The organism is Candidatus Binatia bacterium (assembly GCA_023150935.1).
GTDB lineage: Bacteria > Desulfobacterota > Binatia > HRBIN30 > HRBIN30 > JAKLJW01.
In genome coordinates this window covers 1-56,297 of the sequence record JAKLJW010000018.1, presented here as the reverse complement: position 1 = coordinate 56,297, position 56,297 = coordinate 1, and the positions used below count along the sequence as shown (strand labels likewise).

The window sequence follows — 56,297 nt, the reverse complement described above, 5'->3', positions numbered from 1 at the left end:
GTGTGCATTCCCAGCCGTACGTCGCATCGCAAGATGAGCCCCGCCGAACGGCAGCGCGCCGGCATCGGCGACGGTCTGGTGCGCGTCTCGGTGGGCATCGAAGACATCGAAGACTTACTCGACGACTTCGCCGGCGCGCTGGCCGCCGTCGAGCGCTGATTGCGGCAACCCCGCTCGAAGCCGCCCGCGGACGTCCGGCAAGACACCGCCCGGGTCGAGATCGGCCGCGGATGCGGCCGGCGTTCACTCCTCGGTTTCGACGGCTTCCACCTCGAAGCCCATGTCGGTGATCATCCGCTGCGCTTCGGCCGCTGCCTGGCCGGGAGTGGTCAGGTACCCCTCCACGAAGATCGAGTTGGCGGCATACAGCGCCAGAGCCTGAAACCAACCCAGATTAAGCTCGCGTCCGCCGGCCACGCGGATTTCACTGCGCGGATTGGTGAAGCGCATCAGGCACAATGCCCGCAGGCACTTCCCCGGCGTCAGGTCGCGCCGTTCGCCGAGCGGGGTACCGTCGATCGGGTGCAGGAAGTTCACCGGCAGGGAGTCGACTTGCAGCTCGCCGAGAGCGAAGGCCAGATCCACGAGGTCGTCGTCGCTCTCGCCCATTCCCACGATGCCGCCGCAACAGGTGTGCAGGCCAGCGCGCTTGACGCTGCGCACCGTCTCGACCCGCTCGTCGTAGGTGTGCGTGCTGCACACTTGGGAATAGAAACGGCGGCTCGTGTTGAGGTTATGATTCACGTAGCCGATACCGGCGGCCTTTAACTCCCGCGCCTGCGCCTCGGTCATCAGCCCCAGCGAGACGCACAGCTCGAGCTGCGGGAATTCGGCCTTGATCGCGCGCGCGGCGGTCATGAAGCGCTCGATGTCCGGGGCGCTCGGACCACGGCCGCTGGTGACCATGCAATAGCGGCGCGCGCCGGTCTCGACGGCACGGCGCGCGGCCAGCTTCAGATCCTCGACCGAGTCGAGCCGATAGCGCGGGATGGCCGCTTCCGACACCGCGGACTGCGAACAGTAGTTGCAGTCCTCCGGACACAGACCGCTACGCGCGTTCTTCAGGACGCAGATCTTCACCTTCCTGGCGTGGTAGCGTTCGCGAATTCGGAAGGTGGCGTACAAGAGATCGACCAGGGCACCGTCGGGTGCCGCCAGAACGGATGCCGCTTCGGCACGGGTGACGCCGGCTCCGTCGAGGACGGCCTGCGCCAGCGTGTGGAAGGTGCTCGACGACGTCGATGAGGCGGCCACGGTTTGCATCGCCGCAGAGCTACCAGCGGCCCCCAGTTGCCGCAAGGCCGCGGCCTCGACAACCGGGGCCACGATGCCCCAGACTGCCGGCGTATGCGCTGGCTGAGGGAACTGCGAACGGCGATCAGGGAGTTGCTGGGTGTGGTCCCGACGCTCGACTTGCACGGCTACGGAGTGCGCGACGCGCTCGCCGAGGTCGAGGGCTTTCTCAGGCACGCCCGGCAACACGGCGATCGGTGCGTGCGGATCGTTTACGGCAAGGGGCACGGCAGCCCGGGCGGCCGGGGCGTCCTGCGCGAGGTGGTGCCGCGCTGGCTCGAACGCGAGGGTGCCGCGCTGGTCGAACGCTATCGCCGCCTCCCCGACCCGACGGGCGGTGACGGGGCGGTCGAAGTATGGCTTCGCGAGCAAGCGTCGGAACGCACCCCCGCTCCGCGTTGACTCCTCAGCGAGGCTTACCTAGCCTCCGCGACGACGCCGACCGCGGCGAAAGAACCCGAAACGGGGAGCACTCAGTGGAAGCGGACCAACGGAAACCGAACGGTCTACCGCACGCACGGGCGGGCGCAATCCGCGTTTCGGTTTGGACGCTGCTCGTCCTGGCCGGAGCGATTGCCGCAACCGGCACGGGCGCGGGCTGCGCTTCGCACCGCCCGGATACCTCCGCGCTGCACGTCGACCGGCTCATCGACCTTTCGTACGCGTTCGGTCCCGACACGATCTACTGGCCGACCGGAGAATCGTTCAGCCTCGAGCGTGTCGCATACGGTCCGACCGCGGGCGGCTACTGGTACGCCGCCAACAACCTCTGTCTGGCGGAGCATGGCGGCACTCATATGGATGCGCCGATCCACTTCGGGCGCGACAAGGACACCGCCGATCAGGTGCCGTTGCGGGCGGGTATCGGGCCCGCCGTTGTGGTCGATGTGCGCCGGCAGGCGGCCGCCGATCGAGACTACCGCCTCACGGTGGCCGACCTTGCAGCCTGGGAAGCCGAGCACGGGCGCATCCCGCCGGGAGCGATCGTCGTCATGTTCAGCGGATGGGGACAGTACTGGGGCAATCGCAAGCGGTATCTGGGTACCGATCGGCAGGGCGATACCGCCAACCTGCACTTTCCGGGCTTCTCGTCGGAGGCGGCGGAGTTCCTGGTCGCGCAACGTGACGTCGCGGCCATTGCGGTCGACACCGCCAGCATCGATCATGGCCCATCGACCGACTTCGCCGTGCACCGCATCATCAACGGCGCGAACAAGCCGGCGTTCGAGAACGTCGCCAACGTAGATCGGCTTCCGGCCCGGGGCGCGACGTTCATCGCGTTACCCATGAAGATCGCCGGGGGTAGCGGCGGTCCGACGCGCATCGTCGCGCAACTGCCGTAGTCCTCCATGACCGTACGATTCCGGTTGGCGTTGAGCGCGGTGTTCGGCGCGATCGTGGCCGGCGGCTGTTCCCCCAACCGGGACGGCGGCGGCCGGTTGCCGCCGCGCCTGGTGTTTGCCTCTACCGCGTACGACGTCGGCACCGTGCGGCAGGGCGATTCGGTCGCCGCACGTTTCACCTTCCGCAATGCCGGCAACATGCCCTTGCTCGTCGAGCCGCCGCAGGCCGGTTGCGAGTGCGAGGCGGCGACGACGGCGACGGTGCTGGCGCCGGGCGCCGAGGGTACGATCGAGTTGCGGTGCTCGACCCTGCAGGTCGCCGGAGCGCTGTCGCGCACCGTCACCGTCTACGCCAACGATCCGGGACAGCCGGCAACGACGCTGACGCTCACTGCCGACGTTCGACCGGTGGCGATCGCGGAGCCGGCGGCGGTGTACCTCGGCCATGTGCAACGCGATCAGGAAATCGACATGGCGACCAGGTTGCTCGCGCCGCGGGATTCCCGTGGCCGGTTCGGACCGGTGGAAGTGGACAGTCGCGTCGTCAGTGCGACACTGGCGCCGCTCGCGCCGCGGGACATGCCGGCCGACATGCGGGGGACACAGCTCCGGCTCAGGATCGACCGCGCCGCGCCGCTGGGGCCGTTTGCGACCACGGTGCGCGTGGCGACAGGTCAGGAGGCGGTTCCGATGTTGGACGTGAAGGTGGCGGGAATCGTCGACGGGGCGGTTGCATGGTCGCCGCGGAAGATCGACTTCGGACGCGTTGCCGCCGACGCGGAGGCCACGCGGGTCGTGGAAATCCGGAGCACCACGAATCGGGCGGTGTCGATAACCGGAGCCAGAATGGAGCCGGCGGTGGGGCGAGTGGATACGGAAACCATGCGACCGGGCCGTCGCTATCGCGTCACGGCCCGGCTCGAGGGCAGCGCGGTGCGCCCACTTCCGCCGGGACGTTTTCAGGGCAGCGTGGTGATCGACACCGACGCGGGGGACCAGGCGCGGGTCGAGGTGCCGTTCACCGCACGCGTGGTGAAGCAATGACCCGAAAGGTACGGGCGGGACTAATCCTACCCGCGGGTCGGCAGTTCGACGTCGTCGGGTTCGGGCTGAACAGCATCGATCACCTGTGCGTGGTCGAGCGCCACCCGCGGCTGGACTCGAAGCAGGCGCTGGTGGCCTACGACCAGCAGCCGGGCGGGCAGGTCCCGACGGCGCTCGTGGCCTTGCAGCGCTGGGGGTTGCGTACCGCGTATGTCGGCGCCTTCGGCGACGATCCAGGCGGCGTGGTGGCTTGCAGTGCGTTGGCGGCCGAGGGTGTGGACGTGACGGCGACCCTGGTGAGGCGGAACACGCGCCACCCGGTCGCCGTGATTCTCATTGACGGCGTCAGCGGCGAGCGGTCGGTGCTCGGGGCCGGGGTGCCGGCCATGGCCCTGGCGGACGAAGAGCTGCCGCAAACGCTGCTGACCGCCGGGCGGGTGTTGTTGATGGATGCCGCCGACGCGCAGACGGCGGTGCGTGCGGCGCAGTGGGCGCGGGCGGCGGGGGTGCTGACCGTTCTCGATGTCGACGTGCCCGGGCCCGGCATCGAGGCTTTACTGGCGGTGACCGACGTGCTGATCACCGCGCGGGAGTTCGTCGAGCGGCTTACCGGGCAATCCGACCTGCGTCGTGCCCTGCGTGACGCGGCCCGCCGGGGGCCGTGGTTCGTCGGCGTGACGCTGGGCGCCGGCGGCGCCCTGGCACTGGTCAACGGGAGGATGCACTACATTGCCGCCTATCGGGTCCGAGTTGTGGATAGCACGGGGGCGGGGGACATTTTTCATGCGGGCAGCATCTACGGACTCCTGCAGGGCTGGGATGCCGGCGAGACCCTGCGCTTCGCGGCAGCCGCGGCAGCGCTCAAGTGCGAGCGTCTCGGCGGACGCCCAGGCATCCCAACCGTCGAGCGCGCTCTGGAACTGGCACGACATCGCTAGACCCGGCGGGAGCGGGGCTCCTGGGGGTTTGAGGGCGTGGGGGCCTGGGGTTTCGAGGCCTGAGGGCGTATCGGCATCGAGGCAGGTCGTGGCTTTGGCCACGGGTGCCGAGCCCGTCGCGGGGGAGATCGATACCGATACCGATAGCGACCCCGACCCCGCCCGTCGCCAACGATCCCGGCACCACCCTTCTTCCGGCGGCAGGTTGTCGTCCTTCGGCAGGCGCCTACGTACCCGGAGGTCCACTCGCTCTGGGTTCTTTCTCAGAACCTGCAGGCCACCGCGGCGACATCTGATCTTACGAAGGTCACCGGAGCCCCGGATGACCGCGCCCTGCTCCGGGCGGAGCATCAGTGCGACCTGCATGTGGCGATGCTCGTCCAGGGACAGCTCTTTCGCTGCGTCCTCGCGGTCCGCTCGAGCCGCCGGTCCGGCTCGACAGATCATGGCCGCTCGGCGCCATCGAGTTTCCCGAGATCACGATCGAAGGTTCCGAGGGGAACATGTCCCGCCTTCCGGGCAATCTCCAGAACGAGGCAATCGGAAAAGCCAAGCGATGGCTTGTGTCGAAAGTGCGCCAGCGCCGCCGTGACTACGTCCGCATCCTGGAGCGTGAGACTCCGATGATTCAGAAGCATGTCGACGGCGGTGGCGCGCTGTTCCGCGTCGAGCTCGTAAACCGACTCCAGGACCCACAGCGTCTCGGCGAGAACCAGATGCGATATCCAGGCACCCTTCGCCACGAACGACTCCGCCGCCGTCATCTGCTTCGGATCGTCGCGGGCGATGAGACGCACCAGGACGTTGGTATCAACTGCGCGCATGCCTCTTCCGCATGTGGCGCCGAATTCCTTCTTTGAGTTCAGCCAGGCTGCGCGGTTTCGGAGCCTCGACGAACAACTGCCGATGAATCTCCTCCGAGCTGTATCGACCTGCCCTGCGGACCACGATCCTTTCGCCGTCCTCGTCCCATTCCAACACGGAACCGGGGCCGAGCCCCAGCTTCCGCCGTACCTCCGCGGGAACCGAAATCTGTCCCTGCGCGGTCACCTTCGACTGTGCGAGCACCATGCACCCCGTATCGCACATTACCGCAGTAATGACAATCCTGACAGAGACGGCCTTGCCGGGTCAGGCGCCGCCAAACGGCATGGCGCTGAGCCGACGGCGCAACGACGGTGGCGACAAACAGCGGCGCTCGAGCCGGCCCGCCCGCGCGGCCTTTTCGGCCACGGCTCAGTAGTGATAACGAGCTTGCAGGAAATCGATTCGGTCGGCGCGCACCAGGTAGACCAGACGATGCTCCTGCGTGACTCGGCGCGACCAGGTGTTGGGCGCCAAATGGCGAAGCGGTTCTGGTTTGCCGATACCGCGAAACGGGTCTCGCAAGACCGCCTCGACCAGATCGAGAACGCGAAGGGCAACGCGACGGTCGTTCTCAACCCAGTACCGTAAGTCTTCGCGGAACTCGGGCTGGAAGACCGCATCACGGTCAGTCGCCTTTCTCGTCAAGCCCGACCTCGTGCCGTAGCGAGCCGACCGACCGCGGCCGTCCCCCGCGGGCTCGGGCCCGCGCCAAAGCCTTCAGGAGTCGTTCGGCGTTGCGGGGTGAGCGCAACAAATGCGCCGTCTCCTGCAAGCTGCGGAACTCCGCGGCAGAGACGAGCGCGACGTCATCAGCCCCGCGACGGGTGATGATCACCACCTCGTTGTCTCTTGCCGCGGCATCGCACAACTTCGCCAGCTCCGCCCGTGCCCGGGTGTATGTCGCTTGAATCGCCATGGTGTACAGGAACTCTGTACAATTCCGAGAGACCCGTCAAGGTTCTTGAACAGGGCAAACAGCCGAACACGCTCCGCTTGAGCCGCCGGCAGCAGCGCGCCGACCTTCAATCCCTGGTTCTATCTGGTCAACGGCGCGGGACTGCCCGAGCTGGTCTCGACGGCCCTGCCGAACGTCCTCGCCGTCACCGCCGACGCACTCGACAACCGTGGCCGAAGCCACGGCCTGACTCGCCACCATTACCGCCCCCCCCCACGCCCTCACGCCCCCAAACCCCCGGCCCCCAAAAGGCCTTCTCCCACCCACTACGGCGCTCAGTCCGCGGCGAACCGCCGGGCCGCGGCGCGGACGGCCTCGGGTATCCGGTGTGGGCGTCCGTCGTCGTCGACGATGGCGTGTACGGTGCGGCCGCCGGCCAGCATTTCGCCGTCTTCGCGAACCAGCTCGTACTGGATCTCGAGACGCGCCGCACTGACCCCGGGCATGGCAGCGCGAATGACGACCACGTCATCGTAACGTGCCGGCCTGAGATAGCGGCACTGGACGTCGACGACCGCCAGATAACGGCCCTGGGCAACGAACTCCGCCAGAGGCGTACCCATGACGCGCAGGAGTTCCGTCCAGCCGATCTCGAACAGACGCAGGTATGTTCCGTTGTACATGATGCGCATCGGGTCGCAGTCGCCGCAGATGACTCGATAGCGCGCCACTTCGATAAACCGGGTCTCGGTCACAGGCGCCGGAAGCTAACCCCGGTGTGGCGCCCAGGCAAGCGGTTTGCCCGACGGCGACGCGAGCCGGCGACGTTGCGAGGGCCGGGACGAAGGTGTAGGGGCCGTTCGTGGACAGCGCTCACGCAATGTTCCCGGTCGCTCCGACGGCCGCGTACGGAAGCCGGGTACGTCGGGTCGGGTGGCTCGTAACATGTGCGGCGCTCCTGTGGGGTTCGGGCGGGTCCGCCGACTCCACAGGCGTCCCGGAGAGGATGCGGGCGGAAATCGTCGCCACCTATCCGCACGATCCGGCCGCATTCACGCAGGGACTCCTCCTGCACGACGGCAAGCTCTACGAGAGTACCGGACTTGTCGGACGTTCCAGTCTGCGCGAGGTCGAGCTGGTCACCGGGCGAGTCCTCAGGCGCATCGACGTGCCGAAGCCTTACTTTGCCGAGGGCATCGCCATCGTCGACCAACGGCTCTTTCAGTTAACCTGGCAGAACCACGTCGCCTTCGTCTACGACGCCGACACGTTCGCCGAGCGCGAACGGTTCGCGTATCCGACCGAAGGCTGGGGTCTGTGTTTCGACGGCCGGAACCTGGTCATGAGCGACGGCAGCCACAAGCTGTTCGTCCGCGATCCGCGTAATTTCGACGCCAGCGGCGTCATCCTCGTCACCGAGCAGAACCGGCCGGTGCAGAATCTCAACGAACTCGAATGCGTCGGCACCAACGTCTATGCCAACGTCTGGGAAACCGACGACATCGTCCGCATCGACCGGCAAAGTGGGCGGGTCACGGCGCGCATCCGCCTGCCCGATCTGCTCGGCGCCGCCGAGCGCCGCAAGGCCGATGTCCTGAACGGCATCGCTTACGATCCCGACTCCGATACATTCCTCGTCACCGGCAAGTTCTGGCCGAAGGTCTTTCGCGTACGCTTCGTTCCCGCAGGGTCAGAGGCGAAGTGAATGGCGGTACGTGACTTGCAATTTGAACCCCTGCGATGAACCATCGCTGCATCAGCAGTCTCTGCCTCAGCCTTTTCCTGTCCGTCTGCCTTCCATCCGCAGCCGTCCGCGCCGCCACTTACTACGTCGCACCGACCGGGCTCGACACCAACCCCGGCACCCAGGCTCTGCCCTGGCTTACGCTGCAGAAGGCCGGTGACGTGGCCGCCGCCGGCGACACCGTAATCGTCGTCCCGGGCACGTACGTCGGTTTCCGCACCCGCAACACCGGCACGGCCCTGGCTCCCGTGCGCTTTACGGCGCAACCGGGGGTCGTCGTCAACGCGCCCGGTGCAGCCAACAGCAACGGCGACAACATCTGGGTGCGCAACGTCGACTACGTCGTCCTCGACGGCTTCGAATGCACCAACGCTACCCGCGCCGGAATCGCCGTGCAGGGCGAACCCGACGCCAATTCCACCGGCGTCGAGATCCGCAACTGCCACTGCCACCACAACTCGCGCTGGGGCATCTTCACCGGCTTCGCCCGCGACCTCGTCATCGAAGACAACGAAACGTCCTTCTCGGCCGTCGAGCACGGTATCTACGTCTCGAACAGCGGCGACCGCCCGGCCGTGCGCCGCAACCGCGTCCACGACAACCGCGCCTCCGGCATTCAGCTCAACGCCGATCCCCTGCTACTGGGAGACGACCCCAACGATCCGCAAGGCGACGGCATCATCGAAGACGCCACCATCGAGGCCAACGTCATCCACGGCAACGGCGCCGGCGGCGGTGCGGCCATCAATCTCGCTTCCGTGCGCTCTTCTGCGATTCGCAACAACCTGCTCTACGACAACCACGCCAGCGGCATCGCGGGCTGGGACGACGGGGAAGGCAGCAACCTCTACGGCACCCGCGACAATCGGATCGTCGGCAACACTATCGTCCAGGCCTCGAACGGCCGCTTCGCCATCGTGCTGCGCAACGGCAGCGTCAATAACGCCGTCTTGAACAACATCCTCCTCCATCTCGGTTCGCGCGGTAGCCTCGAAGTCGAGGCATCGAGCTTCGCCGGGCTGGTTTCCGACTACAACATCGTGACCACCGTCTTCTCCGACGACGTGGATTTCCTCTCCCTGACCGAGTGGCGCGCGCTCGGGTTCGACACTCACTCGATTGTCGCCGCCGCCGGCGCGGTTTTCACCGATACGATTATGGCGAACTACCGCCTGAAGGCCGGTAGCCCCGCTATCGATGCCGGGACCGTGGTGGCCGACCTGCCCACCGACCTCGACGGTCAGCCACGGCCCCAGGGTAACGGCTACGACATCGGCGCTTACGAACGCGCGGCGGCATCCACTCCCTCCCTCACGCCGTCGCTGACGGCGACGTCGACGCCGCTTCCCTCGGCCACGCGCACCAGTTCGCCGACGCGAACCCCGAGCCCGTCGCCCACGGCGGTTACGGTCGCGGTCGCCGGACAGGTTCGCCACGAGCCGTCGGGAGCCGGCCTCGACGGAGTCACCGTCGCCCTGACGGGAGATACGACCGGCAGCACAACCACCGGCGCCGGCGGCGCGTACAGTTTCGCCGCGGTTCCCGCCGGCACACTGAGCGTCACGCCGCGGCAGCTCGGTCGCCTCAACGGCGCGGTCTCGGCGCTCGACGCCGCCTACGTGTTGCAAGCCGTGGTCGGGCTGCGCACGTTGACCGCGGAGCAGCAACTCGCGTGCGACGTGAGTGCCGCGAGCGGCCTGAGCGCCCTCGACGCCGCCCTGATCCTGCAACATAGCGTCGGTCTCATCGCCCGCTTTCCGGTCGCCGTCGCTTGCGATTCGGACTGGTTCTTCCTGCCGAACCCTGCCCCCGCGGCCAATCAGACCGCCGTCAATCCCGTCGTCGGCGGAGGCGCCTGCCAGCCCGGACGGATTACCTTCTCTCCGCTCGCGGCAGTCGCCAGCGATCAAGACTTCCTCGGCCTGCCTGCGGGCGACTGCACCGGCAACTGGTTGCCCGCCGGTGCCGGCGTCAGTACGCCCGGCAGCAACGGGCATATCCGCCTCGGCCGTCCGCTTCCTCGAGGCCGTGGCGGAGCGCTCGTGCCGGTCGCCCTGGTCGGCGCGGGCGCCGTGCACGCGGTCGACATCGATCTTGCCTACGACCCGGCGCTGCAGGCCGTACGCGGCGTGCGGCGGCTGAGCCGCAACCCTGACGTTCTCGCAGCGGCGCATATCGGCGCCGCGGGAACCCTCTCGATCGCGGTCGCAAGCGCACATCCCCTGGCGCCGGGTCCCCTGCTGGCGATTCTGCTGGAGGATACTTCGCGGCCTCCCGGCGCCACCCGGCCGCTCGCGCTGCGAGCCGTCCGCGTGGAATCGGTGCCGTAGGCAGGGCCTGACCGATCTCTCATGCAGGGACGAATCGACGTTGGACTCGTCTCGGTCCGCGAGATGTCCGGTCCGGCGTGCGCGCGGTTCTGGAAGGACCGATCGGCGATTTTCAGGAGCTGCCGTTGCCCGGGCCGATTGGACGGGAGACCGTGGCGCTTGCGGACTGGCAGGAGGTGCTCGATTCAGAGCCGCGCGGACCCTGCGCCGGCACGGTCGACTTCGCGGCCGCCATCTGGCTAGATTGAGAGGATTTCTCGTCCGCGTTGCTTTACCGGTCCTATGACTGCCGCGCGCCCCAGCCCACCGCCTACCGACGATGCGCACATCGTGTTCGACCGGGTCCGCATGGCGTTCGGCAACCGCACCGTGTTCAAGTCGCTCAGTTGCGCGTTCCCGCGCGGCAAGATCACCGTCATTCTCGGCGGCAGCGGCTCGGGCAAGAGCACGGTGCTGCGGCTCATCGGCGGACTGGTCCGCCCGCAGAGCGGGCAGATACTGGTGGACGGCGAGGACATCACGCGGCTTTCGGAACGGCAGTTGTTCAGGGTGCGACAGAAGCTCGGGATGATGTTCCAGGGCGGGGCGCTGCTCGACTCGCTCAGCGTGTTCGACAACCTGGCGTTTCCGCTGCGGGAGCACATGCATCTGGGAGAGCCGGAAATCGCCGGCGTGGTGCACGATTGTCTCGATGCGGTCGGCCTGAGTGACGTCGACCGGCTGCTGCCGGGGCAGCTTTCCGGGGGCATGACCAAGCGCGTGGCGCTCGCCCGCGCCATCATCCGCAAACCGATCGTTCTTCTCTGCGACGAACCGTTCTCGGGCCTCGACCCGATTTCGGCGCGGCGAATCGAGGCTTTACTCGCCAGCATCAACGACCGGTACCGGATGACCATGGTGGTCGTCTCGCATCACGTTGCCTCGACGATGCGCATGGCCGCGCACGTCCTTGCGCTGCTTCCCGACGGCTCGTTTCAGGGCACCCCCGGAGAACTGCAAGACAGTGCCGACCCGCGCATCGTCAGCTTCCTCAGGGAGGACATCGACGAGTATCTCGCCGCGGTGGAGCTTCCCGTGGAGATCGCGCCGGGAGCCGGGGCATGACGACGTTCGTTCACGATCTCGGCTGGGCCACGCTGCGATTCGTCGACGACCTCGGGCGGATGGCGGTTTTCGCGGCGCACATCGTGCGGTCGGTGATCACGCCGCCGATCCGGCTGCGGCCGTTTGTCGACGAGATCTTCAAGCTGGGCGTGTTGTCGCTGGTCATCATCTGCGTGAGCGGCGTCGCCGTCGGCATGGTGCTCGGACTGCAAGGCTACAACACGCTGGTTCGCTTCGGCGCCACCGAATCGCTCGGTGCGGTCGTGGGCCTCAGTCTCATCCGAGAGCTGGGGCCCGTACTGACGGCCCTGCTCACGACCGGGCGTGCAGGTTCGGCGACGACGGCAGAGATCGGCACCATGGTGGCCACCGAGCAACTCGACGGCTTGCGGATGATGTCGGTCGACCCGGTGCACATGGTGGTCACACCGAAGGCGCTGGCGATGGTGGCGGTCATGCCTTTGCTCTCGGCCTTGTTCATCGTCGCCGGCCTCTTCGGCGGCTACCTGGTGGGAGTCGGACTGATGGGAGTCGACAGCGGCGCTTACATGAGTGGCCTGGAGAACGCCGTCGTTTTCGACGACGACGTCGCCGGGAGTCTGTTGAAGGCCTGCGTGTTCGGCGTTCTCGTCGGGCTGATTGCAACGTATCGCGGCTACACCACCGCGCCGACGTCGGCGGGGGTAAGTGCGGCGACGACTTCGACGGTGGTGGTGGGTTCCGTGAGCATACTGATCTTCGATTACTTCATTACTGCGCTGTGGGGAGTGTAACCGCATGAGCCGATCCTCGACGCGCGACCTGCTGGTCGGGCTTTTCGTGCTGGCCGGTCTCGGCGCCATAGCTTACCTGTCCTTCAGTGTCGCCGGCTTCGGGCGTAATTCGAACGGTGGCCTCATCCTGTTCGCATCCTTCGATCAGACCGGCGGCCTGAAGCCGCGGGCTCCGGTCGAAATCGCCGGGGTGAAGGTTGGCCAGGTGTCGTCGATCACCTTGGACAAGAACTCGCGGGCGCGCGTCGAACTCAACCTGGACGCGAGCCTGCAACTGCCGGTCGATACCACGGCATCCATCATGACCGCGGGTATCCTCGGCGATCGCTTCGTCTCGCTGCAGGTCGGCGGCGACGATCAGACTCTGCGCTCCGGCGAGGAGATCGGCTTCACCGAGTCGGCCGTGCTCCTCGAACGCCTGATCGGCAAGCTCGTCCACAACGTCAACGTCGGCGGGAACGATGGGAAGGAAAAGAAAGAATGACGAGGGGGGGCGGGGCCTGGTGGTGGTTGACCCTCGGACTTGCGTTGGTGACACTGAACGGGTGCGCGGCAAGCCGAACGCGACCCGACTACGACCCGCTCGAATCGTTGAACCGAAAGGTGTTCTGGTTCAACGACACCCTGGACGTCTACGCCATGGAACCGGCGGCGAGGGTGTGGCACTGGGCGCTGCCGGATCTGGCGGAGCGGTCGATCTCGAACTTCTTTGCCAACGTCCTCTTCCCGATCGAGGCGGGCAACTGCGTTCTCCAGCTCAAGCCCGTCGCGTTCGCGAAGAGCGCGGGCCGGTTCGTGGTGAATACGACAGTCGGCGTGGTGGGCTTCTTCGACCCGGCCACCGGATGGGGGCTCGAGCGACAGCGCGAGGACTTCGGGCAAACCCTCGGCTACTGGGGCCTCGCGCCCGGCGCGTACGTTGTCCTCCCGGTGCTTGGGCCGTCGAATCCGCGCGACATGGCCGGCCTCGTCGGCGATTACCTGATGAGCGTGTACCCGTTCTTCATCGGCGACTTCTGGTTTTACGCCACTACGGCGACGGCGGTGAACTTCGTCAACGCCCGGGCGCAGTTCCTCGAAGAGATCGAAAACGCCCGGGCCGCCTCGCTCGACTACTACACGTTCGTCCGCAACGCATACTTCCAGCGGCGGCGGGCGCTGATCGACGATTCCACGGAACCTGCGCGGAAGGAAACCGATTATGAAGAAGACCTCTATCAGATCGAGGACTGATAGGGCGCTGCGAGCGCCGGCGCGAAGCGCTCCGCGGGCGGCGAACGGCGGGGGCGGACGACTGTATTGCCGAGTCGCGCTCGGCGCCGCGTTCCTGCTGGCCCTCGTCAACGGCGGGCTGCCGGCACGCAGCTCCGCCGCCCTCAGCCCCCAGGAAGTGGTCGACGAGACCAGCACGAGGGTGGTGTCCATCCTCAGCAACAACGGCCTGTCGTCGGAAGAGAAGCGCAAACAGATCGAAGACATCGTCTACCAACAGGTCGATTTCGAAACCCTGTCGCGCCTGGTGCTGGCGCAGAACTGGAAGCGACTCTCCGCGGCGCAACAAGAGGAGTTCATGCAGGAGTTCCGCAAGCACCTGTCGGTTACCTACGGGCGCAACATCGATAGCTACAAGAACGAACGGGTGCAGATCGTCGGTGGACGCGAGGAGGCGCGCGGCGACTACACGGTCCTCAGCCGAATCGTCCGCGGCGGCGGTTCCCAGGACATCGTCGTCGACTATCGCCTGCGACAACGGGAAGGCCAGTGGCGGATCATCGACATCATCGTCGAGGGAGTCAGCCTGGTGTCGAATTTCCGCTCGCAGTTCCAGGACATCATCGCGCAGGGCGGCCCGCAGAGGCTTATCGATTTGCTGCGGGAGAAGAACCAGAAGGGCGAACCCCTGAAAGAGGAAGCGCCGATCGGCGGCCACCGCCCCTCGTAGCCGGGGCCGGCCGTTTCTCGTCGACCAACAATTTTCGGCTTACAAGTCGGCACGGAACCGGCTATACGGCAGGTTGCAGGGGCGACTAAACGAAGGTGGGGGATCGTATGCGGATCCGGTTAACGGCGGTGGTGTCGGTATTTCTGGCAGCAAGTGCAGCGTCGGCCTTCACGCCGGCAGGCGCCCCTGACGACCCTATGCTCTGTTACGTCGTCAAGGGCAGTAGCGGCACACCCAAGTTCACTCCCGTCCCAGGGGTCTCGGCGGTCGACGCGTTCGCCGGTGCCGGTCCCGATGTTTTCGACCTCGCCAAACCCGCTCTCCTCTGCAACCCGGCCGACGACGGTACCGGCATCGTCGATGCTGCGACCCATCTGGAGAGCTACGCGATCAAGCCGGTCAAGACCGAACCGAAGCACGTGCCGCAACTCGCCGTCAGGGTGGTTAACTCGCTCGGCGAGCTGGTGCTGAAGACCAAGAAGCCCGACCGCCTTCTGCTGCCGACGGCCATCGACTTCGCCATCACGCCGCCGGCGCCGAACCCGTTGCTGCACGACGTCGATCACTACACCTGTTACTCCGTCAAGATCGCCGACGGACAGCCGAAGTTCCCCAAGGGCCTGCAGATCACCCTCGGCGACCAGTTCACCGCTCCGGCTAAGATTTTCGACATCAAGAAGCCCAGGCGTCTCTGCCTGCCGACCGACTATGCCGGTGGCGGGGTCAAGAACTCGAAGGGCCACTACCTCTGCTACGCCGCGAAGCCGGCCAAGGAACAGCTCAAGCACGTGCCACTCACCGGAGTGAAGATCGGCAACAGCCTCGGTCAGAACGAGCAGTTCGACACCCGGAAGGAGGCCGAGATCTGCCTGCCATCGGTCGTCGACCCGGAGTGCGGCGACAACGAGATCAATCAACCGGCCGAGGTCTGTGACGGCACGGACGACGCCGCCTGTCCGGGGCTGTGCTCACGCCTGTGCGCGTGCCGCCAGCAGTTCCCGTTCACGCTCGATCCGGCCAACAGCCAGATCGAAGTGCGAGGTCTGTCGGCGCTCGGACCGGGGGTCGATCGGGCGCTGTCGCTCGGCGGCCTAGCCGGTACGCTGACGCTCAACGTCGACGGCCGGCTACGCCCCGGCCAGTACGAAATCTCGGTGCCGGAGACGACCCTGCCACCCCTGCCGGTTTCCGTCCCGGGATATGGCGTGGTCGGGACCGCATGCGTCTTCCTGGTCGAGGACACAACCATGCCCGGGTCCGGCCTGGCCGGCACCGGCGTACTCAACTGCTTTGGTTCGCCCGTTCCCGGTCTCGCCAGTCCGGACTTCCTGGTGCACACGGATCATTGCTCCAACGGCACGGCCTGCAACAGCGGTACGGGCGCCGCGTGCACGGGCTCGCTCGGCAACGGCGGAAAACTTCACTCGTCAACCGGGCTATGCGTACCGGCCGCGCCGAGCGATCCGATGTGCGTAGCCACCGATGCCGCCAGCGGAACCGCGGCCGTGTTGGAGGATGCGCCGAGCGGCGACCCTCACGACGGCGTCTGTCGTAGCCCGCTGTTCGGCGCCTTCGGCGCGTCGTCCTGGCAGGCGGGGGATGCCATCCTGACCCTGAGCGCGGCCATCGAGATCCGGTCCCTGGGCGACCTCTGCCTCGGTCCCCCAACGACGGATCCGAACCGCGGTCCACTGACAACGGGAACCGCGGCGTCGACGATTATGGACGTGTTTCCCGGCATCGCGCCGGCGGCCGGCAAGGTGCAGGCGATTGCCGTCACCGGTGTCCGGTTTACCTGCGACAGCGATCCGTTAGCGCCCATCACGGGGACATCCGGGGTGAGGCTGGTGACGTCGGTGCCCGCGTTGGACATAAGCCTGCCGTCGCCATTCGGCCTGGCCGACCTCAACACCGCGCTGATTCTCACCGCTCAATGAGGGTTGCGGTTCGACCCGACTTGCGGTTCTCGCGGATGAGCGCACGCGACGGCGATTCCCGGGCAAGGAAGAACGGCGGCGTGCTCACCTACCGTGGGTTTTGCGGTGCGGGTCGCCTGGCGTAGCGCGGGCGGCCGAAATGTGGTTAACGACCCGCCCATGATCGCCTGTCTCGACCTCGAAGGTGTGCTCACGCCGGAGATCTGGATCGACGTGGCCGAGCGTACCGGCATCCCGGAATTGCGCGTTACGACGCGCGACGAGCCCGATTACGACAAGCTGATGCGTTACCGGCTGGGGATTCTCGACCGGCACGGCTTGAAGCTGGCCGACATTCAAGCCGTCATCGGCAGCATGCAGCCGCTGGAGGGCGCCCCGGCTTTCCTCGACTGGCTGCGCGCGCGCTTCCAGGTGATCATCCTGTCCGATACCTTCGAGCAGTTTGCCAGTCCGCTGATGGCCCAACTCGGCCGTCCGGCGCTGTTCTGCAATACCCTGGTGATCGACGACGCCGGACGGATTGCCGACTATCGCATCCGCATCCGTGACGGGAAGCGCAAGGCCGTGATGGCGCTGAAGCTGCTCAACTTCGACGTGGTCGCGGCCGGCGATTCGTACAACGACACAACCATGCTCGCCGAAGCCGATCACGGCATTCTGTTTCGCCCGCCCGAGAACGTCATCCGCGAATTCCCTCAGTTCCCGGTCACGCGAACGTATGCCGAATTGCAGGAAGCGTTTGCAAGAATCGCAGGAGCCTGAGGCACCAGACGATCCGCGGGCCGACAATCCCCCGGCGGTCCCCGGCCACCGCCCGGAGCCGACGCCCCCCCAGGCCCCCAAGACCCCGATTTCTCATTCCTGATTGCATTTCCCGTATCGGCACGGCTATTCCCATTCGTGGGACGCGGACTGCCCATTCCGGTGGCAGACGCGGCGTGGCGAATTGTCGCACAAAGTGGGGCACCGCTGGCCTCGATGTTGCTTCGAGCGTCGCTTGGAGTAGCGTCCTGTGGATACGCGAATAGCCGAGGGTCTGGAACGATTGAAACGCCTGCTCCGGAGAATGCAGGTGTCCGGTTACTATTTCCCGGGAGACCTGCGGACTCGGGCGGCGGTTCCTGTACATTCGGGTGAGATGCCACGGGCGGCCGGCAGACATTGGTCAACCAGGAGGACACGACAGATGCGGGTACTTTCACGTGCAGCGCGCCGTTTCGGGATTGCCATCGCGACGTGCTTGATCGGCGCGGGCATTGCGGTCGCGGCGACTGCGGACATGGCAGACAAGGGGGTCGGTCCGATCAAGGCGGTGAAGCTCGGCGCCATCGACCCGGCGCTCGCCAAGCGCGGGGGCGAGGCGTTCGAGCAGAAGTGCAGTGCTTGTCACAAGTTCGACGAGCGATACGTGGGCCCGCCGATAGGCGGGGTGACACAGCGCCGGTCACCGGAGTGGATCATGAACATGATCCTGAACCCGCAGGAAATGACCGCGGAGAATGAAACCGCAAAGCACCTGCTGGGCGAGTATATGACGCAGATGACTTTCCAGAACGTCAGCGAACCCGACGCCCGTGCGATCCTCGAGTTCTTCCGGCAGCACGACTCCGGCGGCGCCGCAGCCGCCGGTAAGGTGGGCCAGGCCAAGCCGGCCAAGTAACGCTTCGATCGACGCTAAGACGCCAGAAAGGGAGGGCGACCTCATGACGAAGAAAACCGTGGTCAAGGTAGTAGCAGTGGGATTGGTCCTGGTCGGAGTTGCGGTAGCCGCTCGGGCCGCCAAGGAGGCCAAGTCGCTGGCCTCGAACGCGGCGCAGCGGGTTTTCGTGCCGCCGGGGAGCTACGACGAGTTCTACGGGTTCATGTCGGGCGGATTCAGCGGGCAACTCGCCGTATACGGTTTGCCGTCAGGCCGCCTCTTCAGGGTCATCCCGGTGTTCTCGGTCAATCCGGAGAACGGCTACGGGTACTCCGAGGAAACCAAGCCGATGCTGATGACCAGCTACGGCATGGTGCCGTGGGACGACGCCCACCATCCGCAGTTGTCGCGCACGAACGGCGTGGCCGACGGGCGCTGGATATTCATCAACGGCAACAACACGCCGCGTATCGGGCGCATCGATCTGTCAGCCTTCGAAACGGCCGAGGTGATCGAGATCCCGAACGCCGCCGGACAGCATGGCTCGCCCTTCGCCACCGAGAATACCGAGTATCTCGTCGCCGCGACGCGGTTCAGTCGTCCGATGCCGAACAAGGACGTGCCGATTGCCAGCTACAAGGACAACTTCAAGGGCACGCTCACCTTCGTCAAGGTGGACCCCAAGTCCGGAGAGATGAAGATCGGCTTCCAGATCCTGATGCCGGGATACGATTACGATCTCGGGCACTGCGGCAAGGGTCCGTCCCACGGCTGGTGCTTCTTCACCTCGTACAATACCGAGCAGGCGCACACCCTCCTCGAGGTCAACGCTTCGAAGAACGACAAGGACTTCGTGGCTGCGGTGAACTGGAAACGCGCCGAGGAATGCATAGCCCAGGGTAAGGGCACGGTCTGGAACACCCCGCACCGCCATAACGTCATGGACCACGAAAGCCGCATCGCGAAGTCGGAGGAGATCAAGCAGGAGACGGTGCTGACGCCGGATAACTGCGAAGGCCTGGTGTACTTCCTGCCGACGCCCAAGTCCCCGCACGGCGTCGACGTCGACGACACCGGCAAGTACATCGTCGCCGGCGGCAAGCTCTCCTCGACGATCCCGGTGCATTCGTTCGATAACATGCAGAAGGCGATCGCCGGCAAGCAGTTCGAAACGACGATCCAGGGCGTGCCGGTGCTCAAGTTCGACGCCGTCATCGCCGGTCAGGTGCCGAACGCCTGCCTGGGTCCGCTGCACACCGAATTCGACGGCAAGGGCTATGCGTACACCTCTTGTTTCCTCAGCTCCGAGATCATCAAGTGGCAACTCGGGACGTGGAAGATCGTCGACCGTATCCCGACCTATTACTCGATCGGGCACCTGATGATTCCCGGCGGCGACTCCACCAAGCCGTCGGGCAAGTACATGGTCGCGCTGAACAAGATCACCAAGGACCGTTACCTGCCTACCGGCCCCGAGCTGACGCAGGCCGCGCAACTGATCGATATCAGCGGCGACAAGATGCAGCTCCTGCTCGACTTCCCGACGATCGGCGAGCCGCACTACGCGCAGGCCATCCCCGCCGACAAGCTCATGGAGAAGTCGACGCGCATCTATCCGCTCGAGAACAGCAAGCATCCGTACGTGAGCAAGAGCGAGAAGGAAGCGCGCGTAGAACGTCAGGGCAAGGATGTGCACGTGTACATGACGGCCATCCGCTCGCACTTCAAGCTCGATAACATCGAAGGCATCCAACCCGGCGACAACGTCCTGTTCCACGTGACGAATCTGGAGCAGGACTGGGACGTCCCGCACGGCTTCGCCGTGATGGGTAGTCAGAACGCCGAGTTGCTGGTCATGCCGGGGGAGACGCGGACGCTGCAGTGGACCGCCCCCGGCCCGGGCATCTATCCGTTCTACTGCACGGATTTCTGCTCGGCATTGCACCAGGAGATGCAAGGCTACATCCGCGTTTCTCCGGCGGAAGCGAACGTTCCGCTGGGTTCCGGGGCGCCGCCGGCACCGCCTGCGGCGGCCCCGCCGGCAGGGTGAGGGCCGGCGCCGGTACGTGGACTGGAGCGGGAAGGGGGCCGAAGGCTTCCTTCCCGACTGAGAGGCATCGGCTATGAACATCGCATCGCGTATCCTTACTGCACTGGCAGCATTGCTGCTCGTCACTTCGTTCTTCTTTCCGCTCTGGCGCTACGACATGGGAGCGCCTCAGTATCCGGAAGGTCTGGCCATGACCATTTGGGCCAACAAGGTCGGCGGGCAATTGCCGCTGGTGAACCAGCTCAACCACTACATCGGCATGAAGCACATCGAGCCGGACTCGATGGCGGAGTTGAAGATCATCCCCTGGGTCATCGTCGGGCTCATCGTCTCCGGGCTGCTGGTGGCGGCCATCGGCCGCATGCGAGCGCTGGTCGCCTGGTTCGTCTCCTTCGTCGTGCTGGGCACGGCGGGGTTGGCGGACTTCTACTGGTGGCTTTACGATTACGGCACGGATCTCAGTCCGGACGCGCCCATAACGATCGAGCCGTTTGTGCCGCCGCTGTTCGGTACGAACATGCTCGCGAACTTCGAGATCTCGTCGTACCCTGACACCGCCGGCTGGGCTGCCTTCGTTGCCGGTCTACTCGCGTTTGTGGCGGTGGCTGTCGAGTGGCAGAAACATCGACTGGGGCGGCAGTTGAGCCGGGCCCGGCAGAAGCGCAAGGCCGGTAAGGCTGTCGGGACACACCATCTGCGACCCGCCGGGCAGATGGGTAAGGCGATTGTCGTGCTGCTGCTTATGGGCGCGGCGACCGTCGGGTGCTCGGTCCGTCCGACCCCGATCGATTACGGCAAGGACGAGTGTGCCGCCTGTCGTATGCGGATTGTCGACGCGCGCTTCGGTTCCGAACTGGTCACGAAGCGCGGCAAGCCGTACAAGTTCGACGCGGTGGAGTGCCTGGTCGGATTCGTCGGCCGCCAGGCCGTGGCAAGCGACGAGATCCATTCCCTTTGGGTCGGAAATTTCGCTACACCCGGGGAATTGATCGATGCGCGCTCCGCCGCATATCTCCGCACCGACAGGGTGCGCAGCCCGATGGGCCTCAACGTACTCGCGTTCGCCAATAACGGCGATCGCGATGCGGCGCGCGCGCAGTATGCGGGTGAAGCCGTTACATGGGATGACCTCCCCGCACTGCGCGCCGCGCTCGACGATCCCGAGCCGGAAGCCGCGGTTTCCGGGGCACGCCCGCCACGATCGTGACGGCGTGCCGAGTATTACCCCGCAATGCCCGCCTCGACGACCGCCCCGCTCGGCCTGCGCAACCAAAAAGACGAGCGGGGCGAAGCGTGCGGTCGCCTTCCTGATATTCGTCGCTGCCCCCCTGGTCGTCCACCCCGCCCTCGCGCGGGCGGGTGAGATCGTCGTCTGCCCGACCTGCCCGGTTGCCAGCGTTCGTGACGCCATCGCCCGTGCCGCTCCGGGCGACACGGTGCGCGTACGTTCCGGCACCTACCGCGAGGGCAATCTGACGATCGACAAGCCGCTGGCCCTGATCGGCGAAGGCGACGCCGTCATCGACGGCGCCCACGAAGTGGAAGTTATCACCGTGCGCGCCAACGACGTGTCGATTCGCAACCTGACGGTCGCCAATTCGGGTATGAGCTACATCGCCGACCTCGCCGCCATCCGCGTCGAGGGAGTTCGCGGCTGCACCATCGCCGATAACCGTATCCTCGACGCCTTCTTCGGCATCTACCTGGCTCAGGTGGTCACCTGCACGGTCGAGAACAACGACATCCGCGGCAAGGCCGTTTCCGAAACCTCCTCCGGCAACGCCATCCACGTCTGGAACGCCGACCACCTGCGCATCCGTAACAACCGCGCGCAGGGCCACCGCGACGGCATCTACCTCGAGTTCGCCCGCTCCTGCACGGTCGAGGACAACGTCAGCGAGGGCAACCTCCGCTACGGCCTCCATTTCATGTTTTCGGAGAACAACTCCTACGTCCGTAACGTCTTCCGGCGCAGCAATGCCGGGGTCGCGGTGATGTACTCGAAGCGGGTGAACATGCGCGAAAACACGTTCGAGGATAATTGGGGCGCGTCCGCCTATGGACTGCTGCTCAAGGACATTTCCGACAGCGAGGTGTTCGGCAACCTGTTCGTGCGCAACACGACCGGGATCTTCGCCGAGGGGGCCAACCGCATAACCGTCGCCGGCAATCGCTTTGTCCGCAACGGCTGGGCGGTCAGAATCATGGCCAACTCGATGGGCGTGGTGTTTGCGCACAACAGCTTCGTCGGCAATACCTTCGAGGTGACCACCAACGGGACCCGCAGCTTCAACTCGTTTCTGGAGAACTTCTGGAGCGACTACCGCGGCTACGACCTCGACCGTAACGGCGCCGGCGACATCCCGCATCGGCCGGTCCGGCTGTTTGCCGTCCTCGTCGAGCGCTACCCGCAGGCGCTGATCCTGCTGCGCAGTCCGTTTCTCGAAATGCTCGACCTCGCGGAGCGCGTCATCCCGATCCTGACGCCGAAAGTGCTTGCCGACCACAGGCCGCTGATGCGGAGTGCGCGATGATCGCGATCCGCGGGCTGCACAAGTCGTTCGGTGCCCTCTGCGCGCTCAAGGGCATCGACCTGACTATCGAGCCCGGGCGCGTCACGGCGATCGTCGGGCCGAACGCCGCCGGCAAGACGACTCTCATGAAGAGCCTGGTGGGGCTGGTGATCCCCGACGCCGGCGATATCCGGGTCGACGGCGTGCCGACGCGCAATTCGTGGGCATATCGGGCGCGCATCGGCTACATGCCGCAGACCGCGCGCTTCCCGGAGAATCTCAGCCTCGACGAACTACTGGCGCTGGTGAAGGATCTGCGCGGGGCGCCGGCGCCGTTCGAGGACGAGTTGGTGCGGCTCTTCGACTTGCACGCCGCGCTCGGCCGGCCGCTGCGGGTGCTCTCGGGCGGCACGCGACAGCGCATCAGCGCCGTGATCGCGCTGATGTTCGATTCCGAGATCCTCATTCTCGACGAACCCACCGTAGGACTCGACCCGCTGTCGAGTCGCCGCTGCAAGGACCGCCTCGCCGCGGAACGCCGGCGCGGCAAGACGATCGTGCTGTCCTCGCACGTCATGAGCGATCTCGAAGAACTCTGCGAACGCGTCGTGTTCCTTGCCGAGGGGCAGGTGTACTTCGACGGCACGCTCGAGGAGATCCGGCAGCGGACCGCCGAGCGCACGCTGGAACGGGCCATCGCCCGCATGATGGAGGGGGAGGGCAGATGAGGCACGCACTCAAGCTGGCGCGATACACGTTCGCCGACTTGCTACGCAGTCGCTGGATGTTTGCCTATGCGGGTTTCTTTGCCGCGATCGGCTGGGCGCTCTTCTACTTCGGCGAGGAACCCGCACAGGCCATCGTCAGCCTGCTCAGCGTGGTGTTGATAGTTATCCCGCTGGTCAGCGCCATCTTCGGCATGACCCAGTTCTACAACTCGCGCGAGTTCGTCGAGTTGTTGCTGGCGCAACCGCTCGATCGGCGCAGCGTCTTTTACGGGCAATACGTCGGACTCGCCGGTACGCTGGCGCTCGCCTTCGTCATCGGCGTATCGACGCCGTTCCTCTGGTACGCCATCCAGTACTCCGAGGATATCGGCCCGTTGCTGGGCCTGTTGCTCGCCGGTGTCTTGCTGACGTCGATCTTTGCCGCCATGGCGCTGCTGGCCTCGACGCTTACCGACAACCGACTCCGCGCCCTCGGCGCGGTCATCTTTCTGTGGCTGTACTTCACGGTGCTGTACGACGGAATGCTGTTGATGGTGATCCTGCTGTTCGACGCCTATCCGCTGGAAACCCCATTGATCGCGTTGACGATGTTGAATCCGGTCGATCTGGCGCGGATCGTCATCCTGCTGCGGCTCGATGTGGCGGCGCTGATGGGTTACACCGGCGCCGTGTTCGAGCGCTTCTTCGGCAGCGCCTGGGGCATGGCACTGTCCATGACCGCGCTGGCGGTATGGACCTGCGCCCCGGTTGCGCTCGCCGCCCGCTTCTACCGCCGCCGCGACTTCTGATCGTCGAACTCGATCGCGGAGTCGGCACCGCGCTCCGTCCACGCTGGGGCAAACTATTGCAGTCACCATTGACGACCAGACTCTACGGGCCGTCGATCAGCTGGTTGGCGCTTCGCGCACGCTGCGCAACCGGTCGGTGGTGGTGCGGCTCGCGCCGCGCGAGTTCGCCGATCGCGAGCGCCGCCGGCTGGCTGGCGTCTTCGGTGCATCTGATAAGGTGCTTGGGAGCGTCGAGTCTGGCGTCGATTTCGAGAAGCGCATCCGGATAGCCGGCATAAACGCCCTGTTTGACGTAAGACCCCCTCTCGGACGTTACCACCCCTTCGACCGGCCACGCGAAAACCCCGAACGGACCACTTATACGGCGGCCTCGACCGGCAGGCCCGCGGCCTTCCACTCCGGGAATCCGTCCTCGAGCCGGCGCGCGACAAAGCCGCGCTTGCGAAGCTCCGCTACCGCTTCCACGGCCAGCACACAGTACGGACCCCGGCAGTATGCGACAATCTCCTGCGTGCGCGACAATTCCCGCAGCCGCCGCTTGAGGTCCTTGAGCGGGATGTTGATGGCGTTCGGCAGATGCCCGTGGGCGAATTCGTCCGCCGGCCGAACGTCGAGCACGGTAACCAGGCCATCGCGGATGCGCCGCAGCAGTTCCTTGCGCACCACCGGCTCCATGCCGTCCCGCTCGCCGAAGTAGCCGGTCACCACGCGCTCCGCTTCGCCGACCTCGATTTCCGCAACCCGCCGTAACGCCGCGAGCGCGGCTACCACCGCGTCGCCGCCGAGCCGATAGCGCACCTGCTTGCCATCTCGCCGGGCCCGGACCAGACCCGCCCGGCGCAGGTGCTGCAAGTGCTGCGATGCGTTCGCGACCGACAGGCCCGCACGCGCCGCCACGGCCTCCACATTACGCTCCCCTTGCGCCAGCAGCTCCAGGAGCTCCAGCCGGTTCGGATTGCTCATCGCCTTCGCGACTGCGCCGAACCGCCGTAACATGGCGCGCTTCGGACCCTCGCTTGACATCACGCCTCCAGACACATAATCGCTCAATTGAGTAATTGAATGACCAGACAGGCGCAAGCACGAGGGATGGTGCTGTCTTCGGCTTCGACACCACCGGGCGACGAACGAACCATCCCCACGAACCCAATGAGGTGACACGTGCGCAAGAAGATCGTGATCATCGGCGGGTCCTTCGGCGGCATCAACGTCGCCTACGCGCTCCGGCGAGCGCTCGGCAGCGCCGCGGACATCACCGTCATCTCGAAGGACGCCGCGTTCACTTTCCTTCCCTCGTTGCCGTGGGCCATTCTCGGCTGGCGCGATCCCGCGCGTTTGCAGGTGCCGCTGCAACAGACACTCGCGCGCCGCGGCATCCACTTCGTCGAAGCCGAGGTCACAAGCGTCGATCCCGCCAGGGGCGAGGTCAGGACCGCCGTCTCGACCTTCCCCTACGATATTCTTGCGATCGCCTCGGGAGGCGATCTGGACTACGCCGCGGTGCCCGGCCTCGGCCCCGTACAAGGCCACACGCAATCGACCTTCAGCGCCGACGAGGCGGGCCGTGCCCGGGAGGCGCTGGCGCGGGTCCTTGCCGGCGATCGCGGCGAGATCGTCATCGGGGCTGCCCCCGGAGCGAGCTGCATTGGGCCCGCCTACGAGCTCGTTATGATGATCGATACGGCGTTGAAGCGCGCCCGAAAACGCCCGGGGTTTCACCTTACGCTGGTGACCCCAGAGCCCTTCGTCGGCCACTTCGGAGTCGGCGGCATTGGCATGGCGCCGCGCCTGATCGAGGACGAACTCGCCGATCGGGACATCGAGACCATCGTCAGCGCCAGGCTCAGCGCAGCTCATCCCGATCGCCTCGTCATCGCGGACCGAGGAGACGTCCCCTTCGATTTTGCTCTCATCATTCCCGCCTTCGTTGGCAGCGGTTTCGTCCGCGCGGTCGAAGGTCTCGCCAACGCGCGGGGCTTTGTGACCGTCACCAACGAGCTGACGAGCACGCAGTTCAGCAACATCTACGCAGTTGGCGTGGCGATCGCCATCGCCCCGCCCGGACCAACACCGGTGCCCGTGGCGGTGCCGAAGACGGGCCACATGACCGAACTGATGGCGCATGCGGCGGCGCATAACATCGCCGCGGAGCTGAAGGGCGGCAACAAGGTCGACGGCTTACGGCTACCGTCCACCTGCATTGCCGACGCCGGCGATACCGCCTTCTACTTCCACGCCGATCCGTTCCTCCCGCCGCGGAACCGAATCGTGCACAAGCAGGGCAGGTGGGCACACTACCTGAAGGTGGCGTTCGAGCAGTTCTACCTCGCTCGTATCCGTCACGATTGGCCGTCGCTGAACTTCGGCTGGTAGCGCCGACGAAGGGAACCGCGTGATGACGTACTTGATCATTCTCAACGATCCGCCCTACGGAACCGAACGGAGCTACAACGGCCTGCGACTCGCCGGCTCGCTCGCCAGGGCCGAAGGTATCAGCGTCGCGGTTTTCCTGATGGGCGATGCCGCCGGCTGCGCGGTCGCCGGGCAGACGACTCCGACCGGCTTCTACAACATCGAGCGGATGCTCAAACCTATCGTTGCCAAGGGCGGCAAGATCGGCGTCTGCGGGACCTGTATGGACGCCCGCGGCATCAAGCCCGAAACACTCGTGGAAGGGGCGCACCGAAGCTCGATGGACGAACTGACTGCCTGGACCAAAGAAGCCGACAAGGTCCTCGTATTCTAACCGCGCCCGGTTACCTCGCCGAGCTTTTCGGAGTGGCCGCTCCTGGTAACCTCGTCGAACTGGCCACGCGAGCGCACCTTTTCCGCTCCTTCCGCGGCCGCCAGGTCCTTTTCGAGCGCTTGCACGCGCGGGTCCTTGCGTACCCGTGCCGCCACCCAGCCGGCGAACACGACCGCCGCCGCCGGCGCGCCGACGATCACCGACGCGTACGATCCTTCCACCACCGCCGCTTCGATGTGCTCGTTGAGCTTGCCCGAGAAAACCACGTAGGCGCCACCGTGGTATCGGGAGACAACGCAGAAGACGATCGGTCCACGGAAGTTGACGATGGCGCGTCCGATCTCGGCCCCGTACTCGAGCTGCACTTCGCGCCTCGATTCCGGCGAGCCGTCGAATCCCGACTGGTTCGCCAATACCACCAGAGGCCGATTGCCGCTGGTGGCGTTAATTGCGCGTGCGATCTTCTTCGACGACTTCGGGAACAGCGTCCCCGCGGTCCAGTGGTCGGGGCCGTCGGCGGGCAGAAAGCCGAGGCGCGCAATCGAGTGCAATTCAATGCCGATGATGCACCCCGGAGGTAGAGTCGAGGTGTGGCGCGGTGGTGTAGGCTGAGTTTTGGATTCCCTGTTGCTCGCCCTTTCGTCTGCGAGTGTCCCAGTATTACAGCCAGGCTTCGTCTCCACATCCCGCTCATCAAACCGGACATGCGGTTTTCCCGCATCCGGCTTTCGGACAGGCATCCGGCTTTCGGACAGGCACTCACGCGTTCGCCCACGCGACGTTGCGCCGCCGCCCTTCGAACCGAACCAATTTCAGCTCTTCGTACACGTATCGATAGGGGTAGCGTGTCGTCCCCGCTCCCTGCATCTTGTGCTTCCGGCACAACCACTGTCGCAGCCTGTCTCGGCCGTGTGTCGGTCCACGGCTCGATAGGCTTTGCTCACCGGCCCGATTGCGCCCGTGTCGAGAGCTGGCCCCGGCCTCGTTCATGTACTCGCTCGGAGGCCACACGCGCCGAGTCCAACGTGGGTGCAGAGCATCGATGCCGAAGGCGATAGCGATACCGACCCCGAGGGTGCGCGTCGCGCCGGAGCGGTGCCCACCACTTCCGGCGCGAGTGGATGTCCCAGCGACACGAGTGGATGTCCCAGTTGACTGTGCCTGCGCCGGGTGGACCCACGCGATGGCGATCGATGCGTCGACGACGAACTCCTTCGTCACCGACGACCTTCTTCGATCGCGGTCCGAACCTCCGCTTCTGAGAGCGCGGCCCTTCCACGCTTGGGGGCCTGTGGGGACGATGATACCTTTGGTACGTTTCGCTGCTGATTCGTGGCCGTAGTACCGTCGTTCGTGGATCCCCCCTCGCGTAAAGTACCAAGAGTACCATCGTCCCCTAATCCTCGATCCCCCCGGATTAAGGGAACCGCCTGGACCGCGGCGCAGAGGTGTCGGCGCATCACGATATCCCGGATATGCCCATCCCCTCATCGTCCACGCCCGGCTCGCGGGCCTTTGTTGTCGATGGCCGAAGCTTTGGTTCAAGCGTTGCTTGTCCCGAGTAGGGGAGCGGCAACGCATGGCAGAAACCGCGAGATCGGGGGTTAGGCAGCGACGTGTCGGAGTTGCCGTCGCCGCTTTCGTCGTCGCGCTGGTCGCGACCGCTCAGACCGTGGGCGCGATCGATTACTACGTCGATCCCGCCGGGAACGACGCCGGTCCGGGCACGTCGGCCCTCCCCTGGCGCACCATTCAACGGGCCGCCGACACGATGTCCGCCGGCGACACCGCCTATGTTCGCGCCGGCACGTACGCGGAATCGGTGACCCTGACTCGCAGCGGCGCCTCCGGCGCCCCCGTCCGTTTCGTGGCGGCAGCGGGCGCTACCCCCGTCCTTGACGGCAGCGGCGGCCTGTACGCCGGGTTCACGACGGACTCCAACCTCGACGTTTCCGACATCGTCATCGACGGTTTCTCCATTCGCAACTACGCCGGCTTCGGCATCGTCGCCTGGAGCACCAACGACCGCTGGACGCTGCTCAATCTGCTGATCCAGGACAACGACGACGAAGGCATTCGGCTTTCCAACAGCGCCGGAAGTCACGTCGAGACCGTGCGTCTCGAGGGCAACGCCGGCGGCTTCGACTGTACGCCGATTCTGCCGGGTCTGCCCGACGATCCCGGCTGCACCGACCTGACCATCGTCGAGGTGCAGGCGATCGACAACGGCACCGGCAGCCACACCGGGGTCGACGCGTTTGCGGTAGAGCGCGGAGATCGGATCGACGTCGAGCGCTGCCTGGCTGCCGGCGGTCCGGGCGACGGCTTCGACTTCAAGTCGCAGCGGACAATGCTCTCTCGCGTCATCGCCTACGGCACTCGCAACAACATCAAGCTCTGGGGCGGGGGCAGCGGCATCGAGAACGCGCTAGCTTACGATGCCACGGCGGATGCCAACCTCGTGCTGGCCGGAGGCGGCAGTTACACCATCGCCAACTCCACGATCGCCAACATGACCGGCTATGCGTATCTGGCAACCGCCGGCGACGGCAATGTGCCGACGACCGTGGCGTTGCACAACACGATCTTCGCCAACGACAACCCGGCCATGGGCGGCACGCTGGTGTTCTTCGACAGCGGCGTGAGCCTGACGGCCGACAACAATCTCTACTACAACCCGTATCGCAGCGACGCCCTGGTCTGCGCCGCATTCCCGCCCTACGGCGGCGACTGCTTCAGTGCCGCCGACATCGAGGGCCAGACCACACACCCGTGGATGGAACCCAACGCGCGGTCGGCGGACCCGTCTTTTGTGTCGGCCGGCACGAAAGACTTCCATCTCGCCGCCGGCAGCCCGGCCATCGACGCGGGTACGGCAGGGTTTGCCCCCGCAGTCGACCTCGACGGCAAGTCGCGTTCGCAGGGCAGTGCGCCCGACATCGGCGCCTACGAGTACGGCTCCGCGGCCCCGAACCCCACGCCGACGCCGGCAAGCTACTCGATCGCCGGTGCGATTCGATACTACGCCAGCGGGGAACCCGTCGACGGCGTCACCGTGCGCTTGCTGGGTGCCACGCCGGTCGCCGTCGACACGGACACCAACGGCGCCTTCGTCCACACCGCGAGCGGGGGCGGCAACCGGCAGATCGAACCGGCACGCAGCGGCGGCGCGGACAGCGGGGTCAGCGCTCTCGATGCCGCGTACGCCTTGCAGGCTACCGTCGGCCTGCGCACCTTCACCGCCGCCCAGTCCCTTGCGTGCGACGTCAGCGGCAACGGTACGGTCTCGGCGTACGACGCCTCGCTGATATTGCAGTACCGGGTCGGACTGATTGCCGCCTTTCCCGTTGCCGCCGCCTGTGGCGGCGACTGGATATTCGTTCCATCAGCCGCCGTGGCGCAGAATCAACGCGTCGTGCAGCCACAGGTTGCCGCCGGGACATGTCAGGCGGGTGGGATCGCCTACGAGCCTTTGATTGCGGACGCCGCGGCGCAGGACTTCCTTGCCATCGCCTTCGGCGACTGCACGGGGAACTGGCCTTAGTACTCGTCGACATAAGTATGGCAACGTATCCGCAGCCGCTCACCCTTCGACAGGCCTAGCGCGGGCTGGCGCCCGCAACCCAATGGCCCGATCAGCCATGCCTTCGGGAGGGCGAGGCTCCCGCCGAGCCGTAACGGCCTGACGACCGCTCGGCTGGAGCCTCGCCCTCCCCATCCGATTTCCTGCGCGTCCACCTCTCTCACTTGAGAGTCTTGCGTTCTCTTCTATCCGGCAAGTCGTAGGCCTTCGTATCTGTTGAGGTCGATTCGGTCGAGTAGGAATTTCGCGAAGGCATGGTCCGGGGCACTGCCTGCGAGAAATTCGGGCAGAGCGTGGCGCAGTGCCATGCCGGTGACCTTCTCGGAAGGTGGGATTCCGGGCCGGATCGTTCGGAGCCACGATCCGAAGCAGCCCCAGACGGTTCGCGGCGCCCGAACCGCCAAGTACTGGAGCAGGCCCTGGGCGATGAGGCCGAGTTGGATGTGACGGTGATAGGTGGCGATCTTTCGTCGAACGGCCGCACGGTAGCGGTCGGTTTCGCGATGGAGAAACTGGTTGCCTGAGCGGCGCCTGGACAACGGCTTCATGGTCATCATCCAGAAGTGGTAGGCGTAGGCCCCGACGACCCGCAGAGCTTGCTTGAAGGAGAGCTCGATCTTGAATCGGATGCCGTAGAGGCGAATCACATCGATGGGGTCAAGCGCCAGATCCGTGCACAGCAGGAGGAGCTTGCCCCGGATGGGGTGCTCGACGGCGACGAAGCGGACCAGGCGCCGCAGGGGACGCCAGATGAGATCGACGACACGGTATCGGATTTTGACGTTGCGTTCTCCATAGACGGGGCTATCCGCCTGGAGCCAGCCCGAGGGGTCGTCGAACAGCGAGCGAAGCCGCACTTTGGTGCCGTAGAGTCGGGGGCGACCGCGACGGCGCGGGTGACGCTTTACGGGGCGGTAGGCGACGGCGTTGCTGCGGACGCGCGAGACCAGGTGGGAGCCGCAGGCGAGCAGTCCGAGGCCGAGAACTCGGCAGGCGTAAAAGGCATCGGCCACGAGGGTGACCGGCTCGTTGATCCCGAGGCTGCCGAGCAGCGAGAAGAGCTTGCCCGGCAGGCGGCGGTGATCGCGGTTGGTGAACACCACGCCCTCGTGAATGCACGCCGCCAGGGGCACAGCAAAGGCCGTCTTCTCAGCCCCAGCCACGGCGGCGATCGCCTGGCAGGAGTGGCCGAAGATGAAGGCCGGCTTGGTGTTGCTCTCGACCTGTTTGAGTTTTTTGACGGCGGGCATCTTGCGTCCCGACTTGGGGATCTTGATGCCGTCGGCGAGCAGCACGAGCCGGCCGCCCACGCGCAGCAGGTCCGGGAAGAGGCGCAGGACCAGGGAGGTCCACTGGCACGCGAGGCGTTCGGGATCCAGGGCGTTGCTGTGGAAGAAGTCGAGCAGCCGAATGTAGCAGGCCCGCTCGAGGCCGAAGACCCGCACCAGGCTGGTCACGCCGAGTAGATCCTCTCGGACGCACAGGCCGGCCAGCGCCACCGCCATCCACTGAAAGGTTCGGGCGCGCGAGCACGCGCCGCGGAGCCCTTCGACGATCCTCCACCACTCCCGCCACAGCACCATCCGCCACCCTCCTGCCGCTTGGTGGTACAGCATATATATGCTATCCAACGAGAGGAGGATGAACGCACGACGGCTGAAAAAGATCGAGAAGGAGATCGCGGTGATCAAGGCTCGAATCGCCAAGATCGGCGTTGTCCGTCCGGGGTCGCTCACGCGGCAGTATAAAGATCCCAGGAACCGGCGGGGTGCGTACTACCAGATCAGCTATACCCACCGCATGAAGAGCAAGACCGAGTACGTCCGATCTTCCCTTCTCGAAGGGATTCGCCAGCAGACGCGCGACTACAAGGAGCTCAAAAGGATGATCGCGAAATGGGTGGCGCTGGGCATCGAATACTCACGGCTGTCCATGCAGCAGAGATCGAGGTAGAAGAGGAGGGGACACGCAGCTGGAGGTCGAATGGGCGCACGTTCGCGGGGGTCGCCACCGTCTCTCTGGCCAGATCACATTGTGCGGAGCGAGCGAGACGACTTCCCGGACTTCTTCGAGTCCGAGCAGGCACTGTTCGAAGTCATCGAGGCGCTCGCGGGGGCGTCCGTGGATGCTCGCGAACGGAGGATCATATGGCCAGACGGTGCACGCCTATCCATCGAGGACACCGCCCGCAGAGTTCATTCGCAGTCCGGGGCACCCCTCGACCAGCTTCAGTCTCATGTCGTCGGCTGGCTCCAGATGACCTACGAGCCCGAGGGCCTGGACGAAAAGCAGATGGAGGAGTTCGAACGGTTGATCGAGCAGTGGACCACACCCTACGACGACCCACTCTGAGCCGACCTACCTTGGGAGAACTCCGTACTCACGAGATCTTCCAATGCTCTCTTTAACGCGTTGTCGGCCGCGAGGCGGAGTGCTCGAATTTCGATGCGTCAGTTGCCGAGCCTTGCGACGGGCAACGAACCGCCGCAGGCAGACTACTGCAACGTCTTGCGCGCTCTGTGCCGATGAGTTCCAGCACCCATTCAAGGTGGTGCGGAAAGACGCGCATGCGCCCGTGAAAGAGGGCGTTGAACACGGCGTTCGCCAGCGGCTCTCTGCCAAGACGTTGCAGCACCTCCGGATGCGCGAAGAGGTCGACGGTGCAGCCAACCCGCAACGCGGGATGCCGCTCAGCACAAAGGCGCGTCGCTTTGCGCTCGTCAATCAGAGGTATCGCGACTTGCGCAAGCGCATAAGCGATCGTCGCGGCCTCGCCGTCGTCGAGCGTGTCGGCTGCCGGACCGACGACGAACCCTTCAAAGTACTCAAGCGCTGTGTCGCCGAGGCGGACGATCTCGATGGCGCCGCCGGCTGCAAGGGCGTTGAGTTGATCGGCATCCTTGCGGTCTCTCTCGCGTCCCCTCTCCAGTTCTTGGGGCACAATGTCGACGACAACGACCCGATTGGGTAGCGCGGCAACAATGTCTGTTGCGCAGCCCGTCGCGTTCAGATTGATGACGGCGCTCGCATCAGCGACGGCGACGGCCGCGGGGTCAGTCAAGCACGTGAGGGACACCGACCGCCCCGCTCCCTTCCATCTCCAGCCGGTCCAGGATCTCGCGCAGCTCGACGCGGTCGAGTTGCAAGAGACGCGCAAGCTGTCCCTCGCTCAAAAGATTCCGGCGATAGGCCTCGCCTGCGAGCATGTTGAGGCGCAGCGTCGTCGGGCGATCCGCGTCCGCCTTCTGCGCGTCAGGCGCGCTGAGGTCGCCTAGCACCTGACGCTCCTGGTCGTCCGTGATGCCGCCGTTGTCCTGGAACCAATCCCACGTCCCCGTTTTGGCGAGCTTCAATTCCTCCAGCCGGCGGACCAGGGCTTCGCGCGACACGCCGAAGAAGTGCGCCAGCACGATGACGTGACGGCGCGTCAATACGTCCGAGCCGGCGGTCACATCCTGGAACTTCTGCATCACGGCGCGCGCGGGCGTGAGGAAGGCGCGGCCGAAGGCGCTGGCATAGCGCTCTTCGCGGGAAGTCTCCGGCGCGTCGACGTGCAGGATCTCCGGCTTGCGACGGTCGGCCACCAGGTGTCCGGTTTCGTGCGCGGCGGTTTGCGTGCGGCGGTCACGCGGATGATTGGCGTTCAGCAAGATGCAGGCGCCCAGCGCTTCGTCGTAGCCGAACAATCCCGAGATGCGGCCATCGAACCTGCGGACGTAGACGCGAACACCGAGTTCGAGTTCCAGCAGCTTGACGATGTCCTCAACGGGCCGGATACCGAGACCAAGACGCTGGCGCAGTTCCGCGGCGTCTTGTTCCGCCTGTGCCCGGACATCTCCCGGAAGAAGCGGTCGCTCGGGCGGATAGTTCCGCGGGCGCTTCACGCCCAGGAGATTCTCCAGCTCGACTTCGGCCTTGGCGAGATTGGAGAGCAATTGTGCCGCCTCATCCTCCGCCCGTGCGGTGCTGATGAAGAGTTTGCGAAACCGCGGCGTGAGGTCCACGTGGACGGCTTCGCGCCGTAACAGCGCGTTCACGGAGGTGCCGTACAGCCGCGCAAGCTGCTGCAGCTCGTTCATGCGGACGCGGCGTTGCCCCTGTTCGATCGCGATCAGTGTCGTGCGCGCAACTGAGATGGCCGTTGCGGCTTCGGACTGCTTGATGCCGGCGCTTTCGCGGGCGAGGCGCAGGCGTTCGCCGACTTCGGTGGCGGAGATGTCGTCGAGCGGCGTGGTCATCGGTCGTGAATTGCCCAATGGGCGACAAAGGAGTTGGATCCGAGGGATTCCATGAATGATTTCCACTCGCTCTCGTGCTGCGCGAGCAGGCGATCAAGCCGCTGGCGCGTATCGGTGAGCGCCAGGTTGCACGATTGGCTGAGCTGAGCGGCATTGAGCGCGAGAACTCTCGCGTTGGCGGGTGAATGCGCCAGCGCCGCGAGATGGTCGAGGTGCAAAGTGCCGGCGATGGCATATTCGCGCATCGCCCGCGTGATCTTCCTGTTGTCGAAGCTGGCGGCGGCGCCGGCTTCAAAGGTTGCCGCGCCAAGATCCTCCCAGACGTAGGTGCTCCTTGATTCCGTGAGACCCGCGGCGTGGATGCTCAGGCGACGGAGCATGCAGGCGGCGCAGATACCACACTGACGCTTTTTCTGGTCCACGCTGACCTGCCGCGCCTGCTGCCAACATGACCACGTCTGTGCCCAAGACCCGCCCGCACATTTGCGGACGAAGCGGGAGAGCGTCTCCCCCTTCGCGTGCCACAGCTGCGGGAACTTGAACGAAACGCGGCATCCGAGGATCGCGGCTAGAAACTGCTCCATGTGCGCGGTGAAGAGCGGATGGGTGCGATAATCCTCATACGCCTGTCCCACGGGCAGCAAGGCGGGTCCCAGAGCCCCCTGGCCGCTTTCGGAAAGAATGATCTGATTGGCGTTCGCGAAATGCGCGGCGATGCCCGCGATGAGCGCGAACTTGAACCCGCGCGCGCGTGCGCTTGATTCGACGAACGCGCGCTTCCCGCGCACGACTTTGTACGGGACGGCGGTGAAGGGCTGCTTGGGAGGCGACAGCGTGTGGCCGAGGCGGATGCGGATCAGCTTGTCGCCGAGCTCGCGCGCCATCAGTCCGGCGACGGCGCGGGAATCCAGCCCATCGCTGAAAGGCATCACCGCTGACACGTTGGGGCTGAGCGGAAACTGAACCTGGCGCGGTGGGTCGAGCGGAGCTTTGCGGGGGCAAAAGCTGATGCTCCAGCGATCGCCGGTCAGACAATTCAACGCGTCGTGCAGCGTGTTGCCAACAGGCTTTTGGTTCCAGCGGTCAGGATCGTGGACGGGGACACACAGCTCGAACTCCCGCCCCCACGCGAAGGCCGGGCGGTGTTGAGTTCGATCGCAAAACTCCACCGCCGCCGCGACAAGGAGCGCATCGTAAGCGACAGGTTCCCAGCGGGCGAAGAAATACGACTCAAGGCTTTCGGTCGAAAAGCGCACGTTCTCCCCGATCACGCACGGAAGCGAAGACCGCGGCGGGCGTCCCCCGGCTTCAATGACCGCGACGCTCAGATGCGGATGCGGGGCGAGGATGTCTGGTGCCGCAGCGCTCATAGCTTCACTCCTTCGTCGATCCCGCGTTTCTTCGGCGCGCTCCGCGGGGCAGGCGCGGAATCGCGTTTCAGGAGCTGACGCGCGAGGTCCTGGATGGGCGCGATCGCGATCCCGTCTTCGATGCCGGAGCGGACCCTCTGCGCGCGTGGGCCGGTTGATTTACGGCAATAGTGTTCCTCCACCTGGTGAGCACCGCGCGCGGCGCGAATAGCGAGTGCGCTGCTCACGGCATCGAGGGAAAGGTCGCTTGCATCCCCAGTCGACGCTGCATGTTCGATGGCGCAATCGAGTACGAGCCTGGCGAGGCCGTGACCAGCAGTGATCGGCTGGAGCGACTCGAGTCGAGAGAGCTTCTGGTCCGGGAAAAGGCCCGGCTGCTCGCGCGAGACAGCCTCGATGCCTTGAAGGAAGGCGTGAGGGATGTCGCGGCTCCAGTCGTGTGCCAGCGCCGGAAGGATCGCGTCCCGGATCTCCTCGGGAGAGCATGCGGCGTTGTCTGCGCGCTCGGCAACCTTCTTCCAGGCCCTGGTCATTGGCAGACTTCGGTGGGGTCCGTCGCTCATCGGTGCCCCTTGATGTCAGGAAGTATTATGGAAATAGCCGACAATGTCAACGGCGTTTGGCAACCTTGGTTGTCCGATCTTCACGTATCTCACCCACGTGATCATCGGAATCCATTGGAGAATTGCTGCCAGGCTGCTACTATCGCGTATCTGAGATACTGGAAGATCGGAAAAATGGCCCTGCACCTGGTTGGCGAGAACATAGACAAGGACCGAAGCTACTACCTCGTCGAGACAGGAAGGCTCGTACAGCTGATGCGGGGCATCTATGTCGACGCCCATGATGAGGTCGAAGCGACCATCCTGAAGCACGCCGTCCGTATTGCGAAATACCTCTATCCGAAGGCGTTTTTGTCCGGCGCAAGCGCCGCCCTTCTCGCGCCGACCCGCGACGGGCGGCTTTTTCTGAGCGGCCGACGGATTCAGCGCACGCGCATTCGGGCGCTGGAGATCATCCAAAACGCAGCGCCCAAACATCCGTCCATCGCCGAAGCGGTCATCGATGACGGCATGGGAGAATTCCGAGTCAACGTCTCATCCATGCGACAGCGCTTTCTAGAGGCGTTCCGGCTGAGGAGCGAACACGCCAGCGCCATTGACGAAACGATGCGGGAGACAACCGCCGCCCGCTTGGTCGAGGAATACGGGAGCGCGCACGCTGCAGCGGACGCGGTCTGGGCTCTCGCGCGAGAGAACGGCTGGAACCGTGAAGGCGAGCTGGCCGAGCGGTTCCTTGTCCGGCTGTCGCATATCCAGAATGCGAAGAACCTCGCCGCACTGGACTTGATCGTCGCCTGGCATGGTGCGCCCATCGGTCATCTCACGCACGACGGCTTCGAGTGGCGATGGAAGCCGCTGGATGGCGGCAGCCTTCCGCTGGTGCGGCAGACGACGCCGGGTAAGTTGCCGCCCTTCATCGTTTCGCTGCTCCCGGAAGGGTGGCTGGAACGTGTGCTGAAGGATCAGGACGAGCGCGCGTTGCTGCGATCAGGCAAACGCTACATGTCAAACATCAGCGTCGTGGAGCGTGAAAGCGAGTTGGCGGGGTTGCCACCGGACATTTTGCTGACGCGGCTTGAGGCGTACACGAAGGACGGCACTTTCACCGGGCAGTATCACGGGCCGGGACGTGGCGACCTCGAACACAGCTTCGAACAAAACCTTGCAGAGCTTTATGCGCGCGCGGACACGCCGCGGTTGTCGGGGGTTCAAATCAAGGCTCCGATGTATCTCGACCCGGCGGGAACGCTCGCGCCGAGCACGGGGAAACCATTCACGCATATTCTGAAACCTGCCGGAACAAGCGGGTTCGAGGCTCTTCCCGTTGTCGAATGGCTCGGGATGGAGCTTGGAAGAGCTGCGGGGTTGGCAGTGCCGTCGACGGCGCTCGTCAAGATGCCCGACGGGATGCCCCCCGCTCTCATCGTCGAGCGGTTCGATATTCGCGATGCGCTCGACGACAAGCGCATGCTGGCGCTCGAAGATTTGTGCTCCGTGCTGGATCTCTCCCCCGACGCGAAATACAGCGCGACAATGGAGCGCGTCGCCCGCGCAGTGCGTCCGCTTTCGACCGAACCAGAAGAGGACATTTTGATCATTCTGAAGCGGGCGCTGTTTGCGTGGCTGGTTGCCGATGGCGACATGCATCTGAAGAACATGGCCCTGCTGAAGACCGCGGGATCGGGCGACACGACGTTTAGGATCGTCCGGATGGCCCCGTTGTATGATGCGCTCACCACGCGCGTCTTTCCGCGCCTCGACAAGGATCGTCTTGCGCTCAAGCTGAGCGGCAAAGACGATAATCTCGATCGCGGAGATTTCCGCACCTTCGCAAGCACCGTTGGCCTAAAAGTGAGCGATGCGGATGCGGCAATCGACGCGATGCTGAAGCAGCTCGCGCTTGCGCTGGATCGCGTCGTGCTGCCAAAGGGGCTGCACTACGAACAGACCAGTGAGAAGGCAGCAAGCCAGGTCCTCGACCTGTGCCGGCGGCGGGTCGAGGCGTTCGGATAACTGCTGACTGCACTCGCGCGACGGAATGTTGAACCCTGACGAAATCGGGCAGATACGGGCGGGCACGTGGAAAATTGACTGCTCGGAAATAACGCTCACGGGAGACGTGCTCATACGCACGCGTGGCTTCATAGAGTTGCTTGTATTCGGCGGGGCTGAACCAGGCGCGGTGCCCGACTTTGGTTTGAGCCTTGTAAGGCAGCGCAAGGTCCGGGAGCGAATCGAGCCATTCGTGACGAACGGCGGTTTTGAGCACGTGCCGTAGCGTGATGATTTCGTTGTGCAGCGTCTTCCTCGCAGGCGTCGTTGACTTGAACGGACGGTTGTCGCGCGCGTGGGGGCTTTTCTCGGTCCGTGGGGTCATGCGCATGACCCTGTACTCCCGCACTTTGCCGGAGGTGACTTTGGAGATCGGAAGGTCGCCGAAAAAAGGCAGGAGGTGTAGGCGAAGTCGAATCGCGTGGCCTTCTACCCAGCGCGGACTTCGTTCGCCGAGCGTGAGGACGCCATACTCGTTCTCGAATACCTGTGCGACATCGCGGAACGTGGGTTCTGCCGTGCGTTGGATGCCGGCCACCGCCATCCACTGAAAGGTTCGGGCGCGCGAGCACGCGCCGCGGGGGCGTTGGTAAGAACGATCCCCTGGAGGCTCAGCCATGCCTTCGGGAGGGCGAGGCGCCCGCCGAGCCGCAACGGCCTGACGACGGCTCGGCTGGAGCCTCGCCCTCCCCATCCGATTTCCTGCGCGCCTACCTCTCTCAACATGTTGGTAAGAACGATTCCCTGGAGGCTCAGGGTGAGCGGGTCGCATCATGCAGAATACGTTGGCGAATTCATGAACCAGAGCACTTAGACCGCGGCAGCGAGTGCGGAGCGGGTTCGGCGCCGGAGAGAACTCGGCCGGAACCCTAAAGTTCCGGCTCGTCGCCGAGCCGGCGATCGTGCATCAGGTAATTGCGGACATAGTCCGCAACGGCCTCCGCCAGAGGCGTCACGGCCGCCACGTACCCCGACGCTCGCAGCCTGCCGATGTCGGCCCGCGTGAAGTACTGATACTTCGCGCGCAGCGACTCCGGCATGTCGATGAACTCGATCCGGGGCTCGCGCTGCATTGCCGCGAACACCGCACGAGCGAGCGCAAGCCACGGATTGGCCGTACCCGAGCCGACGTTGAAGATGCCGTTGGCCTCGGCGGTACGGGCGAGGTGCAGCGTCATCGCGGCGGCATCCTTTACGTAAAGGAAGTCGCGTTGTTGCCCGCCGTCGGGATAGTCGGGACGGTAGCTCTTGAACAGCCGGATCGTGCCCGTCTCAAGGACTTGCCCGTAAGCCTTGTGCACGACGCTGCGCATATCGCCCTTGTGGTCTTCGTTGGGACCGAAGACGTTGAAGTACTTCAGGCCGGCAATCCGCTCGAGCCAGCCCTCGCGTTGCGCATACAGATCGAACAGGTGCTTGGAGTACCCGTACATGTTCAGCGGACGCAGCCGGCGCAGGTTCGGATCGTTGTCGTCCATGCCCCGGCCGCCGTCGCCGTAGGTAGCCGCGGAGGACGCGTACACGAACCGGGTGCCGCGGGCGAGGGCGGCGGCGGCGAGGCGGCACGTGAAATCGGTGTTGTTGCGGAACAGGAACGAGGCGGCACGTTCCGTCGTCGACGAGCAGGCTCCGAGGTGAAAGACGAAGTCGAACCGTTCAAGACGGCCATCCTCGAGCCGCGGCAGCAGGTCGTCGGCCTCGAGGTACTCCCGGAAATCGAGCGCCGCCAGATTCCGCCACTTGTCGCTGTCCCCGAGAATGTCGGCGACCCAGACGTCGCGTGCCCCCTCACGGTTGAGCGCCCAGACCACGGCGCTGCCGATGAAACCCGCGCCGCCGGTGACCAGAATCCGGGCGTCGGCAAAATCGGGAGACCGCTCGATCATCGGGCCGATCGTAGTCGGCCGCCACGGTACGCCGCAAGCGCCGCGGCGCGAATCGGAAGATCAATACAGCCGCAACTGCTCGCCGGCGCGCGCCGGGCGTCGGAACGCGGATGTGCCGAGCGGCGGGAACGGCCGATCGAGGCCGGTCCGTCGTGCGGCGGTGCGGAAGAGTGCCGCTACGTGCTCGGCGTACACGCCTTCGCCGCGCATGCGCGTGCCGAAGCGCGTGTCGGTCAGGCAACCGTTGCGACATTCCCGAATCCGGTTGAGGACGCGGTGGCGGCGCGCCGGAAACTGCTCGGCAAGCCAGCGCGCGAACAAGTCGTCCACGGGCCGCGGCAAGCGCACCAGCTGCCAGATGGCATTGCACGCACCGGCATCCGCGGCAGCTTCGAGTATGCGCGGGATCTCCTCGTCGTTCAGACCGGGGATGACCGGCGCGACCGACACGCCCGTGGGAACGCCGGCGGCGCTCAGAACGCGCACCGCTTCCAGCCGCCGGTCGGGCCTCGCCGCCCGCGGCTCCATGCGGCGCGCCACGTCCGGGTCGAGGGAGGTGATCGAAAGCTGCACGTGTACGGCGCGGTACGCGGCAAGGGCGGCGAGCCGATCGACGTCTCGGGTCACCAGATGGCTCTTGGTGATGATACTCACCGGGTTGACGAATTCGAGAAAGACCTCGACACAGCGACGGGTGAGTCCCAGACGGCGTTCGACGGGCTGATAGCAGTCGGTATTGCCGGAGAGAGCGACGACTTGCGGAACCCAACGGGGCGACATCAGGGCGGCGCGCAGCAATTCCGGAGCGTCGGGCTTCACCAGGATCCGGCGCTCGAAGTCGAGGCCCGCACTGAAGCTCAGGTACTCGTGGGACGGTCGCGCGTAACAGTAGGTACAGCCGTGCTCGCAGCCGCGATAGGGATTGAGACTGAAACGGAAACCCACATCGGGGCTGTCGTTTTCGGCGAGCACGCTACGACTCGTATCGCGCAAGAACAGCGTCGGCTCGGCGCGGTCGTCGCCCCACTCGGGATCTCCGGCTCCACTGTCCTCGTCGCCGGCGGGCTCGATGTGCAGCGGTTCGTAGCGGTTCGCGGGGTTCGCCGTCGTTCCCCGCGACGGCGGTGGGTGGCGTGAGGACATGGACGCAGTTTCGCCGTTTCTTCTCTCACGGGTCGGGCCGGCAGGCAAGGACTACGGATCGTGCACCGCGGCCAGGGCGGCAACAATTGGGCTGGCCTTTCGCCGCCCCGCATGCGGAAATAGAAAGCTGCACGTTCACCGGAGGATACATATAACTATGCACCGCGTCTTCGTCGCCATCGGTCTCTCCGTTCTGCTCGTCCCGATCGCCGCACCGGCCGTGGCCGCGGAATCGGCGCGCGCCATCCTCGACCGCGCCCGCGCCCTCGACGACACGACCCGAGCCTGGACCGATCGCGTGCAGCTCATGTCGCTTACCATCCACGAGCCCGGCGGCGGTACGCGCGTGCGCGAGCTCAAGGTTTTCACGAAGCGTTCCCCCGGCGGCGGCGAAAGAGCCGTGTCGTTCTTCGTCTCGCCACGCGAAGTCGAGGGAGTCGGCTTCCTGCAGTGGTCCCGACCCGACGCCGACGCCGAGCAGTGGCTCTACCTGCCGGAGCTGAAACGCACCCGTCAGATCGCCGCGCGGTTGCGCGACGAGAGCTTCATGAGTACCGACCTCAGTTACCGCGACCTCGACATTCTCGCCGAGTTCCAGCGCTGGCCCGAAGCGGTGGCCCCCTCCCGCCTCGCCGGCACGGAAACCGTCGACGGCAATCTGACCGACGTCGTCGAGCTGCGCCCCACGATGGCGGGAATGCCCTACGGGCGTATCGTCGTCTGGATGGACCGTGCGGACCTCACGCCGCGCCGCCTCGAGTTCCGCAATGCCGACGACACCGTCGCCAAGACGGTTATCCTCGACGACATTCGCCCGGTCGGTGCCATCCCTACTCCGCATCGCCTCGAAATGCGCACGGCGGCGAGCGGCTCTCGCACGGTGGTCACCTTTCCGGAGGTGAAGTACGACACCGACCTGGCCGACGAGTTGTTCACGCAACGGGCACTGGAACGTGGGTTGCCATGACCGGAAGGTTCCGCGCCGGCCCCCGGCGAACGGGCTGTCCGACACGGCGACGAAGGGCCCGCACCGGGAGGACTCGCTGCCGCGGCAGGACTCCGGCACACGGCTAATCGCGCGGCGGTACGGTCGCTGCGAGGGCGGCGCAGCGGTCCGGGTTCGCCGTCAGGCCGACGAGACATTTCTCGGTGAACGAGCCCAGCGCCGCGTTCAGCATTTCGAGGGCGTCCAGCACGTTCACCGCGACCACGGGTTCGAACACGTTGAGGTTAAGCTCCGCACGTTCCAGGGCGAGACGGGCCGCACGCTCGCAGCCGAGCACCTGCATGCAGCAGTGCAATAGCGTCTCGGGAAGCACCGGATTGATCTTTCCGGGGAAGAACGAAGACCCCTCCTGAGTGGCCGGCACGCGGATCTCGTCGAAGCCCCCGGCCGGCCCCGACGACAACAGACGCAGATCCTGGGCGACCTTGATCAGCACTTCCGCCAGCAGTGCCAGTTCCGCCGCCACCGCCGCCAGGTCGTCGCAGTTCTGCGCGGCGTCTCCGAGGTCGGGACGCAGTGCGACCTCGCGTCCGGTAAGCGCGCGGAGGTGATCGAGCACCCGCGCGCGGTACGCGGGCGGCGCACCCGCGCCATCGCCGATCACCGTGCCGCCGAGATTCACCATGTTCAAGGCCTCGACGACCCCACCGAGCGCCGCCGCTCTCCTTTCCACCGCCGCGGCGTAGCCGCGGAAGAGATCGCCGAGCGACGCCGGCAAGGCGTCCTGCAAGCACGTGCGGGCGAGGGTACGAACGCCCGCCAGGGTCGCGGCTTGCGCCTGCAGCACCGCCACGCAGCGGTGCAGGACCGCGGCGAGACGGTCGCCGCGGTCGAGCACGGCGAGACGCAGCCCCGTGTGACACACATCGGCCGTCGACTGCGATGCATTTACGTGGCGCTTGGGGTCTACCGGCAGGTAGACGCCCGCCTCGCCGCCCAGAGCAATGTTGGCGAGGTTGGCGATCACCTCGTTGACGTTCATGTTGACCGCGACACCGCCGCCGCCCCCGAGCACATCGACGACCAGGGCATTGTGATGGGCGCCGCCGCGCAATTGCACGCAGGCGTTCTCGATCGCATCGGCGACGTTCCCCGGCAACACAGCGGCGTCATGATTCGCACGTGCCGCCGCCTGCTTCACCGTTGCCAGCGCCGCCACGTACTCGCGGTAGCTGCCGAGTCGCCGCCCCGAGAAGCTGAGATCGGCCAGCGCCCGCGCGGTACGTACACCGTACAGCGCCCGCGCCGGCAGCGACACGCTCCCCAGTGCGTCCGATTCGACGCGCGTCGCGCCGCTCACGCCGTACCCCCGCGTTCTGCCGAGCGGGCGGACGCCGTCGCGTCGCTCTCGGCGGACGAAGCTGCGGACATTTCGGCCTCCCTTCGCGATCCGCCGCGTAGCATTTCACGCGGCAAGAAGGAAAGCGCGCCCGCCCGCAGGGCACGATGCAGGTGACGCCAGACGGGCATTGGGACTAGCCGTTCCCGCGCTCGATGGTGAAACCGGCGGCAGTAACGGCCCGTTCGATGTCGGCGATGTGGTCCGGGCCGCGGGTCTCGATCTCCAGCGTGACGGCGGCGCGGGTCAGCGGCAGCCCGGGGCGAGCGCGCTCGTGCGCGATCTGATGGATGTTGGCGCGGCAGGCCGCGATGCACGTCACCAGACGTTGCAGCTCTCCCGGCCGATCCTCGAGCCGGGTGCCGAGCCGGAACAGGCGACCTTCGGCGATAAGTCCGAGGTTGATGATGCGGTCGAGCAGGTTGGTATCGATGTTGCCACCTGAGATCACGGCGACGACGTTTGTCGCCCCGGCCGGCAAGCGTCGGGTCAGGCACGCGGCCAGGCTGGCGGCGCCGCCGCCTTCGGCCACGGTCTTGGCGCGTTCGAGCAGCAGCAGTACCGCCTCGGCAATCTCGGCGTCGCCGACTTCGACGGCGTCGTCGATTGCGCCGCGGATGATCGCGAACGGCAACTCGCCGATGGCGCGCGTCGCCAGACCGTCGGCAATGGTGTCCACGCTCGCGATCTCGACACGCTGTCCGGCTTGCAGGCTTGGCCGCAGCGATGACGCCCCCGCCGCCTGCACGCCCACGATGCGCGCCCGGCTGCCGGCGCCGCGGACGGCCGCCGCCACTCCGGCCAACAGACCTCCGCCGCCAACCGGCACGACGATCGTGTCGACTTCCGGCAACTGCTCCAGCACCTCGAGGCCGAGCGTGCCCTGCCCGGCGATCACCTGTTCGTCGTCGAAGGCGTGGACGAACGGTGCGCCTCGTTCCGCCGCCAGCGCGGTGGCGTGCCGACAGGCCGTGGCGTAGTCGTGCCCCGCCAGCACAACGTGCGCACCGTAGCCGATCGTCGCGGCGACTTTGCTGAAAGACGCCGTCTCCGGCATCACCACGGTCACGGCAACACCGGCGCGTCCGGCCGCGTACGCGACGCCCTGCGCGTGATTGCCGGCGGAGGCCGTAACCACGCCACGATCCCTCGCCTCCGGAGCCAACGATTGGATCTTGTTCAGCGCGCCGCGAACCTTGAACGAACCCGTCTTCTGCAAGTTCTCGAGCTTGAGATAGACGTTACAACCGCAGATTCTGCTGAAGGTCGCACTGAGGTCGAGCGGGGTCGCCTTGACGATACCGGCAGCGCGTTCGCGAGCGTTCCGGATGGCGGCGAGGGGGATGAGCATGGAGGGCCTTGGGACGTGGGGTGCTCAACGGCAGGTCTGGTCGTAGAGATCTCCGAGCTTGCGGCGCAGCTCGACGTCCGACAGGCCGGGCATGGCCGGTTTGAGCTTATCGAGTTGCGCGCAGGCGCCTTTGGCGTCGCCGCTCAGCGCCGTCGTACGCGCGAGTTCGTACTGACCCTCGTACCACGGCGCGTCGCCGGGGCGGGCGAGCGCGGTGAACTGGCGCCAGCGTTCGATGGCCTCGGCCGGCCGCTTTTCCGCTTCGGCGATGCGCGCGAGTCCGCGCAGGGCTGCCGGCGAGGGGCCTTTCTGTTGCACCTCGTTGTACAGATCGGTTGCCTTCTTCAGGTCGCCGGTGGTCTCGTACAGGCGAGCCATGGTCAACGCCGTCTTGCCGCTTCCGTCGGCACCGTCGGCGAGCAATTCATAGAGACCGAGGGCAACCTTCTGCGCCGCATCGTTGACCCCATCGCCCTCGCGGGCACGACGGCGTGCGCCCTCGCGAATGAAACCGACCGCCAGCTCCTCGATCCCCTGACGGCCGAGGCCACCCACCAACACCGCGCCGTGGGTCGCGACTTCGCTCTGGGCTTCGGCGAAGCGGCCGAGCCGCTGGTCGGCTTCCAGGCGCAGGCGTACCACCTGCGGTAGCAGGTCCTTCTCTTCGGGATAGGAGGTCTCGAATCCCGCCAGCGCGCGGAGGACTTCGGCCCCGCGATCGCCGGGCAGCAGTTTGGCGTAGACGGCGCGCATAATGGCGACCTTGGCCTGCATCGGTTGCACTGCCGGGGCGGCGGTGCGGCCGGCGCTCTTTTCCAGGGCCGCGGCTTCTTGCGCGAAGCTTTCCAGGTCACGCCCGATCGCTTCTAGGCGTACCCTTCGTTGTGCGGCTGGGTCGGTCCCGTCGCCGGCAGCGCCGAGCAGTTCGAACTGGCATTGCAGCGTCGCAAAGCGGGCCCGGAGCTGAAGCATCGGCTCGCCGCGCACAGCGGCGTAGGCGTCGACGGCAGCCGCGAACTCGCGTTGCGCCTGCAGCAGCTCGCCCAGTCGAAACTGCGCTTCGAACACCGAACGGTGATCGGGGTAACGCGCCAGCAGATCGCGTATGGCGTGCCCGTAGCGTTCGGTAATCTCCGGTGTCGGCTGCTTCGCCACTTCCGCTTCGAGGGCTTTGAAGCGCATGTAGGCGGCGTCCGCACCATAGGCGGGAGTGCCTTCGGCCAGCGCCGCATCGAGCAGGTCGGCGGCGGCAACATACTCGCCGGCCTGGAACTTCGCCAGGCCGAGCATGTACTGCGCCTCGCGTCGATTGGGGCGCACCTGCGGGTCGTCGCTGGCCACGACCGCCTCGAGCAGCGGCGCCGCGGCTTTGTAGTCGTTCTTTTGCGCCAGCATGCGGGCCAGCTCCCACTGCGCGAACGGGCTGGTCGCCTTTGCCGCCCACTGTTCGGGATTGTCCACGCCGGTTTGCAGGAGCGCCGATACCCGCTCGTCCCATCCCGCGCCGGCGCGCCGCAGTTGCTCCATCAGGACGAGAGCCTGCTGGCGATAGCGCTCCGCCTCCGCTCCCGTGCCGCGCCTGGCCGCCGCCATGAGCGCGCGCAGCCGCAGGAAGCGTACGACGTTCTCGTCCGTGCGCGCGCCGGCGGCGAGGATTTCGTCGGACATGCGCAGGGCCTCGGCGGTGTTGCCGGCCTGAACGGCGGCGTCGAGCAGCGCGAGGCGGGCCTTGTTGCGGCGTTCCGGCGACGCCTTCGCGTCGGCGATGACCGCCTCCAGGTCGCGCCGCGCCAGCGCCGCCTCGCCGAGTTCGAGGTAACAGAGCCCGCGGCCGAGCAGGCTCTCGACGAGCAGGTCGGAACGGCGATCGCCGGTGGCAAACTCGGAAAAGCCGCGCTGCGCCTGCTCCAGCAGCGCCTTGCGCCTGGGACCGTCGTACAGGCGCGCCCCGTAGTACGAGAGCCAGTTCAGGTAGTACAAAGCGGCCGAGGCGATGACCTGCGCGTCCCTGAACGGCTGCGTCTCGTAAAGCGCCTCGAGGTCGCCGTCTTCGTCCATGACTTTGCGCGCCATGCGCTCGAGGGCTTCGGTGTTCTGCTTGTAGATGTCATCGAGCGGCGTGTGGATGGCCTCGAAGGTAGGACGCAGGCTTTCGGCCTGGCGGCCGGCGTCGCCGCTGTTGGCGGCGCGGTCGCTGGCGGAGATGAACCCGACGACGAGCTGTCCGAGCTGTTCGACGGCACGCTGTTGGGTGGCGGTGTCAAGACGGCCGGCGCTCCTTGCCGCGGCGACGTCGGCGCCGATCTGCCGCGCCTGGGCGCGCAGGTCGCCCCCACTCTGCGCGTGCAGCGGTCCGGCGGTCGCCCCGGCAAGCAGGATGAGAGCCGCAAGGAAGCCGCCTGCGGCGGAGCGGGGATTGCCGCGAACTCCGGCATCCACTTCCGCGTTTGTCCGCGGGAGAGGGGTACGGCGAAAGCAACGCATCCCCGTATCCTTACCGCGGCCCTTTGCCGCGCCGGTGCGGAAGAAGGAGACCACGGGCCGGTTCACGACAGATCATTGAGGTATTTCGCCATCTCGGTCTTCCATCGCGAGCCGAAGGTGAGCTCGAAGATACTGCGCATGAGGGCTTTGTCCTGATCGAGCACGACGAGTTCGCCGCCTCCGTCACGGCTGATGTCGGCAAAGGTGCGCGCCGTCTCCTTGAAGTAGTCCGGAAACGGCGACGGTTGGTACGGCTTGGTGCCGTGCAGCGACTTCCACAGGTTACGGTCGAACTCCTCGTGCATGCGATGCGTAACGTCGATGGCGCTCACGTAGCCCCCGTCCTCGCGGAAGTTGCGTACGATGCGGCGCACGGCCGACTCGTCGACCTGGTGCGGGGGAGAGCCGCCGACCAGAACGATCAGCCGCTTCGATTGCTTGCGCCACTTGAGGTCGTTGACCGCGGCATCGAGCGCGTCCCGCACCGCCTCTTCCCAGTCGCCGCCCCCGCGAGCGCTGATGCCGGCGAGGAAGTCCTGGAGCTTTTTGGTGTTGAAGCTCAAATCGGTCCACCTGACGACGTAGTCGTCGCCCCGATCGCGATAGACGACGATGCCGATGCGGCTGGTCGGCACCATGCGTTGAATGGAGGCAACCAGCGCGGACAACTTTTCTTTCACGTCGTCGATCACGAACTGCATGCTGTCCGTGGTGTCGATCACCAGCGCGACATCGAGGCCGACTTTGCGCAGCCCGCCGACGTAGTCGCCGAAGCCCCCGCCCAGGCCGCCGAGCCCGCCGCTGCCGCCGATCGACAGTCCCGAGCCGCCGCCGAGGCTCGTCGAAACCGTCTCGATCGCCGGGCCCGCGCCGAGCTTCGGACCGACGCCGGCGAGTCGCGGCAGGTCGGGAGCGCGCACACCCTGAATCACCGGCCCGCTCGGCGCGGCGCGCTGCGGCGCCGCCTTCTCCATACGGAGCACGCCGGCAAGGTCCTGCAGCGAAGCGGCGCCGTCGCTCGACTCCGCACCGACCGGCGCCTCGTCGACGACACTGACGCGGATCTCTTCCACCTTGCGCATCACCGTCAGCGTCACCGTTGCGAGCAGAACGAGCAGACCCACGTGCGCCAGGGTGGAGAAGGCAAACCACCGCATTCCGCCGAAGCGGTGCCCGGCCCACGGGTCGAATCGGTTCGGATCGGGAGGTCCCTGCTCCACGGCGACGCGCTCCCTCAGTTGGCCTGCCGCCGCTCGGCGGCGATGGCAATCTGGGTCGCTCCCGCCTTCTGAGCGATGGAAAGGATCTTTACCGCCTGCCCGAAGAGCACGTCCCGGTCCCCTTCGAGGACAACCGGGATGTCGGGCCGGGCCGTGATCAGCGCGCTCAGGGCGCTTTCGAGCTCCTCGAAGGACGTCAGCTTCGCATTGACGTAAACGTCATTGTTCGGGGTCACGGTAATCGTAATCTCGCGCGGTTGGGAGGCGGTGCTGTCGACCTCGGGGAGCGTGATCTTCGCGCCGGACTCCACCATGGCCGCGCTCGTCACCATGAAGATGATGAGCAGGACGAGGAAGATGTCGGTCAGCGGGGTGATGTTGATCTCGGAGACGATCGCCGAGCGGGCCCGCTTCTTGAGGCTACCGAGAGCCATCGCGTCTCCCGATGTGGATGGCGTCGAGTACCCGATTGGAGGCGATCGTCAGCGCGGCTTCTATCCGTTCGATGCGCGTTTGAAAATAATTGTAGAAGATGACCGCGATGATGGCGACGCCGAGACCGAGGGCGGTGGCCACCAGCGCTTCCGAAATGCCCGCCGCGACGACCGAGAAACCGCCGCTTCCCATCAGTGCCATGTTGTGAAACGCCTTGATGATCCCGACGACCGTGCCGAACAGACCGATGAAAGGCGCGCTGCTGCCGATGGTGCCGAGCACCCACAGCGGGCCCTTGAGCGCTTCCAGCTCCTCGAACCGCTTCTCCTCGGTGAGGTCGGACAGGTACTCCATCGAATCGGACTGATGCCGGGCGAGCACGTCCGAGAAAATCCTTCCCGCCGGCGTTGTCACGTGCTCCTTGCTCGTTTGCAACGCCGTGACGAAGTCGCCCCGCTCGAGCGGCGCACACAGCGAACCGGCCAGCGACAGGCTGTCGGTGATCAGGTTGCGTAGCGACCATACTCGTTCGAGCACGATGCTCACGGTGACCATCGAGAACAGCAACAGGGGATAGGTGGCCATCCACCCCATGTTGATCATGTCAAGGATGCTCAGTCCTTCCACGGTAAGAACCCTCCTGCCTTCAGTCGCTCCTCAACCGCCGTTCCCGCGCCCACCGCCGCTCCCGCGAGTTATCGCCCCATCCCTGCAAATCGGCCTGGATCCCCCCACGGCAAGCCCGGAGGCGGGTAACGTATGCGCCACGCCGTTTCGCACCTGTCCTTCGCTTGCCGCCCCGATCGGACGCTTGATCGTCGGCTAGTAGATGGGGTGTTCACAGTCAAGGAGATTCGCCCCGGAGCACCGCCACCCCGACCGTCGATCGCCGGCGGCGCTCGTCGCTGCTCCGCCGGGCGGTGGCATGGTCGTCAGGGCGATGTCGAACTCTCCGCTGCCGCTATGGCGTCGATCAGACGGCGCCGTACGTTGCCGACGTCGGTAAGCGGCGGATGCCGTATCGCCCCCACTTCGGCGCCGGTGTACGGCACGAAACCCGACGGCAACTCCGCGCGGCTGAAGTTGGTCAGCACCCAGTTCAGCAGGGCCGCAAGCCGCGCATCGTCGAGGCTCGACTGCGACGACCCCGGCACGCGCACGAGGAATTCGCGTCCGCCGGGAACGCCGAGGAACTTCCCCAGTTGCCCACCGAACGCGGGCACGCCCCCGGGGGCGCCCGCACCATCGGGCCCGTGGCAGCCGCGGCAGTGCAGGGTGTAGTCGGTACGCGGATCGGCGGCCGCGCCGCCGGGCGACAACGCGATCGCCAGCGCGGTCCAGACGAACAACAGGGCCGATATTCGCATCGCCTTGGCCTCCGCCGCTCAGGACTCCGTGGCAACGCCGAGCACAATCGCGGTCGAGCAGTTGTACACGATGGTGGAACCCCAGCACCAATTGATATCGTTGCTCTTGGCCGGGATATAGACCGGCTTGTCCCCCTCGTTGCGGTGGCAGTAACACAGTCCGCAGATCTCCTTCCCACAGCAATCGTTGTACGAGATGATGTAATCCTTGCCGTCGTGCGGATTGCGGCACGTGCCGATCCACGTCACCGGCGACATCTCGGTTCCGGGCGGGCACGAACGCTGCGTTCCCCCACAACAACTGCACAGGAACCCGTCGATGGCACAGTGCCGCCAGTACTCGCAGTCGGCTGGATCGCCCGCGGGTGTGGACGGATCCGGCTCGCCCGGTATCGGCACGCGCGCCGGGTTCTGGCCACGGGCCACCGGCAGCAACGGCACCGCGGCACTGCCGACCAGCACGGCGGCAACCTGGGCCAGAAAGCCTCGGCGAGAGCTGTGCCGCGCCACGCGCCGGGCGACCTCTGCAAACCATTTGTCGATGGAAATCATCTTGGGGCGTCGTTGGTTGGGTGTCGTTGATCGAGCCGATGTCCTTCAAGCCACTTCGGAGTGAGCGTGTTGGCGGCGGATGTATTCCTGCACCGAGGCCACGCCGCGTTCGCTGGCTTCGAACAGGCTTTCGAGGTGCTCCCGGGTGTTCACCAGGCCACGGCCGCGTACCGTGCCGCCGGCGTCGATGAGCACGGCGTACGGCAGCTTGCCGACGTGATACGCCAGTCCGAGTTGCGTGGACAGCAGGTACGGGTAGGCGTCGAGGGCGTGGGTACGCACGAACCGTTCGTGCTCGGTCCGCGGACCGTCGCTGGCGAGAACGAGCCGCAGCCAGGCACGCTCGCTGCGCTGCACCGAGAAGGCGATCGAGAGCATGGTCTTGCACAACGGGCAGGTCGGCGACACGAACAGCAGCAAGGTGCTCCTGCCCTCGGGATCGGCACCGCCAACGGTCTGCAGCGCGCCGGACCAGTCCGGCACCTGCAGCACCGGAGCGGGCGACCCCACCGCCAGGCCGGCGGCCGGCATCAGTGCGCCGGCCGGCGCGACGCGTTCGTGCAGCACTCCGATCTGGCGCATGAGGGCGAGCACCACCGCGGCGAGGACAACCACCGCCACCCACAGGGCGAGGTTCGAAACGATCAACGCTTCGGTCACGGTCGCCCTCTTTCGACGACGCCGGCGCGGCGCAGCCGGGCGGCGTTGGCCCGCGCCGTCTCTGCCGCCGCGTAAAGGAACGCAAACGTCGCCAGCAGACCGACTCCGGTGACGGCATCGACGGGAGTCAACGCCCTGGCCGACGGCGGCAGGGCCGCCAGCAGACACCCGCAGATCAACACCAGATTGCGACCCATCAACCCGGCCCCAATCGGTACCGCGTCGACCGGGCCACCGCAGCCGCACGCCAGATCGCTTCGCCCGCGGCGCAGGTTGACCCCGACCGCAGCCGTGTACGTGCCGAGTAACAAGGCTGCCGCCAGGACCGGCAGCGCGGAATATTCCCAGAGCACGAGGCTGGCGCCGATCGCGCACTCGGCCCCCACCAACAGCCCCGCCATCGTTCTATTCAGGGCGCGCGGCAGGATGTCGTAAGCGTCGACCGCGGCAACGAAGGATTCGAAATCGCGCAGCTTGTGGGCCGCGGCCGACACGAAGAGCAACACCAGACCGGCGCGCAGCCCCAGGTACAGTATGGGGTCCAGACTGACGCCGACCACCGCCACGCTCATCGGCCGCTCCAGGGCGCCTGCAGGCTGTCGACCGTCCAGGCCACCGGTTCCGTGCGCCGCAAGAACGCGCCGGTGCCCGCGTCGTAAACCGCGACGATGCCGCTGAAGGCCGACACCGTGGCCAGCAGCGGGGCCTCGTCCCGGGTTACCGTAATGTGGGTTACGGCGGCCGGCACGAGGCCGTCCACCACCCAATCGTAGAGCCCATTGAAAGGCCACACCCAGTTGCGGCCGAACGCCAGCGACATTCCGTAAGCCGTCAATCCGGAGTAGCGCACGTCAATGCGCCGCACTCGCTGCCTGGTCGTGAGGTCGTAGATCCACACCTCTTCTCCCGGCTCCTTGTGCGTGTCGGCGCCGCCGCGGTGCACGAGAGAATAGAGCCGTTTGCTCGGGGCGTGGACGGCGAGATGCTGCAACCCGCCGATGCGCCACGACTCGGCACGATCGGCATCGGTGAGTAGCGGCCACGAGGCGGGAAAGCGCGGCGGCGACGACGACACGTCGACGGGATGCGCCGTCCCCTCGAACGACACGAAGATCCACTCGTCGCCGATGCGGACCGCCTTTTCGGTCACCGGATCGGTCTGCGGATCGAAAAACGGCTGGGTCCTGACCTTGCCGGCTTCCTTACCGGTATCGTCGAGGCTGACAAGCAGCAGTTCGCCATTAGAGCACAACGACATGAAGCGCCGCGGGCCGGCGGCGTAAACCAGGCTGCAACCGGGAATCTCGATCTCGCCCACGAACGTACGCCGGTCGAGGTCGACAATGCTCAGCGACGTTGCCGGGGTCCAGTTGAAGACTGCCGCAAAGCGTTCGTCGTCCGACACGGCGGCATGCGCCATTGGGAAGGCGTCGATGGCGCGCTTCGGCGGTATGACCACCTCGTGTACGGGGGTCAGCGTGGCACGGTCGTAGATCTCGATGACGTCGGTGCGCGTGCCGTGCGTGCGCCGGGAATAGTAGGTAGCGGGCACGTAGATCTCCGGCCGCCGCCGCGCGAACAGTGGTTCGAAGATGCCATAGCCGCCGTTGATCTGTCCGAGGAACCGGCCGCTGTCGAGGTCAACCAGACCGGCACGGCCGAGGATCGGGTCGCCGGCCCATGCCCAGTGCGCACTCGGCGGTTGTGCGAGTGTTTCGATGCGTCCGGGCGCCTCCGGCGCCACCTGCGCCGCCGCCGGGCCGCAGAGCCCGACGACCACCGCTGCCGCCAGAGCCAGGGCCCGACGTTTCCCTGAGGCGATCACCAACAAACGACCTCCTTACGAGGACACTCGGCTATCACGGGCTCGCGCGCTGCCGCAAGCCAACCCGCCCCTTCGGGGGGTCGGGCGTGAGGGGCGTGGGGGCCGTAGGCGTTAACCTATGTTGCCGGCATGGGGTTGGGGACACCATCCGTGGTCAGCGGTTCAGTTCAACGAGGTTTTCCCGCTATCCGGCCAACGCTCACATTCAGGCGCGGCGGCGCACCAACCGCGCCGCTCGCGCGAGGCACCGAGGTTCACAACAGCAAGTCCTCGCCGTCGCCTGCAATGTATCGTTCGGCTCCCCCATCTGCTGACGCAGCTGAATCGGCGTCTCCTCCGTACTCGTACTCGTTCACGTACTCGTACACGGCCACTTCCTCCCGCACCCGATCGGCGCAGTGATCCGTCATCCGCGTCAACATGGCAACGATGCGCACCAGCAGCTCTTTGCCGCTCTTCCACTGCGGCCCCGCGATCGGCCCACAGCGCTGAAGGATGTCCAGGATTGCGCCGCACTCCCGTGCCGATCCACCAGCAATCTGAAGGTACCTTCGCCGTTCGGGTGACAGCACTTTCCCGCAACCCTCGGCGATGTTCAGGGCGATGGACTGAGAGGCGCGCAAGAGTTGGTCGCGAGAATGACGATCCACGGACTTCAGCCCCCTGGCGAGTTCGTACGACCAGGCGGCGAATTCCAGGCTCACCTGGTAAACGTCCAACCGTTCGTGGTCCAACTTCACCGCCGCGTGTCCTCAGTCCGTGTACGAGTACGTGTACCGCTTCGCTGAGTACGTGTACGGAACGGAAGCCGAACAGTGTTCGTGCTCGTCGCACCCGTCGTGCGGCCGGATAGCGGAAAAACCCGTTAACGTTTCGGCTGGACCTCCGACCCGTGCTCGAGGATGAGCACGGCTCAGCTGACGGATCGAATCACCGTCAACCCTCGGCAATGCGGTGGGCGTCCGTGCATTCGCGGCATGCGGATACGCGTATCCGACATCCTGGAGCTTCTTGCTTCGGGCACGACGCCGAAGCAGATCGTCAGGGAGCATCCCGACCTTGAAATCGAGGACGTGTATGCCTGCTTGCGGTTTGCGAGCAGCCGAGTGAGCCATGCCGTGATCGTCCCGTGATCCTCTGGGTGGATGCCCACATCTCGCCGAAGTTTTGTCCGTGGATTCGCAGTCAGTTCGCCCTGGATGCAGTGCACGTTCGCGACCTGGGTCTCCGAGAGGCGGAAGACGCGGAGATCTTCGACAGGGCTCGCGAGGAGCAGGTAGTGATCTTTACGAAGGACGAGGATTTCGTCGATCGATCGCCGGTTATCCCTGGTCCTCGCTCTCTGGCGGCAACGAAGCGAGGATGGCTTCGATCCGGGGTTTGACCGAGGGCACATCCCGTCTGGCCGTGTCGTAGACCTCATCCCAGTCGACCTCGAAGTAGTCGTGCACAAGCGCATGGCGCATTCCGGCCATCTGGGACCAAGGGATCTCCGGGTGTTGGTCCTTGATCGTGGCGAACAGCCGCCAGGCGGTCTCGCCGAGGATCTGAATGTGCCGCAGGATATGGGACTGTCGGAACTTGTCGGCATCGAACTCTCCGCGAGTGGCCGGCGTGCACGACAGCACCTCGTCGAGGGCCTCGATCATGTCCTCCAAGAGCAGGCGGTCAGGTCTCACAGCAGGATTGCCTCCTTCATGACATGCTTGCGAAACCTATCGCGCATGCCCCCCTCGCTGATGACGTCCACCTCGACTCCCAGTAGATCTCGCAGGTCCATGATCAACCCGCCGTGGTCGAAAAGGGAGCGGCCCGAATCGAAGCGTACGATCAGGTCCACGTCGGACGACTCGCCGACGTCGCCGCGGGCCACCGAGCCGAATACCCGGACATCGCGCGCCCCGTATCGCTGTGCGATCTCAAGAATCGCCTCGCGCCGGGCGCGAAGGTCTTCCAGTGTGATCATGGCTGCTCCTTCGCCTCGCCAGAGTCGTATTGCTTTCAGCCAACGTCGAGTCGCTCTCCCCTCTCCCGTGCCGTTAGGCCTAACTAAGAGGGCTTTTCCAGCTATCCGGTGCGTCCCTTTCGAGATCGGCGATACCGTGCTCAATGAGTGGTGGCCACTCCACCGTGATTCCGGCCTGACACCCATCACAGATCACGCTGCCGCCGAGCATGTTCGCCGTGATTTGATGCTGCCGGTGGCATGCTGGGCAACCCGCGCGCCAGCGGGCGTTCTCGATCTTGAGGAGGTCGCTGTCCAGTCCGACCTGATCGAGGGGCACGTCCGGCCCCTTCATTGTTTGCAGCGCCTCCCTGGTCGGCTGCGTCCCAGCACTGGTCAACCGCATGGCTTGCCGATTACACATCTCCTCGAAGACGTTGCGGACGAACCGCCCATTCCCGAACTTCCTGTCGCGGCGGGCATAGGCAACCGTGAAAAGAATAGACATGTCGGCGCTGATCGTAAACCCGATCGTCCCCTGCGGCCCTTCGGGTCGCTCGGGGTTCGCCAGCCACTTCAGCACGCTCTCCTCGTAACACGCACT

At 65.8% G+C, this 56,297-nt stretch carries 59 protein-coding genes and 2 pseudogenes (1 of these 61 running past the window's edge); 31 read left to right on the top strand and 30 right to left on the bottom strand.

Annotated elements, in window-relative coordinates:
- Positions 1–159, top strand: the 3' end of a protein-coding gene (locus L6Q96_12320) for a PLP-dependent aspartate aminotransferase family protein (GenBank protein MCK6555344.1). 1,005 nt of this gene lie to the left of the window's left edge; 159 of the gene's 1,164 nt are visible here — the last part of the coding sequence; its start codon lies beyond the left edge, outside the window; it ends in the stop codon at positions 157–159.
- An 84-nt stretch (positions 160–243) separates the two neighbouring features.
- On the opposite strand, the gene bioB is transcribed toward L6Q96_12320, so the two are convergent.
- Positions 244–1,254 (bottom strand): biotin synthase BioB, encoded by a 1,011-nt coding sequence (gene bioB / locus L6Q96_12315; protein ID MCK6555343.1) that lies wholly within the window; start codon positions 1,252–1,254, stop codon positions 244–246.
- 93 nt (positions 1,255–1,347) lie between these two features.
- On the opposite strand from bioB, the gene L6Q96_12310 reads away from it, so the two are divergent.
- From L6Q96_12310 to L6Q96_12295, 4 genes are all read left to right on the top strand, one after another.
- Positions 1,348–1,695, top strand: a complete 348-nt coding sequence (locus L6Q96_12310) for a Smr/MutS family protein (GenBank protein ID MCK6555342.1) — start codon at positions 1,348–1,350, stop codon at positions 1,693–1,695.
- 74 nt (positions 1,696–1,769) lie between these two features.
- Positions 1,770–2,636, top strand: coding sequence for a cyclase family protein (locus tag L6Q96_12305; GenBank protein MCK6555341.1), 867 nt, complete (start codon positions 1,770–1,772; stop codon positions 2,634–2,636).
- A gap of 6 nt (positions 2,637–2,642) precedes the next feature.
- Positions 2,643–3,680: a DUF1573 domain-containing protein gene (locus tag L6Q96_12300; GenBank protein ID MCK6555340.1), complete on the top strand. Its 1,038-nt coding sequence runs from the start codon at positions 2,643–2,645 to the stop codon at positions 3,678–3,680.
- Complete coding sequence (locus L6Q96_12295) at positions 3,677–4,618, top strand: PfkB family carbohydrate kinase (protein ID MCK6555339.1); 942 nt, start codon at positions 3,677–3,679, stop codon at positions 4,616–4,618. The genes L6Q96_12300 and L6Q96_12295 overlap by 4 nt, the downstream gene beginning before the upstream one ends.
- Before the next feature lie 443 nt (positions 4,619–5,061).
- Here the strand turns inward: L6Q96_12295 and L6Q96_12290 are convergent, their stop codons facing one another.
- The 5 genes from L6Q96_12290 to L6Q96_12270 form a co-directional block, all read right to left on the bottom strand.
- Positions 5,062–5,442, bottom strand: coding sequence for a type II toxin-antitoxin system VapC family toxin (locus tag L6Q96_12290; GenBank protein ID MCK6555338.1), 381 nt, complete (start codon positions 5,440–5,442; stop codon positions 5,062–5,064).
- The gene (locus L6Q96_12285) at positions 5,429–5,689 is read right to left on the bottom strand and encodes an AbrB/MazE/SpoVT family DNA-binding domain-containing protein (GenBank protein MCK6555337.1); all 261 of its coding nucleotides are present in this window, start codon (positions 5,687–5,689) and stop codon (positions 5,429–5,431) included. Before L6Q96_12285 ends, L6Q96_12290 begins: the two co-directional genes overlap by 14 nt.
- 165 nt (positions 5,690–5,854) lie before the next feature.
- The gene (locus L6Q96_12280) at positions 5,855–6,130 is read right to left on the bottom strand and encodes a Txe/YoeB family addiction module toxin (protein ID MCK6555336.1); all 276 of its coding nucleotides are present in this window, start codon (positions 6,128–6,130) and stop codon (positions 5,855–5,857) included.
- On the bottom strand, positions 6,111–6,401 hold the full coding sequence (locus L6Q96_12275; GenBank protein ID MCK6555335.1) for a type II toxin-antitoxin system Phd/YefM family antitoxin: 291 nt from the start codon (positions 6,399–6,401) through the stop codon (positions 6,111–6,113). Before L6Q96_12275 ends, L6Q96_12280 begins: the two co-directional genes overlap by 20 nt.
- A 314-nt stretch (positions 6,402–6,715) precedes the next feature.
- Entirely contained in the window at positions 6,716–7,135 is a 420-nt protein-coding gene (locus L6Q96_12270; protein ID MCK6555334.1) for an acyl-CoA thioesterase, read from the bottom strand.
- A 251-nt stretch (positions 7,136–7,386) separates the two neighbouring features.
- Here L6Q96_12270 and L6Q96_12265 point away from each other — a divergent pair, with 251 nt between their 5' ends.
- The 16 genes from L6Q96_12265 to L6Q96_12190 all read left to right on the top strand — a co-directional run bounded on the left by L6Q96_12265 (position 7,387) and on the right by L6Q96_12190 (position 23,928).
- A complete protein-coding gene (locus tag L6Q96_12265; GenBank protein ID MCK6555333.1) occupies positions 7,387–8,085 on the top strand; it encodes a glutaminyl-peptide cyclotransferase in 699 nt (232 codons plus the stop codon).
- Between the two features lie 35 nt (positions 8,086–8,120).
- On the top strand, positions 8,121–10,454 hold the full coding sequence (locus L6Q96_12260; GenBank protein MCK6555332.1) for a right-handed parallel beta-helix repeat-containing protein: 2,334 nt from the start codon (positions 8,121–8,123) through the stop codon (positions 10,452–10,454).
- Between the two features lie 77 nt (positions 10,455–10,531).
- Positions 10,532–10,702 carry a hypothetical protein gene (locus tag L6Q96_12255; protein ID MCK6555331.1) on the top strand — a complete coding sequence of 57 codons (171 nt, stop codon included), beginning with the start codon at positions 10,532–10,534 and terminating at the stop codon, positions 10,700–10,702.
- An 82-nt stretch (positions 10,703–10,784) separates the two neighbouring features.
- Positions 10,785–11,558 (top strand): ATP-binding cassette domain-containing protein, encoded by a 774-nt coding sequence (locus L6Q96_12250; protein MCK6555330.1) that lies wholly within the window; start codon positions 10,785–10,787, stop codon positions 11,556–11,558.
- Positions 11,555–12,331 carry an MlaE family lipid ABC transporter permease subunit gene (locus L6Q96_12245; GenBank protein MCK6555329.1) on the top strand — a complete coding sequence of 259 codons (777 nt, stop codon included), beginning with the start codon at positions 11,555–11,557 and terminating at the stop codon, positions 12,329–12,331. The genes L6Q96_12250 and L6Q96_12245 overlap by 4 nt, the downstream gene beginning before the upstream one ends.
- A 4-nt stretch (positions 12,332–12,335) precedes the next feature.
- A complete protein-coding gene (gene mlaD / locus L6Q96_12240; GenBank protein MCK6555328.1) occupies positions 12,336–12,815 on the top strand; it encodes an outer membrane lipid asymmetry maintenance protein MlaD in 480 nt (159 codons plus the stop codon).
- Positions 12,812–13,564, top strand: a complete 753-nt coding sequence (locus L6Q96_12235) for a VacJ family lipoprotein (GenBank protein ID MCK6555327.1) — start codon at positions 12,812–12,814, stop codon at positions 13,562–13,564. The genes mlaD and L6Q96_12235 overlap by 4 nt, the downstream gene beginning before the upstream one ends.
- Positions 13,533–14,273: an ABC transporter substrate-binding protein gene (locus tag L6Q96_12230; GenBank protein ID MCK6555326.1), complete on the top strand. Its 741-nt coding sequence runs from the start codon at positions 13,533–13,535 to the stop codon at positions 14,271–14,273. Before L6Q96_12235 ends, L6Q96_12230 begins: the two co-directional genes overlap by 32 nt.
- Positions 14,274–14,380: 107 nt before the next feature.
- A complete protein-coding gene (locus L6Q96_12225) occupies positions 14,381–16,210 on the top strand; it encodes a hypothetical protein (GenBank protein MCK6555325.1) in 1,830 nt (609 codons plus the stop codon).
- A 159-nt stretch (positions 16,211–16,369) separates the two neighbouring features.
- Complete coding sequence (gene thrH / locus L6Q96_12220) at positions 16,370–16,972, top strand: bifunctional phosphoserine phosphatase/homoserine phosphotransferase ThrH (GenBank protein ID MCK6555324.1); 603 nt, start codon at positions 16,370–16,372, stop codon at positions 16,970–16,972.
- Positions 16,973–17,489: 517 nt separating this feature from the next.
- Entirely contained in the window at positions 17,490–17,870 is a 381-nt protein-coding gene (locus L6Q96_12215) for a cytochrome c (protein MCK6555323.1), read from the top strand.
- A gap of 43 nt (positions 17,871–17,913) precedes the next feature.
- Entirely contained in the window at positions 17,914–19,899 is a 1,986-nt protein-coding gene (gene nosZ, locus L6Q96_12210; GenBank protein ID MCK6555322.1) for a Sec-dependent nitrous-oxide reductase, read from the top strand.
- 73 nt (positions 19,900–19,972) lie between these two features.
- On the top strand, positions 19,973–21,106 hold the full coding sequence (locus L6Q96_12205; GenBank protein ID MCK6555321.1) for a nitrous oxide reductase accessory protein NosL: 1,134 nt from the start codon (positions 19,973–19,975) through the stop codon (positions 21,104–21,106).
- Positions 21,107–21,110: 4 nt separating this feature from the next.
- Entirely contained in the window at positions 21,111–22,433 is a 1,323-nt protein-coding gene (locus tag L6Q96_12200) for a nitrous oxide reductase family maturation protein NosD (GenBank protein ID MCK6555320.1), read from the top strand.
- Positions 22,430–23,140, top strand: a complete 711-nt coding sequence (locus L6Q96_12195; protein ID MCK6555319.1) for an ABC transporter ATP-binding protein — start codon at positions 22,430–22,432, stop codon at positions 23,138–23,140. Before L6Q96_12200 ends, L6Q96_12195 begins: the two co-directional genes overlap by 4 nt.
- Complete coding sequence (locus tag L6Q96_12190; protein ID MCK6555318.1) at positions 23,137–23,928, top strand: ABC transporter permease; 792 nt, start codon at positions 23,137–23,139, stop codon at positions 23,926–23,928. Before L6Q96_12195 ends, L6Q96_12190 begins: the two co-directional genes overlap by 4 nt.
- A gap of 82 nt (positions 23,929–24,010) precedes the next feature.
- On the opposite strand, the gene L6Q96_12185 is transcribed toward L6Q96_12190, so the two are convergent.
- On the bottom strand, positions 24,011–24,247 hold the full coding sequence (locus L6Q96_12185; protein ID MCK6555317.1) for a hypothetical protein: 237 nt from the start codon (positions 24,245–24,247) through the stop codon (positions 24,011–24,013).
- 38 nt (positions 24,248–24,285) lie between these two features.
- Complete coding sequence (locus tag L6Q96_12180; protein ID MCK6555316.1) at positions 24,286–24,951, bottom strand: metalloregulator ArsR/SmtB family transcription factor; 666 nt, start codon at positions 24,949–24,951, stop codon at positions 24,286–24,288.
- A gap of 138 nt (positions 24,952–25,089) precedes the next feature.
- On the opposite strand from L6Q96_12180, the gene L6Q96_12175 reads away from it, so the two are divergent.
- Both L6Q96_12175 and L6Q96_12170 read left to right on the top strand, forming a co-directional pair.
- Positions 25,090–26,301 (top strand): FAD-dependent oxidoreductase, encoded by a 1,212-nt coding sequence (locus L6Q96_12175; protein MCK6555315.1) that lies wholly within the window; start codon positions 25,090–25,092, stop codon positions 26,299–26,301.
- Positions 26,302–26,323: 22 nt separating this feature from the next.
- Complete coding sequence (locus tag L6Q96_12170) at positions 26,324–26,674, top strand: DsrE family protein (protein MCK6555314.1); 351 nt, start codon at positions 26,324–26,326, stop codon at positions 26,672–26,674.
- A gap of 11 nt (positions 26,675–26,685) precedes the next feature.
- On the opposite strand, the pseudogene L6Q96_12165 reads toward L6Q96_12170, so the two are convergent.
- A pseudogene (locus L6Q96_12165) lies at positions 26,686–27,255 on the bottom strand (hypothetical protein).
- Between the two features lie 998 nt (positions 27,256–28,253).
- On the opposite strand from L6Q96_12165, the gene L6Q96_12160 reads away from it, so the two are divergent.
- A complete protein-coding gene (locus L6Q96_12160) occupies positions 28,254–30,218 on the top strand; it encodes a hypothetical protein (protein MCK6555313.1) in 1,965 nt (654 codons plus the stop codon).
- A gap of 224 nt (positions 30,219–30,442) precedes the next feature.
- Here L6Q96_12160 and L6Q96_12155 read toward each other — a convergent pair whose 3' ends face one another.
- The gene (locus L6Q96_12155) at positions 30,443–31,840 is read right to left on the bottom strand and encodes a transposase (GenBank protein ID MCK6555312.1); all 1,398 of its coding nucleotides are present in this window, start codon (positions 31,838–31,840) and stop codon (positions 30,443–30,445) included.
- 58 nt (positions 31,841–31,898) lie between these two features.
- Here L6Q96_12155 and L6Q96_12150 point away from each other — a divergent pair, with 58 nt between their 5' ends.
- The 3 genes from L6Q96_12150 (at position 31,899) to L6Q96_12140 (ending at position 33,228) form a co-directional block, all read left to right on the top strand.
- Positions 31,899–32,210 (top strand): hypothetical protein, encoded by a 312-nt coding sequence (locus L6Q96_12150; protein MCK6555311.1) that lies wholly within the window; start codon positions 31,899–31,901, stop codon positions 32,208–32,210.
- A gap of 81 nt (positions 32,211–32,291) precedes the next feature.
- A complete protein-coding gene (locus L6Q96_12145) occupies positions 32,292–32,609 on the top strand; it encodes a hypothetical protein (protein MCK6555310.1) in 318 nt (105 codons plus the stop codon).
- A gap of 223 nt (positions 32,610–32,832) precedes the next feature.
- Entirely contained in the window at positions 32,833–33,228 is a 396-nt protein-coding gene (locus L6Q96_12140; GenBank protein ID MCK6555309.1) for a hypothetical protein, read from the top strand.
- Between the two features lie 82 nt (positions 33,229–33,310).
- Here the strand turns inward: L6Q96_12140 and L6Q96_12135 are convergent, their stop codons facing one another.
- From L6Q96_12135 to L6Q96_12125, 3 genes are read right to left on the bottom strand one after another with little or no spacing between them, the layout of a single operon-like run.
- On the bottom strand, positions 33,311–34,495 hold the full coding sequence (locus tag L6Q96_12135; protein ID MCK6555308.1) for an XRE family transcriptional regulator: 1,185 nt from the start codon (positions 34,493–34,495) through the stop codon (positions 33,311–33,313).
- A complete protein-coding gene (locus L6Q96_12130) occupies positions 34,492–35,865 on the bottom strand; it encodes a 7-cyano-7-deazaguanine synthase (GenBank protein ID MCK6555307.1) in 1,374 nt (457 codons plus the stop codon). The genes L6Q96_12135 and L6Q96_12130 overlap by 4 nt, the downstream gene beginning before the upstream one ends.
- Positions 35,862–36,398 carry a hypothetical protein gene (locus L6Q96_12125; GenBank protein ID MCK6555306.1) on the bottom strand — a complete coding sequence of 179 codons (537 nt, stop codon included), beginning with the start codon at positions 36,396–36,398 and terminating at the stop codon, positions 35,862–35,864. The genes L6Q96_12130 and L6Q96_12125 overlap by 4 nt, the downstream gene beginning before the upstream one ends.
- A gap of 204 nt (positions 36,399–36,602) precedes the next feature.
- Here L6Q96_12125 and L6Q96_12120 point away from each other — a divergent pair, with 204 nt between their 5' ends.
- Positions 36,603–38,441 (top strand): type II toxin-antitoxin system HipA family toxin, encoded by a 1,839-nt coding sequence (locus L6Q96_12120; GenBank protein ID MCK6555305.1) that lies wholly within the window; start codon positions 36,603–36,605, stop codon positions 38,439–38,441.
- 908 nt (positions 38,442–39,349) lie between these two features.
- Here the strand turns inward: L6Q96_12120 and rfaD are convergent.
- On the bottom strand, positions 39,350–40,366 hold the full coding sequence (gene rfaD / locus L6Q96_12115) for an ADP-glyceromanno-heptose 6-epimerase (protein ID MCK6555304.1): 1,017 nt from the start codon (positions 40,364–40,366) through the stop codon (positions 39,350–39,352).
- Positions 40,367–40,426: 60 nt separating this feature from the next.
- Positions 40,427–41,509 carry a PA0069 family radical SAM protein gene (locus L6Q96_12110; GenBank protein MCK6555303.1) on the bottom strand — a complete coding sequence of 361 codons (1,083 nt, stop codon included), beginning with the start codon at positions 41,507–41,509 and terminating at the stop codon, positions 40,427–40,429.
- A 157-nt stretch (positions 41,510–41,666) separates the two neighbouring features.
- Between L6Q96_12110 and L6Q96_12105 the strand changes: the two genes are divergently transcribed.
- Entirely contained in the window at positions 41,667–42,476 is an 810-nt protein-coding gene (locus tag L6Q96_12105; GenBank protein ID MCK6555302.1) for an outer membrane lipoprotein-sorting protein, read from the top strand.
- Between the two features lie 103 nt (positions 42,477–42,579).
- Here L6Q96_12105 and L6Q96_12100 read toward each other — a convergent pair whose 3' ends face one another.
- From L6Q96_12100 to L6Q96_12085, 4 genes are all read right to left on the bottom strand, one after another.
- Positions 42,580–43,815: an aspartate ammonia-lyase gene (locus tag L6Q96_12100; GenBank protein MCK6555301.1), complete on the bottom strand. Its 1,236-nt coding sequence runs from the start codon at positions 43,813–43,815 to the stop codon at positions 42,580–42,582.
- A gap of 175 nt (positions 43,816–43,990) precedes the next feature.
- The gene (ilvA, locus tag L6Q96_12095; protein ID MCK6555300.1) at positions 43,991–45,205 is read right to left on the bottom strand and encodes a threonine ammonia-lyase; all 1,215 of its coding nucleotides are present in this window, start codon (positions 45,203–45,205) and stop codon (positions 43,991–43,993) included.
- A 24-nt stretch (positions 45,206–45,229) separates the two neighbouring features.
- A complete protein-coding gene (locus L6Q96_12090; protein MCK6555299.1) occupies positions 45,230–47,755 on the bottom strand; it encodes a tetratricopeptide repeat protein in 2,526 nt (841 codons plus the stop codon).
- The gene (locus L6Q96_12085) at positions 47,752–48,390 is read right to left on the bottom strand and encodes a VWA domain-containing protein (GenBank protein ID MCK6555298.1); all 639 of its coding nucleotides are present in this window, start codon (positions 48,388–48,390) and stop codon (positions 47,752–47,754) included. The genes L6Q96_12090 and L6Q96_12085 overlap by 4 nt, the downstream gene beginning before the upstream one ends.
- 67 nt (positions 48,391–48,457) lie before the next feature.
- Here L6Q96_12085 and L6Q96_12080 point away from each other — a divergent pair.
- Positions 48,458–48,577, top strand: a pseudogene (locus L6Q96_12080) (energy transducer TonB).
- A gap of 346 nt (positions 48,578–48,923) precedes the next feature.
- Here the strand turns inward: L6Q96_12080 and L6Q96_12075 are convergent.
- The 8 genes from L6Q96_12075 to L6Q96_12040 form a co-directional block, all read right to left on the bottom strand.
- Positions 48,924–49,343, bottom strand: coding sequence for a biopolymer transporter ExbD (locus L6Q96_12075; protein MCK6555297.1), 420 nt, complete (start codon positions 49,341–49,343; stop codon positions 48,924–48,926).
- Positions 49,330–49,971, bottom strand: coding sequence for a MotA/TolQ/ExbB proton channel family protein (locus tag L6Q96_12070; GenBank protein MCK6555296.1), 642 nt, complete (start codon positions 49,969–49,971; stop codon positions 49,330–49,332). Before L6Q96_12070 ends, L6Q96_12075 begins: the two co-directional genes overlap by 14 nt.
- Before the next feature lie 305 nt (positions 49,972–50,276).
- Positions 50,277–50,711: a hypothetical protein gene (locus L6Q96_12065; protein ID MCK6555295.1), complete on the bottom strand. Its 435-nt coding sequence runs from the start codon at positions 50,709–50,711 to the stop codon at positions 50,277–50,279.
- A gap of 18 nt (positions 50,712–50,729) precedes the next feature.
- Positions 50,730–51,263, bottom strand: coding sequence for a methylamine dehydrogenase (amicyanin) light chain (locus tag L6Q96_12060; GenBank protein MCK6555294.1), 534 nt, complete (start codon positions 51,261–51,263; stop codon positions 50,730–50,732).
- A 45-nt stretch (positions 51,264–51,308) separates the two neighbouring features.
- Positions 51,309–51,923 carry a methylamine dehydrogenase accessory protein MauD gene (mauD, locus tag L6Q96_12055; protein ID MCK6555293.1) on the bottom strand — a complete coding sequence of 205 codons (615 nt, stop codon included), beginning with the start codon at positions 51,921–51,923 and terminating at the stop codon, positions 51,309–51,311.
- On the bottom strand, positions 51,920–52,495 hold the full coding sequence (locus L6Q96_12050) for a methylamine utilization protein MauE (protein ID MCK6555292.1): 576 nt from the start codon (positions 52,493–52,495) through the stop codon (positions 51,920–51,922). The genes mauD and L6Q96_12050 overlap by 4 nt, the downstream gene beginning before the upstream one ends.
- Positions 52,492–53,748 carry an amine dehydrogenase gene (locus L6Q96_12045; protein MCK6555291.1) on the bottom strand — a complete coding sequence of 419 codons (1,257 nt, stop codon included), beginning with the start codon at positions 53,746–53,748 and terminating at the stop codon, positions 52,492–52,494. Before L6Q96_12045 ends, L6Q96_12050 begins: the two co-directional genes overlap by 4 nt.
- Before the next feature lie 254 nt (positions 53,749–54,002).
- Complete coding sequence (locus tag L6Q96_12040) at positions 54,003–54,488, bottom strand: four helix bundle protein (protein MCK6555290.1); 486 nt, start codon at positions 54,486–54,488, stop codon at positions 54,003–54,005.
- 162 nt (positions 54,489–54,650) lie between these two features.
- Between L6Q96_12040 and L6Q96_12035 the strand changes: the two genes are divergently transcribed.
- On the top strand, positions 54,651–54,881 hold the full coding sequence (locus L6Q96_12035; protein ID MCK6555289.1) for a DUF433 domain-containing protein: 231 nt from the start codon (positions 54,651–54,653) through the stop codon (positions 54,879–54,881).
- Positions 54,882–55,070: 189 nt separating this feature from the next.
- Here L6Q96_12035 and L6Q96_12030 read toward each other — a convergent pair whose 3' ends face one another.
- The 3 genes from L6Q96_12030 to L6Q96_12020 all read right to left on the bottom strand — a co-directional run.
- The gene (locus L6Q96_12030) at positions 55,071–55,427 is read right to left on the bottom strand and encodes a DUF86 domain-containing protein (GenBank protein MCK6555288.1); all 357 of its coding nucleotides are present in this window, start codon (positions 55,425–55,427) and stop codon (positions 55,071–55,073) included.
- Entirely contained in the window at positions 55,424–55,714 is a 291-nt protein-coding gene (locus tag L6Q96_12025; GenBank protein MCK6555287.1) for a nucleotidyltransferase family protein, read from the bottom strand. The genes L6Q96_12030 and L6Q96_12025 overlap by 4 nt, the downstream gene beginning before the upstream one ends.
- A gap of 79 nt (positions 55,715–55,793) precedes the next feature.
- On the bottom strand, positions 55,794–56,297 hold a 504-nt coding region (locus L6Q96_12020; protein ID MCK6555286.1), incomplete at its 5' end, for a hypothetical protein.

Bases quoted from the DNA above. Each gene is read 5' to 3' on its own strand.
- L6Q96_12135 (MCK6555308.1), bottom strand. From the start codon at position 34,495: ATGACCACGCCGCTCGACGACATCTCCGCCACCGAAGTCGGCGAACGC.
- L6Q96_12035 (MCK6555289.1), top strand. From the start codon at position 54,651: ATGAGCACGGCTCAGCTGACGGATCGAATCACCGTCAACCCTCGGCAA.
- L6Q96_12275 (MCK6555335.1), bottom strand. From the start codon at position 6,401: ATGGCGATTCAAGCGACATACACCCGGGCACGGGCGGAGCTGGCGAAG.
- L6Q96_12265 (MCK6555333.1), top strand. From the start codon at position 7,387: ATGCGGGCGGAAATCGTCGCCACCTATCCGCACGATCCGGCCGCATTC.
- L6Q96_12215 (MCK6555323.1), top strand. From the start codon at position 17,490: ATGGCAGACAAGGGGGTCGGTCCGATCAAGGCGGTGAAGCTCGGCGCC.
- L6Q96_12150 (MCK6555311.1), top strand. From the start codon at position 31,899: ATGAACGCACGACGGCTGAAAAAGATCGAGAAGGAGATCGCGGTGATC.
- L6Q96_12205 (MCK6555321.1), top strand. From the start codon at position 19,973: ATGAACATCGCATCGCGTATCCTTACTGCACTGGCAGCATTGCTGCTC.
- L6Q96_12155 (MCK6555312.1), bottom strand. From the start codon at position 31,840: ATGGTGCTGTGGCGGGAGTGGTGGAGGATCGTCGAAGGGCTCCGCGGC.
- L6Q96_12295 (MCK6555339.1), top strand. From the start codon at position 3,677: ATGACCCGAAAGGTACGGGCGGGACTAATCCTACCCGCGGGTCGGCAG.
- thrH (MCK6555324.1), top strand. From the start codon at position 16,370: ATGATCGCCTGTCTCGACCTCGAAGGTGTGCTCACGCCGGAGATCTGG.
- L6Q96_12260 (MCK6555332.1), top strand. From the start codon at position 8,121: ATGAACCATCGCTGCATCAGCAGTCTCTGCCTCAGCCTTTTCCTGTCC.
- L6Q96_12180 (MCK6555316.1), bottom strand. From the start codon at position 24,951: ATGTCAAGCGAGGGTCCGAAGCGCGCCATGTTACGGCGGTTCGGCGCA.
- L6Q96_12085 (MCK6555298.1), bottom strand. From the start codon at position 48,390: ATGCAGTTCGTGATCGACGACGTGAAAGAAAAGTTGTCCGCGCTGGTT.
- L6Q96_12190 (MCK6555318.1), top strand. From the start codon at position 23,137: ATGAGGCACGCACTCAAGCTGGCGCGATACACGTTCGCCGACTTGCTA.
- L6Q96_12105 (MCK6555302.1), top strand. From the start codon at position 41,667: ATGCACCGCGTCTTCGTCGCCATCGGTCTCTCCGTTCTGCTCGTCCCG.
- rfaD (MCK6555304.1), bottom strand. From the start codon at position 40,366: ATGATCGAGCGGTCTCCCGATTTTGCCGACGCCCGGATTCTGGTCACC.
- L6Q96_12110 (MCK6555303.1), bottom strand. From the start codon at position 41,509: ATGTCCTCACGCCACCCACCGCCGTCGCGGGGAACGACGGCGAACCCC.
- L6Q96_12160 (MCK6555313.1), top strand. From the start codon at position 28,254: ATGGCAGAAACCGCGAGATCGGGGGTTAGGCAGCGACGTGTCGGAGTT.
- L6Q96_12195 (MCK6555319.1), top strand. From the start codon at position 22,430: ATGATCGCGATCCGCGGGCTGCACAAGTCGTTCGGTGCCCTCTGCGCG.
- nosZ (MCK6555322.1), top strand. From the start codon at position 17,914: ATGACGAAGAAAACCGTGGTCAAGGTAGTAGCAGTGGGATTGGTCCTG.
- L6Q96_12285 (MCK6555337.1), bottom strand. From the start codon at position 5,689: ATGGTGCTCGCACAGTCGAAGGTGACCGCGCAGGGACAGATTTCGGTT.
- L6Q96_12225 (MCK6555325.1), top strand. From the start codon at position 14,381: ATGCGGATCCGGTTAACGGCGGTGGTGTCGGTATTTCTGGCAGCAAGT.
- mlaD (MCK6555328.1), top strand. From the start codon at position 12,336: ATGAGCCGATCCTCGACGCGCGACCTGCTGGTCGGGCTTTTCGTGCTG.
- L6Q96_12235 (MCK6555327.1), top strand. From the start codon at position 12,812: ATGACGAGGGGGGGCGGGGCCTGGTGGTGGTTGACCCTCGGACTTGCG.
- L6Q96_12230 (MCK6555326.1), top strand. From the start codon at position 13,533: ATGAAGAAGACCTCTATCAGATCGAGGACTGATAGGGCGCTGCGAGCG.
- L6Q96_12300 (MCK6555340.1), top strand. From the start codon at position 2,643: ATGACCGTACGATTCCGGTTGGCGTTGAGCGCGGTGTTCGGCGCGATC.
- ilvA (MCK6555300.1), bottom strand. From the start codon at position 45,205: ATGCTCATCCCCCTCGCCGCCATCCGGAACGCTCGCGAACGCGCTGCC.
- L6Q96_12245 (MCK6555329.1), top strand. From the start codon at position 11,555: ATGACGACGTTCGTTCACGATCTCGGCTGGGCCACGCTGCGATTCGTC.
- L6Q96_12125 (MCK6555306.1), bottom strand. From the start codon at position 36,398: ATGACCAGGGCCTGGAAGAAGGTTGCCGAGCGCGCAGACAACGCCGCA.
- L6Q96_12310 (MCK6555342.1), top strand. From the start codon at position 1,348: ATGCGCTGGCTGAGGGAACTGCGAACGGCGATCAGGGAGTTGCTGGGT.
- L6Q96_12290 (MCK6555338.1), bottom strand. From the start codon at position 5,442: ATGCGCGCAGTTGATACCAACGTCCTGGTGCGTCTCATCGCCCGCGAC.
- L6Q96_12130 (MCK6555307.1), bottom strand. From the start codon at position 35,865: ATGAGCGCTGCGGCACCAGACATCCTCGCCCCGCATCCGCATCTGAGC.
- L6Q96_12170 (MCK6555314.1), top strand. From the start codon at position 26,324: ATGACGTACTTGATCATTCTCAACGATCCGCCCTACGGAACCGAACGG.
- L6Q96_12050 (MCK6555292.1), bottom strand. From the start codon at position 52,495: ATGAGCGTGGCGGTGGTCGGCGTCAGTCTGGACCCCATACTGTACCTG.
- L6Q96_12060 (MCK6555294.1), bottom strand. From the start codon at position 51,263: ATGATTTCCATCGACAAATGGTTTGCAGAGGTCGCCCGGCGCGTGGCG.
- L6Q96_12075 (MCK6555297.1), bottom strand. From the start codon at position 49,343: ATGGCTCTCGGTAGCCTCAAGAAGCGGGCCCGCTCGGCGATCGTCTCC.
- L6Q96_12025 (MCK6555287.1), bottom strand. From the start codon at position 55,714: ATGATCACACTGGAAGACCTTCGCGCCCGGCGCGAGGCGATTCTTGAG.
- L6Q96_12120 (MCK6555305.1), top strand. From the start codon at position 36,603: ATGGCCCTGCACCTGGTTGGCGAGAACATAGACAAGGACCGAAGCTAC.
- L6Q96_12065 (MCK6555295.1), bottom strand. From the start codon at position 50,711: ATGCGAATATCGGCCCTGTTGTTCGTCTGGACCGCGCTGGCGATCGCG.